We start from the raw sequence: 57,362 nt of genomic DNA on the forward strand, positions 1-57,362 counted from the left end.
ATTATCTTGGCAGTATAATTCTTTACATTTCTCAGCAATGAAGGAGAAGTCGATCGTTTCATTAATTTTCCGTAACAAGTGATCTCGTGGAACTAGTTCTTCTATGTTAACCAGTTCTGGTTGATGTTCTTTACTCGGATTTGTTCTAAACATAGAAAAAACTCCTTATAGATTGTTTTTTATTGATTCGACAAAAAAGGCTGCTGACCCTGCCTTTCAAGGCAGTTTGTCAGCAGCCTCAGGTGGGTTAAGTTTATACTTAACCCACCTTTTATTGTTGTGGAGCACTCGCGCTCAAACTCGGCCTCGTTCTAACAATCACACCTACTTATATGCTTTTTTTCTCCATCCATTCCTCATAACTCATACGTGGAATATCAAACAATTCTCCCAACTTAACATAAGTGGCTCCGGCCATCCTTCCCACCGGCCGCAGTCCCATGGTATCAATTCGCCCACGATCGACGAGTTCGTCGGCAACATGAAACTGCACTACTTCGCCGATCAGCAAGTCGCTATTAGGTTCCTTTTCGGTTCCACCCAGCGCCAAATGTTGATGTAACCGACATTCCATCTGGATTTTGCACTCCGCTAATCGGGGCACGGACACCACTTCGCTGTCGGCAAAAGTAAACCCGACTTGTACCGCTTCGCCAACCTCAGCCGGAAATTCGACCGCCGTTTCGTTCACCATCGTCACAATGCTCTCATCTACAATGTGAACAACATATTCCCCATGATTTAAGATGTTGCGTGCCGTATCCTTCATGACACCGCCCGGCTTGCGTGTGCAAGAGAAAGCCAACAGTGGCGGTTCGGTGGCGACCACATTAAAAAAGCTAAAGGGCGCCGCATTGACTGTCCCGTTCGGCCCTAGGGAGGTGACAAAAGCGATGGGCCTCGGCAACACGCTACCTATCAGCAATTTGTAATTGTCGGTCTTTGAAAGCTTCTTGGGATCAAAGCGCATATTAACCCTCCGTCTCTTCAGGCAACCAACTCGCCATATACTCCGCTACTTCGTACGAGAGGGCAGCCTTGGTCACCCGCAATGGACGGAATGTGTCCACCATGACAGCCAGTTCTTCCGTCCGGGTTTTACCGATGCTCGCTTCCATTTTCCCTGGATGGGGCCCGTGGGGAATCCCGCTGGGATGCAGGGTGATTGAACCTTCGTTTATGCCTTTTCGACTCATGAAATTCCCCTTAACATAGTAAAGCACCTCATCGCTATTCACATTGCTGTGATAATAAGGAGCTGGAATGGCCAAGGGATGATAATCGTACATCCGCGGCACAAAGGAGCAAACGACAAAGTTGGGACCGGCAAACGTCTGGTGAACTGGCGGAGGCTGATGAATGGAGCCGGTAATCGGTTCAAAATCTTCAATATTAAAGGCCCAAGGGTAAAGATATCCGTCCCAACCAACTACATCAAACGGATGAAAATCGTATAGATAGGCATGTAAGCGATTTCGTGCCTTAACACGAATTTCAAACGTTCCTTTTTCCTCATGTGTTTGCAGTTTTTTAGGAACCCGTATATCCCGTTCACAATAGGGGCTGTGCTCCATCAGTTGGCCCACTTCGTTTTGGTACCGTCGGGGCGGAGTGATTTCCCCTGTTGTTTCAATGACCAACAAACGGGTTTGCTCGCTCTTCATGTTCAAACGGTAAGTGGTTCCCACCGGGATCACCAAATAATCACCAGGGCGGTAAGGGAGATCACCAAAAATAGTTTCCAAAACCCCTTCCCCCTCATGGACGAAGAGAATTTCATCGCCATCGCTGTTGCGGAAAAAATAAGGCATCGTTTCTGTCGGATTGGCCGTAGCGATGGCCACATCTTCATTCACCAACCAATGGACACGCCCTTCAATCGGATCTTTGCCCTTCGGAGCCTCAAACGTCAAAAAATGCCGATGACGATTGGCCCCTTCCTCCTCCAACGGCACTGTCCAGTCTCTCAAAAACCGAGCCTCCCGCACTTGTGTCGGCGGATGGATGTGATACAAAATGGACTGAATGCCAGAAAAACCTTTGGTGCCCATCACCTGCTCGCGATACAAACTCCCATCAGGCTGTCGAAATTGAACATGTCGCTTGGCTGGGAGATTTCCCAGACGATGATAAAACGGCATGGCTCTCCCTCCTAATGATTCATCTATTCACTATTTTAACAAAATAACAAATACATTTCTTGAAAAGGTTTTCTCTTCTCTAAAAATAACGACGGATGTTATCACCAGCAAAGACGACGGCAACCACCCTATGCAAAAACGATTTGCTCCAACAGTACCATATTTGAAAGGATTTTCTGCATAAGCATTGAATTAGTTAACATCCAAAACCTCTTTTTTCCAAAATCAAGTAAGGAGATGTACGTGAATAATGAGGATTGCAAAAGAGCTATTGGCCTGGGGTGGTTCAATCTTCTTCGGCATTGCCTTCGCACTTTTTATCAGTATTTTTGTATTTCAACCCACCAAAGTTCTCGGTAGCTCAATGGAACCTACATTAAAACCCAACCACCACATCTATGTATCCAAACTTCCCCGGACGTTCACCTACAAGCCCCGGATCGGTGACATCGTGATCATTGACAGCCGCGTAAATCGTGCGCGCACATGGAAGGACGATTTACTCGATACCCCGCTGTTCTCCATGTTTAAAGAGCGCCATAGCCACGATGTCTGGGTCAAGCGCGTCATCGGCCTCCCCGGCGATACCATCATGATCAAAAGCAACCAAGTGTACCGAAACGGACAACGTCTGAAGGAAGATTACATCAAAGAGGCGATGATCGATACGCCGGACGCCCATTTCGTCATTCCGGAAAACCAGATCTTCGTCATGGGCGACAACCGCAACAACAGCCGGGATAGCCGGGAAATAGGCAGCATCCCCATCGATCATGTGCTAGGGGTTAAAATATTCTAAATGTCGCCATGAACCAAGTGGATGACGCTGTCCCCTTGCAGTGTAGTTGGAGGCAAAAATGAAAAGCTAGGATGCCTTTTGCATCCTAGCTTTCTTTATTATTTCGCAAATTGCACCGCTGCGTCTTGCGCTTTGGCGATGGCATCCTTCAAGATGGCTTCTGCTTGATCCGGTTGTGCAGCCATTCCTTCAGCGACAACCGTGGTAACATCCGTAATTCCAATGAAGTTCATCACCGCATGGATATAACGGTCGGCGAAATTCAAATCCTGCGCCGGTCCATGGGAATAAACGCCACCGCTGGCATGCAGGTGAATTGCTTTTTTACCTTCCAACAAGCCGACCGGTCCTTGTTCAGTGTACTTGAAGGTTTTGCCCGCGATGCAAATGGTGTCGATATACGTTTTCATGCGTGGTGGGAACAAGAAGTTCCACATCGGCGTAACAAACACATACTTGTCCGCTTCCACAAATTGATCGGTCAATTCATTGATCCGAGCGACTTTGCGTTGCTCGTCTTCAGTCAGACCTTCACCTTTAGCCAGTTTGCCCCATCCGCTGAACACATCGGCGTCAAGGTAAGGAAGATCCATTTGGTATAAGTCAAGATGGATGATTTCGTCTTGAGGATTCAATTCTTTATATTTATCCAAGAATCCTTTCCCCAATTTGAGACTGAATGATTCGTTTTCTGCTTTGGGATTGGCAGTGATGTACAGTACTTTGGCCATTTGCGTCTTCCTCCTAAAAAATAATCAACTAATCTTTTGTAAGTATATTAACCAGATGATATTTTGTCAAGCTAGGCGGTTCCTTTATGTATTATAAATAACCATGCCAATTCTCATTCATCCATTCAACTTTGCGCAAATTGCACCGCTTGTTGTTTGGCAAGCTGAATCCCCTGTTGGAGAATTTGCGAGAACCGTTGCGGGTCTGATGTGCCCTCGGCAATGATGGATTGCACATCGGTGATTCCCATCAACCCCAAAACCAACCGGACATAACTGTCGGCATACTCCATCGCTTGCGCCGGACCCTGTGAATAGATTTGCCCCCGCGCTTGAATATGAACCGCCTTTTTGTTCAGCAACATCCCGACCGGTCCGGCCGCGGTGTACTGGTAGGTTTTTCCTTGCATGCAGACCAGGTCGATGTACGCTTTAAACATGGGTGGCAAACCAAAATTCCACATGGGTGTGACAAAAATATACTTGTCGGCGTGGATAAATTGTTCAACCAACTCACTGATCCTCCCCAACTTTTTCCGCTCTTCCAAAGTAAGAGGGGAACCTTCATTCAACTTACTCCATCCGCTAAACACATCAAAATCCAGTAAGGGAATCGGATCGCGGTACAAGTCCAGCTCTACAATTTCATCAAGCGGATTGGTCAATTCATACGTTCGCAAAAACTCCCGTCCCATACGTAAACACACAGATTCCGACTCTGGTTTAGGATTAGCGGTGACATATAATACCGTTGCCAAAGACTCATCTCCTCGCCTAAGGCCTTTTAGCCATGAATGTTTCTCTATAAATTGAAAAAAACTGCCCGATCTGTTACCTGTTATAGGACATATCGATAATTAAATAACATACAACATGCTTTTATTACCCTATATGGATAACAATTATAACCTAAAATCAAATATTTGGTCGATTTAAAGACGACAGAAAAAAATAAGAAGTGGATCATATCCACTTCACTTCGGGCCATTGCATTATTTTCTAACGAAACGACATTCCTTGCCAAGCCATTTGGGCTCAATGCAAATAACGCTCGATTTCTGCCAGCCAGTCCGGATTGCCGGGTCGGATGTCCGTCTCTTCATTTAAAAAGTCTTCAGGCATCAAGGTGACCAATAACTCTTTGTTCCGTTTTTCTTTCGGCAATCGGACACATCTGCGTCCATGGTTAAACTTCACCTGCTGGAAAAATTCCCGCAGGCGCGCAAGTTGGCCCTCTGGGCCGTACCTGTGCAGGTGAATCATCGCTTTGACGCAGTCATCTTTGGCACTGGGATGGATTACATACTCTTCTGCGCGCGCCATCTGTTCAAAGTGCTCGGCCAGCTCATAAGGCGTGTAGGGAACAAAAGTGAAACGGTTTTTCACCAAATCGTTCCATTGCTCCCCCAACCATTCCTTTAACAAAGACTCCTCTCCAACTAAGATCAGGGCGCTGTCTGCCTCCCGCTGCGCCAGTATCTGCTTTATATGGCGTATGATGCTTTGACCGCTCTCTGTGTTAGCCAATAGCGGCAGGCGTTCAATGAGCAGGATCCCGCCTTTCCCTTGGTCTATGAATCGGTGCCACTCCCGCAACATGGCCTCCTCCGGCTGTTGCGCCAACAAGCCAGCATCCATGCAGATAACCTGATCCGAAGGTAGGATGCCTATTCCTTTCAACGCCCGGCCATACCCCTCGGCCACCTCTACCTGACCGGTGTCCGCAGGGCCACAGAAAACGGCGTGGATGGGCATCTCATCAGGCAAAGGCAAGCCTAGTCGTTTGCGCTCTTGTTGGTAATCCAAGTAGGTTACCACGTCTCTCATTTGTTGCTTCACTTTCTCCTGCCCGATCACCCGCTCCCACTCGGCCGCATACTCGCTTAACAATTCGCTTTCCTCTTCTGCTGACTGCGGTTTGGCAGTCGTAGAGGGGATATCTGTCAGGCAGCGCTTGATGATGGGATGGCCATTTTCCACTGACCACGCTTCATCGCATTTCGTCAAAGTGCACTCCTCAAACGTTCCCCGGCCGTTGTCGATCACATGAACCCCCACTTTGGATTGGGACACATGACAACGGACAAACGTAGGATCGGCGGCATGGGCGATACAGACTGCCCCGCGGTCGGGAAACTGCTTGATCTCCGTCTCCTGTACGATCCCTTCCGCTTTCTGCGCATAATAAATCCCGTACTCTTGCCCATGGTAGACCTTGGATCGCAGAATATCCAACCGCCCATCATCCAGCACCGTGACGATGTTGCGATTGAACCCAAATAGCTCGCAGCTTTCGACGATGCCTTTGCCGCTATGGTAACAGGCTATAGCCCCTTGATCCCCGTCATGTATACGCGTCCGCAAAAATTGGGGGTTCGCCTCCGTCCGGATCACCACTGCGGGCTTATCGATAAACCCATACAAGTCGCAATTTTCTACAATGCCACCTGCTTCTTCCTCAAACAAAAATGCACCACCCGGACAATTTTTGATTTCCGTGTGATGAAATCGGGGCAGGGCTCGTCCGGCCACCCGAACTGCCGCTCGTTCCTTACCGAGGGCATAAAACTTACATTCTTCAAAAACCCCTTTTCCCCCTTGGAAAACGATGCCCGTGGCTTTGCCATCATGGATCTGCGTTCGGAGGAATGTGGGGCTCCCGCCATGAACGCCCACGGCTGGACTGTGGTGGAAGCCATACACATTGCACTCCTCAAACCGGCCTTGTCCCAGCTCTTCCACAAACACTCCGTAACCCAATGTACCTGTGATCTTGCACTTGCGAAAAATGGGATTCCCTTGCGCAATAAACACCACTGCCAGTTCTCCGTGGCTGAGAAGTTCGCATTGCTCAAACAAGATTTTCCCCGCGCTTTGACACTGGACAGCAACATTTTTCTCACTGAAAACCGATGACCTGCGTACAATGGTCTCCGCATCATCATGCAAAATGGAGATCGCCGGACTTTTAGAGGCTATGACGCGGCAATCTTCCAATACCAAGGAACCTTTATTCATCAACACGGCAGGGGCTTGGGCCATGTGCGATTTCTTGATGGTCACGTTCTTGATCACCGCATAACCGGTTCCCATCTCGATGGTGGCAAACTTTTTACCTTGGATCACCACTTCCTTATCATCGCCGAGCCCTACAATTTCAATATATCGATCAAGCCATAAATCCTCTTGGTAGACGCCAGGCTCAACCTCAATCGTCGTGCCTGGTTTCGCATCCATAATGGCATCTTGAATATTGCGATACTTGGCGAACCACCTACGCGAAACGCGGATTATTGCCATCGATAGTCAAACCGCCTTTCCAACCCGTTACTTCTTTCTTCACTATATCATGCCACAATGCAAAGAAAAAAGTCGGCATTGGCCGACTTGTTACCTGTTGCCCCTGTTATAATATTCAAACAAATGGTCGCGAATGATTTTTTCCGGCGATTCTGTTGGTTCTTCGTTTTCAATGCTGTTTTTTTCTGCCTCGTTCACTGAATCAGGCACTTCATACGCCAGGGAATGGGAAATCACGAAGAACTCCTCCCAACTTGTGAATGGATTTATTTATCTAAATTATATTATAACAATAGAAACATATCAACATCTGTATTAATACAGAAAGGCAAAAAAAATGAACCCCTGCCGATATCACTCTTAGGGTGTGTCTGGCAAATCAAGTTGGTAGGGAAGAAGCGGCGGAAAAAGCTTTTCTCGAGGAGCGCTCGCCACGCGTGAAGCGAATGAGAAAATGGTTTTGGAGCCGCTAGCCTATTCATCAGACACGCTCTAGAAGCAACATCAACAGTGGTTCAGTGCGCTGGAGCTCGAATCAATTGCCAACACCCTGCCACCACTCCCTGCCCCCCTCTCAAAAAAAAAGCCACCCTGCATATAGGGTGACTCTCTATCAATCATATTGCACTAATGAAACCACATTAAGCCCATCTAACTTCTTGCGGCCTTCCAGATAGTTCAGCTCAATCAGGAACGCAGCAGCCACCGGCACTCCCTGCAACTGTTTCACCAAATCGAGCGTGGCGGAAATGGTTCCACCGGTAGCCAGCAAATCGTCCGCAATCAGCACTTTTTGGCCCGGTTTGATCGCATCTTTATGCATAGCGAGCAAGTCCTTGCCATACTCCAAGCTGTAGCTGGCTTCAATCGTTTCACCGGGCAACTTCCCTTTTTTGCGAACGGGTACAAACCCGACTCCCAAAGCGTAAGCAAGAGGCGCGCCCACGACGAAACCGCGCGCTTCAGGGCCCACGATCACATCAATCTCTACGTCTTTTAATTGCTCTTTCAATTCGTCAATCGCCGCCCGGTATGCCGCGCCATCTTGCAAAAGGGTGGTGATGTCTTTAAACCGAATCCCCGGTTGCGGATAGTCTGGAATCACTCTGATTTTCTCTTTGAAGTTCATTTGCTAAGCCTCCTATATGTGTGAAAGCAATCGTTGACACCAAGAACTGGCACAATTCCAGATATGTCGAGTACACAAGGGTGCGAAATACTTCTTCTCGCTCTATCTGTTTTTGATACAGCACCGACTCAGTTAATGGTTTTTTGTTTGGATTAGGATGAATCTTGATTTCACCTTGATTGAGCGAAATAAAGCCACACTCCGCAAACACTTGAATCATAAAGGAAAGCGCCCGTTTTTGCAATCCCGTGACACGAGCCAAAGACGAAAAATGTTTGGACAATGAAATTTTCTCCTTGCCGACCAATACGCTGTACAGCTTCTTAAATTCTTCCCGGGTCGGGGTTTTGACCAGCATATCGTCAAATTCCTTATCACCGAACAACAGGTACAAGCGTTCAGCATTGGCAAAATAAGGCAAGCTCTTTTTGCAGACTGACATGGTTGGCGGAGCTTGCACCCATACGACGCGCTTCGCCCGCTTGATCTGCTCTTCATCGCATCTGCCTTGCCCTAGCGCTTCCCACGAAACCACATGATACTTGGCTCCCCGCAACAGTTCCTCATCCTCGGAACCGGCTCCGCAGACGAAGAGGCACTCCTCCGCATCCATATCTAGAAAGCGGTCCAGTTGTTTGCGGTTGCTGCGCCAATCAAATATTTGCAAATGGGGGATGGCCACATCCTTGATAATCAACTGTGGCGAACGTTTGCCATTCCACTCGTTTACCTGCAATTCCCCCAATACGCGCAACCGGGCGCAAGGGGAAATCTCCTTCTCCATGCCTCCCGCTCGGAAAGCGATGCCTTCTAGCAAGTGTTCCCCATCCTGCAAGATCATTTTGACATGCTCATTATCGCGCCCCATCAGTTGCAACCGCAACAATTTCAGATTGTCAAACGCAAACAGGGGAGTGGGATTGCCCATGCCGTATGGAGCGAGCGCTTCGATTTGCTCTATCAAGGGCAATTGCACCCGCTCCAAACGCAATTCATCTTCCAATGCCGTTTGCGGCACATAATCCTCGTCCGTCAACCATTGTTGTGCCAGTCGGCTGAGGTGTTGATGAAAAGGAGCGATGTTTTCGATGGGCAATGTCATCCCCGCTGCCATGGAGTGCCCCCCGAAATGCGGCAACCATTCCTGGCATTCCGCAAGCGCGCGGTACAAATGAAAAGCGGAAATGCTACGCGCGGAGCCTTTGGCTGTGCCTTTTTCCTCATCAATGCTCAGCACGATCGCCGGACGGTAGTATTTTTCCACCAAGCGTGATGCGACAATGCCGACCACACCCACGTTCCACCCTTTTTGGGCGACGACGATGACGTGTTGGTGCCGCTCCTTATCCTGCTCCACTTCGGCAATCGCTTCTTGGGTCATCTCTTCCACTAATTCTTGCCGTTCCCGGTTCACCTCATCCAGCTCTTCTGCCAACATCCGCGCTTCCTCTTCATTATCGGTGATCAGCAACCGCACAGCCGAATCAGCCGAATCCAGGCGGCCGCTGGCATTGATCCGCGGCCCCAGCGCAAAGCCGACATGGCCCGCCGTCACCTCCCGCTGAATGCCGGCAACATCTAGCAACGCCCGCATTCCGGTCAATTCCCGTCGATTCATCCGCTCCAAACCAAAAGCGGCCAAAATTCGGTTTTCATCCGTCAACGGAACCAAGTCCGCAATGGTGCCAAGTGCCACTAATTCCAACCACTCTTCCGGAATGCGTCCTAAAAGGGCGGTCGCCAGCTTGAACGCCACCCCGACTCCGGCCAACATCTTAAATGGATATGGGCACCCCGGTTTCTTGGGATTGATCACCGCATAAGCGTCCGGCAGCTGCTCCGGCGGCTCATGGTGGTCGGTGATGATCAGATCGAGTCCGAGCTGTTTCGCCACCTCTGCTTCCGTCACCGCGCTGATCCCCGTATCCACCGACACCACTAAGCCAAAACCACGCTCTTTGGCCAAGGCCAGCGCCTCTTTATTTATGCCGTACCCCTCCCGAAAACGGTTGGGGATATAATAGTCCACATCCGCCTGAAGCGTTCTCATCACATGGAGCAACAAGCTGGTGCTACTCACTCCGTCTGCATCATAATCGCCGTAGATGAGAATTTTCTCTTTGTCCGCTATCGCTTGCTTGATCCGCTCCACGGCAGCCTTCATTCCGTCCAGCAGATAAGGGTCGTGCAAATCTTCCAATTTTGGCTTGAGAAATTTGTTGGCCGCTTCACTATCATCAATTCCCCTTCGCACCAAGAGCCGGGCGATCAAGGGGTCAATTCCGCACTCGGCGGCCAGCTTGGCGACCACCGCCTCGTCCGGCTCCACTTTATGCCAACGCGTTTTTGCGTGCAACACGTTCACGTTCACCTCGCTTTGCGTCATTCATTATATCACAAAGCCCAAATAGGGCAGGAGAAACTTATTGTCATGAAAAGAGGCCGCAGGCATATCGCCGCGGCCTCTTGAAGCCAGATTGGCGGTTATTCCGCCGCCACCGGCTCCCCATTTTTCTTTTGCATCGCTTTCCACTTCCAACCAATCCACAATGGGCTCGCCACAAAAATGGAAGAATAAGCCCCGGAAATCAGGCCAAACAACAGGGCCAAAGAGAAGTTTGCGATGCTCTCCCCGCCCAACAGCCATAAGGCAAAAGCGGCAAAAGCCACCGTCAACACCGTGTTGATCGAACGCGTCAAGGTCTGGTTGATGCTGACATTGACTACCTTCGCCAAGTCTTCCCATTTCTTCGGCTTCATCGTTTCCATATTTTCACGTATCCGGTCAAAGATCACGATGGTGTCATTGATCGAATACCCGATGATGGTCAATACAGCGGCGATAAAAACGACGTCCACTTCTAAACGCAACAGTGAAAACATCCCGATGGTAAACAGCGAGTCATAAACCAAGGCGATCACCGCCGCCACCCCAAACCGCCACTCAAAGCGAAACGCCACATACACCACGATACAGAGCGACGCGATCACGGTAGCCTTGATCGCATTGCTCGCCAATTCGCGCCCGATGATCGGGTCTACTCTTTGTTCTTGCACTTTAGGAGTCAGGTTAAACGTTTCTTGGAATTTTGCTTTGATCTTTTGAATATCTTGCCGTGACAAGGACTTGTCCACACGGAAGATGACAATCTCATTTTTCGTGCCACCTATACGGATGTTGGGATTATTGTAGCCCATATCCTCCAGCGCCTCGCGCGCTTTCTCGATCTTTGCATTGGGTGCCAGTGAAATATCCAGGCGGGTTCCGCTTTTAAAGTCGATTCCAAGGTTCAGCCCTTGCCATACAAGGGACACAACACACACCGCCATCACGGCTAGGGCGATGAGCAGATACGTTTTGCGGTGCTTGATGATATCGAACTTATAGGTCACTGATCTCATCCTCCCTTACGCCAAACAATCCTGGCCGCTTAAGCAAATTGGACCGAACCAAGAGCGTCATCATGATCCGCGACAGCGCCACAGCAGTGAGGAAGCTGACGATAATCCCCACAATCAGCGAAACCGAAAAGCCCTTGACTGCGGAGGTACCGAAGATGAACAGCACAACCGCGGCAATAACGGTCGTGATGTTGGCGTCGAAGATGGTCAGGAACGAACGCTTGGAACCCGCTTTGACCGCACCAGCGATGCTTCGTCCGATCCGGAGTTCGTCGCGAATCCGTTCGTTCATGATGATGTTGGCGTCGACCGCCATCCCGATCCCTAGGATAAACGCGGCGATTCCTGGCAACGTCAGGGTCACATCAAGCAACATGAATGTCAACAGCACGAGGTAAGAGTAAGCGATAAGCGTGATCACGGCGATAAAGCCGGGCAAGCGGTACACACCGATGACGAAAATAAAGATGGCGATAAGCGCGTACAATCCAGCAATCAAACTGTCGCGCAACGAATCAGCGCCAAGCGACGCGTCAACGGAGTAGCTTTGCACTTCTTTCAACTTCAGTGGAATGGCCCCAGCATTGAGCAAGTCGGCCAATTCCTGTGCCTCTTTCACATCTTTTTGCCCCGAGATCTGTGCCTCCCCACCCGCAATGACCGTTTGCACTTGCGGCGCGCTGAGCAGATTGTCATCCAAATAGATCGGAAGTTGTTGTCCTAGGTAGGTGCGCGTAATGTTTTCAAATTTCTTCGGGTCTTTCAACTTTAGCGTCACCACGGGACGGTTTAATTGGTCATAACCCACACCAGCCCCGTTTTCCATGAGGTCTTTCCCTTCCATCAATATCTTTTTACCGGTAGGGTCACGAAAGGTCAGCTTCGCTTGTTTCCCAAGCATTTCACGCGCTTTGTTCTGGTCTTTGACCCCAGCCAGTTGCACGCGAATACGGTTGCCCCCTTCAACGGTGATCTCCGGTTCGCTCACCCCCAACACGTTGATCCGGTTGTTCAACGCAGCAGCGGTGTCCTTCAGGGCATCTAGGCTAACATTTTTTTGTTCCGTTTCATACAGCACTTCAAACCCGCCCTGGAGGTCAAGGCCTTTGGTTATGTTATTCCATACGTCGAGTGTGGTTGTGGCGACAGTGCCCAGTATCACCACCACCATCAGGCAAAAAGCCACCAGTTTGCCCTTGCGAATCTTCATGGTTGCTCCTCCTTTTATGTATCACACCAACATACTCATTATCCGGCGCATCTGAAGGAATGTCAATTTTCAAGGAGCTCACGATTAATGACAAATGGGTAAAGTTATTATTTATTTTCCTAATACTCTGTCTAACGTACGCCTAGTCTGATTGTAATGAATGCGTCCAACCCTGTCAAAAAAACGGGGCGAACATTCCCAACTCGATAGAAAATGTTCGCCCGTTTTTTATTTTTGCTCATCATCATCTTTATATACCGACAGCATCAGCCAGTTCATAAACCGATTCGCTTTTAGCGACATGATATCATTAACCAGGCGGTTTAACCGGGGCCAGCCGCGCCGGTAATTTTCGGAGACGCAGGCCCAAATCTGTTCACCCGTCACATTTTCATAACCATACATACGAAATTCGGCCGCTTTGCTGTTGCAGAGATCCTCGATGCATGTCATCAATTCCTGCTCGCTCATGAATTCGCGCTGTGATTGCTTCTGCCGACTGACTGACTTTAACGATCCTTGTCTTGCCATGGTGTTCCTCCTCGCTCTGCGTATCAAAAACCTGCCTTTTGTTCATATCCTCTTTCGGTTTTTAGAATACAAAATCCTACCCGTACATTCCACAATTTTTTTGGCATGAGTCGCACGGACAAGTCATACGTTTTAGTAAACTTTTGCGAAAGAGAGGCCGAACTATGAAAAGCAAGGGATTTTTATACGGGACGCTGATTTTAGTCGGCGCAGGCCTTATCACTAAAATCCTTGGTTTTGTTTATCGGATCGCTCTTTCCCGCATCATCGGGGACGAAGGCATGGGGCTGTTTCAAATGGCGTTTCCCATCCTGGTTTTCACCATTGTGGTCACCACCGCTGGATTGCCGGTGGCCATCTCCAAATTGGTCTCCGAAGCTGAGGCAAAAAACGAAACGGAACGGATTCGCTCCATTCTCATTGTATCGATCTTCATCGTCGTTATCACTAGTGTGTTGATTACCAGTTTTGTCCTGCTCTTCGCTCCATGGATTGCCAAAACGCTACTCACGGACCAACGGGCAGTTTATGCGTTGCTCGGCATCGCACCAATCATTCCTATCATTGCCATCTCTTCGATCTTCCGCGGATATTTTCAGGGGCGGCAAAACATGAGCCCTTACGCCATGTCCACCATCATTGAGCAAACCGTGCGCATTTTTACGGTGTTAATATTAGCCACCATCCTGCTCCCTTACGGTGTTGAATACGCGGCGGCGGGCGCCATGATCGGCATGGTAATCGGCGAATTTGCCGGGCTTTTGTATCTGCTTTATTCATTTAAACGAGATGCTGGGCGCCCCAAATTGCGTAAGCTCTCATTTGCCAAGAAACAACATTCGCAACAATGGCGCGAAAGTCTGCGCGATCTGTTGCGCTTGGCCATTCCTGTCACCACCAGCCGTTTGGTTGGTTCGTTTTCTTATGCGATCGAACCGATTGTCGTTTCGCAAAGTTTGGCTCTCGCCGGCATCGCCACGGCCGCGGCAACTGGGTTGTACGGCCAATTGGAAGGCATGGCGATCCCGCTCGTTTTTTTTCCTTCATTCATCACTTACGCGCTGTCCGTTTCGCTCGTACCGGCGATCAGTGAAGCGGCAGCGCAAAACAATACCCGCTTGGTTTCTCACCGCCTACAACAGGCTGTCCGCTTAAACCTGATTGTGGCATTGCCAAGCGCCTTGCTCATGTATATGCTGGCGGAACCGCTATCCATCCTGCTCTACCGCCAAACCGATGTAGCGCGGCTAATCCAAATCATGGCTCCCTTCACTGTGTTGCATGCCATGCAAGGCCCCTTCGCATCGGTATTGCAAGGATTGGATAACGCGAAAGCCCCCATGCGCAATTCCATCATCGGAGCGGTAGTTAAGACCATCTTGATTTTTGCCCTCGCTTCCCAGCCGGAATTGGGGATCGACGGGGTCGCCTTGGCCATCAATTGCGGCATTGTCATCGTCACGACCCTGCATTTCATCGATATATTAAAAGTCATTTCTTTCCGTCTTCCTTTGAAAGATCTGGGCAAACTGTGCGTCGCCACCGCGGCCACAGGCTTAGTCACCTATACCTGCATCCATATGGAACACTGGACCTTATTCGCCCAAACCGCGGCCGGCTTTTTCGGCAGTTTGTCCATCTACGCGCTGTGCCTAGTGTCGCTCTCACTGATCCGCAAAGATGACGTGCGGCGTATTCCCTATGTCGGCAAATGGATGGCCAAATGCCTGCCCCATTAACGCGTTGGGCGGTCCTTCCGATCAATGTACAACCGCCCTTCGTAGTTCACCGCCGCATAAAACACCTCTTTAAAATCTTTCAAACCCCGCTTTTGGATTTCCGCCTTGAGCCAAAAGCGGTTTTGCCCCAACTTTTTGAGTCCTTCTTCCTGCACCTTCCCGTCGATGATCACGGGGATAGGCATCCGAAACTGTTTGAGATCCCGTCTCACATCCTCCTTGAATGCAGGCCGTTTCTCCTCTTTAGGAAACACGCTCAGCTTCCCTGTCGTTTCCAACACCGCAAATTCCACATCGGAGACATCGGGAATGTTTTTTTCCCGCAACTGGGTGAGCAAATCATCCAGATTGTATCGCAACTTGGCCATATTCTTGTCGACGATTTTCCCATTTTCAATCAACGGAACCGGACTACCCTCCACCCAATTCCGAATCCGTTCGCTTTTAATCAAAATGAAGGATAACAAAATTTGCAAAGCAGCTAACAGGATGATCGGGGAAATCCAGGTGATCAGCGGTTCCTCTTTGTTTTCGATGGCCATGGACGAAATGTCGGCAATCATGAAAGAAACAACCAAATCAAAAATCGACAACTTACCGATCTCCCGTTTCCCCATGACACGCATGATGACTAGGAGAAACACATAAATGAATACGGTGCGCAAGAGGATAGACCCCATGTTTCGGCAACCTCCTTTCATCCAGACTTACAGGCTCCCCTTACATCGCTCCACGTGACGTAATTCACCGGTTAGTTTCCGCAGCGCGATCCATTTTTATGTCTGACCCGGACAGTGATATTTTGGACTCGCCTGTCATAACATGTACCAACTTGCCCAAAGGAGGTCAGAGGATGAAAGAAGCTTTGTTTGACACTGCAAAAAAGGGATGGCAATCCCCTTGGCTTGTGGGCCAATGTTGGATCTGGGGAATCATTTTGTTCTGCTCTTTCCTCGCCGCGTTGGGCCTCAGATATACGTCGTTGCCGTCAGACAATGTGACAGCCATTTCCTACATTGTGAACGCAGGCGCTCTCTTCGCCGGCGGACTGGCTTCCGGACGCCGCGCGGGGCGGAAAGGATGGATGATAGGCGGAATTCAAGGCGTGCTGTTCGTGTTATTGGTCTGGCTGCTGAGCTTCTTGGCGTTTGACGCGGCCCCTACCATCAACCCGTTGGCTTTTCTCTGCTTCGCCTTCGCCGTCGGTGGGTTGGGCGGCATGATCGGCGTAAACACTAAACCATGACCAAAACACAAACCGCCTTCCTCCGTCCAATTGGCGAGAGAAGGCGGTTTGTTGTGCTAGGTTACTGATCCCGTGGTGCGATACACATCTTGATACGGTTTTTTCGCCGACTGTTCATAAACGGTGATGCGATCGGCGTGAAGTAGCGTGGCACCGATGTCATCCAAGCCTTTCAGCAGTCGCTCACGCCGGTAAGGGTCGACTTGGAATCTCCATGTCGTGCCTTCATCGTCCCGCACCACTTGCGCTTCCAAATCCACTTCCAAGCGGTACTGCCCCCGCCCCGCTTGTTGGAAAAGGTGCTCCACATCCTTTTCTGGCAACACGATGGGCAACATGCCATTCTTAAAACAGTTGTTGTGAAAAATGTCGGCAAACGAGGGGGCGATGATCACTTTAAAACCATAATCGGCCAGCGCCCAAGGTGCGTGCTCGCGCGATGATCCGCAACCGAAATTGTTGCGGGCGAGGAGGATGCTCGCTCCAGCATAACGTGGCTGATTCAGCACGAAAGACGGGTCAGGTTCCCCATTGGGCAAATAGCGCCAATCATAGAAGAGAAATTGTCCAAACCCAGATCGCTCCACCCGCTTCAAAAACTGTTTAGGAATGATTGCGTCCGTATCCACATTAGGCCGATCCAACGGTGCAACAATGCCTTGGTGACGAACAAATACCTCCATCAGTTAACCTCCTCCAGCTTCTGTAATTGCCCCGGCTCCACAAATCGACCAGCGATCGCCGCGGCGGCAGCTGTGACCGGAGACACGAGATGGGTGCGCGCTCCCCGCCCTTGCCTTCCTTCAAAGTTCCGATTTGAAGTGGAAGCACACCGTTCCCCCGCCGGTACCACATCGGGGTTCATCGCCAAACACATACTACAACCCGGCTCACGCCATTCAAAACCCGCTGTGATGAAAATCTCATGCAATCCTTCCTGTTCCGCTTGCCGTTTAACTTGTTTTGAACCGGGAACCACGATGGCCCGGACTTTTGGTGATACCTTATGTCCTCGTACCACTTGTGCTGCAAGACGCAGGTCTTCTATCCGCGAGTTGGTACAAGAGCCGATAAATACGTGCTGGATCGGGATGTCCGAAATCTTGGTGCCGGGTTCAAGCCCCATGTAAGCCAACGCTTGCCTTGCCGCAAGCCGTTCCATTTCTGTGGGGAAGGTATCAGGATCAGGTACGATACCATTGATACTAGTGCCCATGCCGGGATGGGTTCCCCATGTGACCTGGGGTTCCAAAGCAGAAACATCAAACTGGATCACCCGGTCGAAGACCGCATCGGGATCTGTAACCAATTCCCGCCACAACTTCACACAGGCGTCGAAATCCTCCCCCTTCGGCGCATAGGGACGGCCTTTTAAATAAGCAAACGTCGTCTCATCCGGTTCGATCAGACCTGCCCGGGCCCCGGCTTCAATCGACATGTTGCAGATGGTCATCCGTTCTTCCATCGACATGGCTCGAACTGCTTCACCTGCAAATTGGATCACATGGCCTGTGCCGAAATCAACCCCATATTGAGCGATCAAACCGAGGATCACATCTTTGGCGGTCACACCTGGGCGTGGTCGACCAGTTAATTCAACCAACAGCGTTCGAGGCTTTGTTTGCCACAAGCATTGAGTCGCCAGCACATGCTCCAGTTCACTAGTACCAATGCCGAACGCCAGTGCACCAAACGCGCCATGCGTCGATGTGTGGCTATCTCCGCATACAATCGTCTTGCCTGGTAGCGTCAACCCTAATTCCGGGCCGATGACGTGGACAATCCCTTGTTCTTCGCTATGCAAATCGGCCAAAGAAATCCCAAACGCCTCACAGTTCATTTGCAAGGTTTCAATCTGCTTGCCCGCTATCGGATCTGTCACAGTAAATGGATTGTCGGTCGGCACATTGTGATCCATGGTCGCGAACGTAAGTTCAGGCCGTCGCACTTTCCTACCAGCCATGCGCAACCCTTCAAACGCTTGCGGCGAGGTGACCTCATGCACTAAATGCAAATCAATGTACAGTAGATGCGGCTTGCCTTCTTCCGCGACAACCACATGTTGCTCCCAAATCTTATCAAACATTGTTTTACCCGCCACATCTGATCCCTCCCCTTTTTGCATATTGTGCCAATGCTTCGCGCACCTTGGCTCCCATCTCCGACGTGGTTAAGCGAGCCGTTCCCGGCTCACCCAAATCTTCCGTTCGCCATCCTTCAGCCAGTACCGACTCAATCGCGGATTGGATGGCATCCGCCTCTCTAGCCCAACCCGCCGTTTGGCGCAACATCATGGCGACGGACAAAAACATGGCCAATGGATTGGCTTTGTTTTGACCCGCGATATCAGGCGCAGAGCCATGAATCGGTTCATACAGCCCCGGACCCGTCTCACTGAGGCTGGCGGAAGGCAACATACCAATCGAACCAGTGATCATCGCGGCTTCGTCACTCAATATGTCCCCAAACATGTTTTCCGTCACGATCACATCAAAACGGCTTGGACATTTGATCAATTGCATCGCCGCATTATCCACCAACAAGTGGTTCAAAGTCACATCGGGATATTCAAGTGCCAACCGTTCCGCCGTTTCCCGCCATAACCGGCTAGTTTCTAGTACGTTAGCTTTATCCACCGATGTCAGGAGGCGGCGACGCTGGCGGGCCATCTCAAATCCGAGCCGCAAGATTCGCTCGATTTCCGCTTCTGTGTAGTGCAAGGTGTCAACTGCTTCCCATTCCTGCCCGCTCCGACGACGTTCCTTCGGGGTACCAAAATATAAGCCACCGGTCAACTCCCGCACGATCACCATGTCTACATCCTGCAACAGCTCCCCCTTCAACGGGGATGCTCCCTCCAAGCCAGCAAAGACGGTAATCGGACGCAGATTGGCGTAAAGCCCAAGTTCTTTGCGCAAAGCGAGTAAGCCCGCTTCTGGGCGCAAATGACCTGGTTGGCCATCCCACTTGGGGCCGCCAACCGCCCCTAACAAAACGGCATCGCTGGTGCGGCATAATTGAAGCGTCGCTTTTGGCAACGGCGTCCCCTCTTCATCAATGGCTGCCCCACCGATTTGCCCGTACTGAATTTCAATGTTCCGTTGAAAGAGGCGAACGATTTCTTCCAGCAAATTCACCGTCTCTCTCGTGATCTCGGGACCGATTCCGTCACCCGGTAACACGGCAACGCGCATACTTCCCACATCCTTTCTGTTAATGATGGTTCGTCGCTAATACAGCTCCTGCCCGCACTTTTACCATGATGCGGTTGATCGCATCCAACAACGCTTTGGCCGAAGCGCCGAGCACGTCATTGTCGATGCCACGCCCTGTTCCGACATGGCCTTGGTGCTTCACTTTGACATAGACTTCTGCCAGCGAATCGATGCCAGACGTAGTCGATTGGATGCGATAGTCCATCAGCTCGATCGGCTCGGGAAGCAAGCGCTGGATCGTCTGATAAATCGCTTCGACACTGCCGTTTCCGGTAGCCGCTTCTTGGACGAACTCCCCTTCTGGCGTCTTGATTCCAATCGTGGCCGTGGATACGCCTTGCGCGCCATAATGCACTTGCAGAAAAACGAGTTCGTACGCATCAGCCCCTTTCTCTTTGCCAGTCAAATCAGCTGCCAGGGCCATGATATCCTCATCTGTAACCTCTTTGCGCTTTTCCGTCAATTCTTTGAAGTGTTTGAACAGAAGATGGAACCGTTCATCGTCCAATTGAATCCCCAATTCTTCACACTTGTTTCGGAACGCGTGACGTCCTGAATGCTTACCGAGCACGATGGCATTGGAAGAAAGGCCGATCATTTCTGGGCGGATGATCTCATAGGTCAGCTTGTTTTTTAGTACCCCGTCTTGATGAATGCCCGATTCATGCGCAAACGCATTGGCTCCGACCACCGCTTTGTTGGGAGGGACAGCTAAGCCGGTGTACTTACTAACCAAACGGCTAGTACGTACTATTTGGTTTAGTTCCAGCCCTGTTTCGGCTTGGTACACTTGTTTGCGAATGGCCAGCGCAATGGCGATTTCTTCGAGTGAAGCGTTGCCGGCCCGCTCACCAATGCCATTAATCGTGCACTCGATCTGCTCCGCCCCTCCCTCGATCGATGCCAAGGAGTTGGCCACTGCCAAGCCCAGATCATCATGACAGTGGGCCGAAAGCTTGGCGCGGTGGATGTTGGGCACTCGCTCCCGCAAATAGCGGAACATCCCAGCATATTCTTGCGGCGTGGCGTAACCGACTGTATCGGGTAGATTGACCACTGTCGCACCCGCATCGATCACTTTTGTCACAATCTCGACGAGAAAATCCCAATCGCTTCGCGTCGCGTCTTCAGCCGACCATTCCACATTGCTAGTGAAGTTCGCGGCATATCGGACTGACTCGACCGCCTTTTGCACTACTTGTTCTGGCGTCATCCGCAACTTATGCTCCATATGGATCGGCGATGTTGCGATAAATACATGGATGCGGGGGTTACCCCCCTCTTTGATCGCCTCCCAGGCCGCATCGATGTCATTTTTCGTGGAGCGTGCCAAGGCGGCGACAGAACATTTTCGAATCGTACGGGCGATTCTTTGTACTGATAGGAAATCACCTCGTGAGGACGCCGGGAAGCCCGCCTCCATCACATCCACACCCAATCGCTCCAATTGGCAAGCGATCTCCAACTTTTCATCTGCGTGCAGATTGACTCCGGCTGATTGCTCCCCATCCCGCAACGTGGTATCAAAAATCTCGATTTTTCCCATTTTTCGCTCTCCTTTGCATCCTTAAATCTTGAAAGCTCCACCCTCGCCATCGCCAACTTTTCTAATCATGCTTCCCGCAGGTTCACACGCTTGTCGAAAACATCCCTGGCACTTTTGTGCCCCGCTGAACCGTAAGTTGGCGGAAAGCCTCTGTCAACTTCGCCGTAATGGGCCCCGGCTTCCCACTGCCGATGATGCGACCGTCCACATTCACGACCGGAATCATTTCTGCCGCTGTGCCCGTCAGGAAAACTTCATCGGCCACATAGACATCGTGCCGTGTAAACGGAACCTCCGCACAAGGAATTTGAAACGTCTCGCACAACTCCATCACCACATTGCGCGTAATCCCTTCCAGCGCGCCAACATAGGTCGGCGGTGTGCAGATTTTGCCGTTTTTCACAATAAAGATATTATCGCCAGAACCTTCGCACACATATCCATCTTGATTGAGGGTCAACGCTTCATGCACTCCTGCCCGTGCTGCCTCTAGGCGCACCAAGACGTTGTTGAGGTAATTCAATGATTTGATTTTGGGGTTGAGCGCATCCGGGACATTGCGACGAGTCGGAACAGTGACAATTTCCAATCCCTCATCGTAATACCGCTGCGGAAACAAACTTAATTTTTCCGCAATGACAATCACGCTCGCCTGTTTACAATTGCGTGGGTCCAACCCCAGGTCACCCACACCGCGAGATACAACTAATCGAATATAAGCATCGGGCAGGCCATTCTTTTCAAGCGTTTCAACGACGACCGCTTCCATTTCCTCCGGTGTGAGCGGAATGTCGAGCATGATCGACTTGGCCGACTCATATAGCCGGACAATGTGTTCTTTCAGGCAAAAAACGTTGCCAGAATAACAGCGAATCCCCTCAAAGATCCCATCCCCGTATAAAAAGCCATGGTCAAACACGGAAACCACTGCCTCCGACTTGGGAACAAATTCACCATTCAAGTAAACCCATTTTTCCCGCATGTTAAGCTCCCCCTTGTGTTTTATTAATAAGGAAATGAAAAAACCCCCGACTCAACAATCAAATGGCGCGCATTCCTGTCAGGTGCGGCCGGTTCGATTGCTGAGGCGAGGGTTTCGCGGTACCACTCAGCTTCTCCGCTTTCTCGCGAAAACGGACTCGGCGAGTCCAAACGACTCATGCCCGGTAACGGGGGCAACCGTCGCTTTTTACTTGGGGACTGAGCCCTTTTCAAAAGCGCAACTCCAAGGTGAGATTCGAAGTGGGAGGGTGACCGTCTTTTCAGCCTAGAGACAGCTCTCTGTACACACTCTGCACTTCTACTAGTCCTCTTCATCGCTTTTTGGTCTGAGGTAATACCCACTATGTTGTTTTTAAGCAGGAACATTCCCACTTTTCTATCAATTTATTATGTGCATTATAAAACTTCACTCATCCTTTGTCAACAACCCCATCCGTATGGACAATACCAAGCGATTTAAGATTAAAAATCAAACAAATCGTGTTGAAAAATTGGATTTGTCAGATGATATGTTTTGTTAAATGGGATTGTCGCTTACTTATTAAAAACGATTATAAGAAGTCTTCTCTACCTTGTCAACAAGAATTTTTTAATCCGTATTCTCCGTTTTTTATGCCTGATGGCACAGGGCTGAAGCGACCTCCCCCGTATTTGAATAGGGGGATATTCATGATCAGGTCCTCTTTTACTAACGTTAACAAAATAGTTTGATGAAAACAATTTAAATCCAATCAGTTTTGTATAGATTGGTCATAAGAAAAAGCCCTTGGCCTGTTACCAAGGGTTTCCCGAATCCATTATTCCGCTGATTTGGTAGCAGCCGCATCGTCAGCAGTAGCCACACTGTTGATAGCCGAACGCTCAAACACCAAGCGGGTGTTTTCGTTCACTTTCAGCGTAACTTTCTCTTCACTCAAATCCACAATGGTGCCATGCAACCCACCAATGGTGACTACCTTGTCCCCTTTTTTCAGATTGCTCAGCATCTGGTTGCGCTCTTTCTGCCGTTTTTGTTGTGGACGGATCAAAAAGAAATAAAAAGCGACAAACACCAATAGCATAGGGAGTATTCCCATTAATTGTTGACCCATGATTTACCCTCCTGTTCAATTAAAAAGCAGCATTTGGATTCAACGATCCATAATACTTCATCATGAACTCATCGCGGAAATCAAGCAGGCGATCTTCGCGAATCGCTTGCCGCACTTGCTCCATCAGCTTAAGCAGGAAATACAGGTTGTGATAGGTCGTTAAGCGCAACCCGAACGTTTCATCCGCCTTGATTAGATGGCGCAAGTACGCACGTGTGTAATTGCGGCAGGTGTAACAATCACATGCCGGATCAAGTGGGGTGTAATCCCGCGCGAATTTGGCGTTGCGCACTACCAATCGGCCTTGGCTAGTCATGGTGGTTCCGTTGCGCGCAATTCGCGTCGGCAATACACAGTCAAACATGTCAATTCCCAAAATCGCCCCTTGGATGAGGGCATCCGGCGAACCGACACCCATCAAGTAGCGTGGTTTGTGCTCAGGCAGATGTGGTGTGGTATAAGATAACACTTCATACATGACCTCTTTGGGCTCGCCTACGCTCAAACCACCAACCGCATACCCCGGCAAGTCCAATTCCACCAATTGCTTGGCACTCTCTTCGCGCAGGTCTTGATGCATGCCTCCTTGCACAATCCCAAACAGCGCCTGGTCATGCGGTCGTGCGTGTGCTTTGATGCAACGCTTCAACCAGCGGTATGTACGTTCGGTGGAAGCTTTAACATACGCTTTTTCAGCCGGGTGTGGCGGACATTCATCAAAAGCCATGATGATATCCGCTCCGAGCGCGTTTTGGATTTCCATCGCCTTTTCCGGGCTGATGAACAGCTTTTCCCCGCTTAAATGCGAACGGAATGTTACCCCTTCTTCTGTGATGTTGCGCAGCTGGCTCAGGCTGAACACCTGAAATCCACCGCTATCGGTCAGGATGGGCCGATCCCAATTCATGAAGGAATGAAGGCCACCCGCTTCTTTGACAATGTCATGCCCCGGACGCAAAAAGAGATGATAAGTGTTGGACAAGATAATTTGCGCGTTCATCTCTTTCAATTCTTCCGGGCTCATTGTCTTAACGGTGGCTTGCGTTCCCACAGGCATGAAGATCGGCGTCTCGATTGTCCCGTGCGGTGTATGTAAACGGCCCAAGCGGGCACCAGACTGCTTGCATGTTTTAATCAGTTCATACCGAACAGCCAAGATGTTTCCTCCTACCAAATTTGCGTCGCTAATAACCATTATAGAGATGATCACATCAAATAATCAACATCGCATCTCCAAAACTGAAGAATCGGTACCGCTGTTTCACCGCTTCTTCGTAAGCCTTCATGATCAATTCCCTTGTCGCGAAAGCGCTCACCAGCATAAGCAGGGTAGACTGCGGCAGGTGGAAATTGGTGACCAAGCCGTCAACTACCTGATAAACATAACCGGGATAGATGAAGATATCCGTCCAGCCGCTATCGGCCCGCACCTCTCCGCCGTGGCGGGAGGCCACCGTTTCTAGCGTGCGCACAGAAGTGGTTCCGACCGCAATCACCCGCTTCCCTTGTCGCTTGGCCTCATTGATGAGGGCAGCTGTTTCTTGGCTCAGCTCATAATACTCAGCATGCATGTGATGATCTTCCACTCTTTCCACCGTCACCGGCCGAAATGTGCCCAAGCCGACGTGAAGGGTTACAAACGCCAGTTTCACCCCTTTTTGCTTCGCTTGCTCCAGCAACTCCGGAGTGAAATGCAATCCCGCCGTGGGCGCCGCCGCCGAGCCAATCACCCTAGAAAAAACGGTCTGATAACGCTCCGGATCGTCCAATTGCTCATGAATGTAAGGAGGCAGAGGCATTTGGCCCAATTCTTGAAACAGCGACTCTACATCGTCTACCTCGTATTCCAAGCGAAACACACGGCCGCCCGCCACCTCAGTAGATGCCTCGGCCACTGCCCGCAAACGCCCGCCGCCAAAGCAGACCACCGTTCCTTCTTTTACTCGCTTGGCCGGTTTGACCAACGCTTCCCAACGGTCTTCTCCAAGCGGCTTAAGCAAAAGCAGTTCGATTTTGGCGCCCGTCTCCTCTTTGACTCCGATCAATCTGGCTGGCCGAACCCGACTGTCATTCAGCACCAACACGTCTCCAGCTTCCAAATAATCAAGCAAATGCGGAAACCGGGTGTGCTCCCACGTCTGGCGCTTGCGGTCAACCACCATGAGGCGGGAGCCCGTCCGGTCCTTGATCGGGGTTTGGGCGATTAATTCTTGCGGCAATTCAAAGTGATATTGTGCTACGTCCATCTTGATCCCTTCTCTCAAACAATTCAAACCTTCCACTTGTCCCGTAGCTTGTCTGTTCAAGCCCATAACGGGACAAGTCCAACCCACCCGAAAAGCGGCGGCCATCTAGGGCATCACTCACCGCTTCCGGAGAAACGAAAAGGCGGGTGGCTGTTGAAACGGTTCGCCACCCACCCCCGCTGACTGCTCTCTAACGAAAAAAACGAATCAGATAACTAACCAACGACAAAATCACACTGATGAGAATGCAAGTCATGATCGGAAAATAAATCTTCACTTGCTCCTTTTCAACCACGACATCCCCGGGTAAGCGGCCCAGAGGCAAATACTTGCCGCCTACTTGCCATATCAGGCCGACCACAACCAGGATGACGCCGATGATGATGAAGGTTTTCGCCACAGGATTCATTTAGGCCACTCCACTTGTAAATGTTCGCAACAGCGCATGGTGACCATCCGCCCGCGCGGGGTGCGTTGCAAAAAGCCGATTTGCATCAAATACGGCTCGTACACGTCCTCAATCGTGTGCGATTCCTCACCGATCGTCGCCGCGAGCGTTTCCAGACCAACTGGGCCACCGCGAAACTTTTCGATGATTGTCATCAACAGCCGATGATCCACATGATCTAACCCCATTTTATCCACTTGGATGCGATCCAATGCGTCACGGGCTCCCGCTTCGGTGATGATTCCCTCTCCGCGTACTTGCACGAAATCGCGCACCCGTTTCAGCAAACGGTTGGCAATCCGCGGCGTCCCCCTTGCTCTGGACGCGATTTCAACCGCTCCCGCTTCCTGGATCGGCACCTGCAACAAATCGGCCGCCCGGGAAACGATCAAGGTCAATTCTTCCACTGTATAATACTCTAAGCGGCTCATTACGCCAAACCGATCCCTGAGCGGCGAAGATAGCGAACCGGCCCGCGTCGTCGCCCCCACCAGCGTAAACGGGGGCAAATCCAACCGGACAGAGCGCGCGCTCGGTCCCTTCCCAATCACAATGTCGAGCGCGAAATCTTCCATCGCCGGATAAAGCACTTCCTCCACTGACCGGTTCAAACGGTGAATTTCGTCGATAAACAACAGATCATGTGGTTGCAAATTGGTCAAAATGGCTGCAAGGTCACCCGGTCGCTCAATCGCCGGCCCCGAAGTGGTGCGTATGCTAACCCCCAATTCGTTGGCGATGATATTGGAGAGCGTCGTCTTCCCCAATCCAGGCGGCCCGTACAACAGCACATGATCCAACGCCTCGCCCCGCATTTTGGCCGCTTCGATATAGACTTTAAGATTCTCTTTGACCCGCGACTGCCCGATATATTCACTGAAAAAACGAGGGCGCAGACTAAATTCGGCCATTTCTTCGTCTTCGTTGGTCAATTTGGCCGAGATGATGCGGTCATCCATCGTCCGTCCCCCCTCATCGCTTCATCATCGCCTGCAACGCTTTCTTGATCCACTCTTCCGTGGACACGGACGCGTCAATCGTTTGTCCGCTTTCGCGCACCGCCCACTCCGCCTCTTCCTCATTATAGCCAAGGGCTAACAGGGCATCAATCACGTCGCGCTCCGCGTTTGGCACCACTGGTGGCAACGATGCGGTTTCGGCGGCCAGATCCAGGCCTGGCTCCCAACCCAGTTTGGCCAGCTTGTCCTTCAGGTCAAGCACCAACCGTTGCGCCGTTTTCTTGCCGACCCCAGGGAGCTTGGTCAAGGTTTTGACGTCTTCAATATGTATCGCTCGAACCAAAGCTTCTGGCGACATATGCGTCAACATGGCCAAGGCCGCTTTCGGCCCGACGCCGGACACTTCCAACAGCAGGCGGAACAGGTTGCGCTCCCGCTTGGTTTTGAAGCCATAAAGCAACTGCGCGTCTTCCCGCACCACAAAATGGGTGTACAGCATCACCTCTTCCCCGTCAGCAAACGCAAACGGATTGGGGACGAACACTTGATGGCCAAGCCCACGCACATCAACCGCCAGATAGTCGGCTTCGTGGTACACGACTTCCCCTTTGACGAATTCAATCATGATTTCATTCCCCACTTGCTTATCTTATGTATCGATTGCGATGAATGCGCTTCGCAGATGGCGATGGCCAACGCGTCGGCAACATCGTCCGGCTTAGGCGCGCGCGGCAGATTCAGAAGCATTTTCACCATCTCCTGCACCTGCTTTTTTTCAGCCTGCCCATACCCGACCACCGCCATTTTTACTTGCAACGGCGTGTACTCCGTGATCGGCACGCCGGCTTCCTCCGCGGCCAGCATCATCACTCCACGCGCTTGCCCTACCGTGAACGCCGTGGTCACATTGCGGTTGAAAAACAACTTTTCAATCGCGACCACGTCGGGTTGAAAAACGCGAAACAGCTTGGTGCACGCGTCATAAATCTGTTTCAATCTGGTTGCGGTCGGCAAGTCGGCTTCCGTTTGGATGCTGCCGTATTCAACCGCCTTCAAATGGTTTCCCCTCCGGTCCAACACACCAAACCCGACGATGGCGATCCCCGGATCAATTCCCATGATTCGCATGGTTTGAAGCCCCTCTCCATAAAGCGAACATTCATTCTCAGCAAATTATACCATACCCGGACAAAAAAAAGAGCCCTGCACGAAAGAACGCGCACAGCTTGTCTTAGGACGGGTTCGGGCAAATGAAGTTAAAGTAGGTGAGGGGGTGAAAAAGATCTTTGCAATAGCGAATAGGAACGTCCTTAGTGAATATCTTTCTTTTTAAACCGGCCGCCGCGCACATCATGGACATGCCCTATGGCCAAAAAGGCTTCGTGGTCGATCTCTTCAACGATTTCTTTGAGCTTGGCTTCTTCTAGACGGGTCACCACGCAGAAGATCACTTCCTTATCCTCTCCCGTGTAAGCGCCTTCAGCATTAAAATAAGTAACCCCTCGCCCCAATCTGCTCAATAGGGCGTCTCCGATGGCCCTGGATTTCTCGCTAATAATCCAAACCGACCGTGTTTCATTAAATCCTTCGATGGTGATGTCAATCATTTTGAACGCGATATAATAAGCGATCAGCGAGTACATGGCCCGATCCCAACCAAACACAAAGCCAGCGCTACCCAGAATGAACAAGTTGAAAAACATCACAATCTGGCCCACCGAAAACGGGGACTGCTTGGTGAGCAAGATGGCCATCACTTCCGTGCCGTCTAACGATCCACCGTACCGAATGACAATCCCGACGCCAATCCCTACGATGATCCCGCCGAATACGGCAGCCAACAGCGGATCATTCGTCACCTTGTCCACATGATGAAACAAGGAAGTGCTGACCGCCATAGTCAACACACCCAACAATGTGGACAAAGCGAACGTTTTCCCGATCTGCTTATATCCGAATAAAAAGAAAGGCAGGTTGAGAACGAGCAAGAACAGTCCCAGATTCAACCCTGTCAGATAAGATAAAATGATAGATATCCCCACGATGCCGCCGTCGATGACGTTGTTGGGCACCATGAACAGTTCCAAACCGATGGCAACCAAAACGGCGCCAATCATAATCAAAATGATGTGCCTGAACAGATACCAAGACCTGCTTTTCTTCTTCTCCATGATCCTCAGTGTCCTCCATTTACAAACCCATTTCACGATTTGCTACATAAACGGCATAAGTTGCAGAACCGACTCCTGTATGCTCACGGATTACCTGTTTCGGAATATGCTTGGATATCGTACAATTGGTCGATGGTGACAAATTCATATCCGTTATCTCTCAAGTAAGCGATAATCCGGGGCAACGCTTTAACCGTGTTTTCGATTTGCGGTCCACCGAAGGAGTGCTGCAAAACGATGCCGCCCGCTTCAATATCCTTTTTCACTTTATTGACGATATCATCGGAAGAGTTTCCTTCCTGCCAATCCAGTGTGTCCACATTCCATGGGATCATTTTGTAACCCTTTTTGGTTAGATGGGCAGTGATTTTCTCATCAATCACCCCAAATGGCGGACGGAAGAAGAGGGGTTTTTTGTGGATGGCGTGGTAGATCAAAGCGTCAGTAAGTTTGATCTCAGCATCCAGCTGGGCCATGGTGAGCTTGGTAAGTTCTCGGTGAGAGTAAGAATGATTTCCTACCACATGCCCTTCCCGCACCATCCGCCGCACCACTTTCGGGTACTTTTGAACCATCTTGCCCACCACAAAAAACGTGGCTGGAACCCGTTCTTTCTTTAGGACAGATAACACTTGGGGGGTGTATTGCAAATCAGGGCCATCGTCAAACGTCAATGCTACTCGTTTGCGCAAACGCGGGTGTGCTGGTATAGCTGTCTTCTTTGCATCAGCTGCCATCGGCGGTTTGCCCAACATCACATCCTTGGCCCCGCTCAAACGATGCTGTTCAACCGGCTGGCGCGGTAGCTGGCCGTTTCCAGAGGATGTCTTCTGTTCCTGCCGGGCTTTTTGCACATATTTTGTCGCCGCGAGGAGCGCCTCATCATTTTGTATGCAGCCGATCAGGCAGACCGCACACAATCCCAATATCCCCCATTTCATTTTCCGTTGATCTGGCATTCCATTCACTCCTACTGTACGCAGAAATCTCCAAATCAATCGATGTTAGCGCAAAGGGATGGGTTCTGTACGGAACAACTACTTTTAATGTCTGCACTCTCGGTTCGGCAAGTATAAACGAATGCTGGGGGCAGATTCATCGGTACGAACTCCAAGGACATCTCTGCAAACCACTCGGAAAACTGGCGCTTCATCTGCAACGAATATTGGAAAGCGACAAACATCCCCCCTGGTTTCAACGCGCCCGTCACTTGCTCCAGCAACGCGTCTCTCAAACCCTGCGAAAAACAGGCGAACGGAAGACCCGAGACGATCACGTCAACCTGATTTCTTCCCAACTTGTTCTGTTCAAGCACCCGGAGCAACTCCAATGCGTCCGATTCGATCTGGAACTGCGGAAAACGCGTTTGCAGTGACTTTCGCAACGGTTCATCTTGCTCAAAAATCATCACATGTGAACCTGGTTGCGCAAATTGAGCTAGCGCCTTGGTAAACACTCCTGTGCCCGCTCCCAATTCCACGATGGTCGATGCAGAAGAAAACGGAATCTTGCTCATCATCGCCTTGGTCAAGTAGCGGGAGCTGGGAGCCACGCTTCCCACCAGATGTGGGGTTTTAATAAACGTATGAAAAAAACGTAACCGTTCTACCCATGGTTGAGACAAAATGGTCATACTCCCCATCCCTTTCCTAATGCCGATTAATCCAATTGGATTTATAATATTATTCTATCCCGTTGCTGTTTCTTCTACAAGCGTCCCCTTGACCCACCTTTTGTATAACTGAGAAATTTGGGCAATGGCGCCAGCCGCCCGCGCCCTAAGCGACCGGAAAGTGATCACTTCCACACGCAAAAAATGGTAGGATAAAAGGCAAACGCTATCTAGCAAGAAGAAAAGAGGGTTGGTCATGAAGAGTCGTGTGTCCACCGACTTCATATTGTTGTTCATTGCCTTCGTCTGGGGCGCCACTTTCGTCATCGTGCAGGACACCATTCACACCTTGCCGCCATTTTGGTATCTCACCTTCCGCTTCTCGCTGGCAGCCGCCGTGTTGCTCATCTTCGCCTTCCGGCCAGATCACACGAAATTTTCGATAAATTGGCAACACCATTTGCTGGCTGGTTCGATATTGGGCTTCTTTTTGTTTGCCGGCTACGCGCTACAAACGCTCAGTCTGTTTTATACCACTTCGGGCAAGTCTGGGTTCCTCACCGGCATTTCCGTCGCCTTGGTTCCCTTTTTGGCCAAACCGATCTTAAAAACCGCGATTACGCCGAATGGGCTCATCGGTGTGACCATGGCCGTCATCGGACTATACTTGCTCGCTTTCACGGATTTCCATTCCATCAACACCGGCGATCTACTCGCTTTTCTCTGCGCCATCTTTTTCGCTTTGCAAATCGTCTACACCGGCAAATACTCTCCCCACGCTAACCCCCTTCTCTTGGTTGCGATTCAGTTGAGCGCGGTTTCCTTATTAAGCTTCTTCTCTGCGCTCCAGTTCGAACCCTGGAAAGAGGTGTGGCGCGCGGACATTCTCTTTAAACCCCTTGTCTTGGTGACATTGTTGATCACTTCCTTGTTGGCGACCACCTTGGCATTCATCGCGCAAACCCATGTGCAGAAAGTGGCCCACCCCACCCGCGTCGCCCTCATATTCGCCATGGAACCCGTTTTCGCTGCGCTCGCTGATTATATTTGGTTTGGCACCGAACTAAGCTGGCGCGCGATGCTGGGCTGCTTATGCATCTTGGCTGGCATGATCGTGGCCGAATTACCGCGGTCTCTACTTCATCGCCACAAGTGAACCCAATCACACTCACCCTAACTCCATGATGAACACCCTGCCCCTTTGTGCACGATAAAAGTGCATCAGGGTGCAGGGTGGTTGCTTTTGAAGGGCAAACTCTTTTTTGAGCAACAACTTATTCATTGACAATATAGAAAGACTTTAACTAGAATATAATTAATCCGAGTTTTGCACTAAACCAACTTATATGCATTCGTGCATAATCTATGCATATGGACAAAGATTGATGAAAACATTGGAAATCGTTCTCGGGAGGAGACCATTATGAACCGGATTCGCGCGAGTTTGATTGTTCTCTTTATTTTGCCGTTATTGTTCATAAGCGCTTGCCAACCGGCAAATAAAAAAGAGACGCACTATCCTCTCCGCGTAACCACGACCACCGGTATGATCGCCGACATCGTGAAAAACGTGGGAGGCAAGCACGTCCAAGTCACAAGCCTCATGGGTCCCGGAGTAGATCCACATTTGTTTAAAGCATCCCAAGGCGATCTTCAGAAACTGGATGACGCGGATCTGATTTTTTATAACGGACTCCATTTGGAAGGGAAAATGGGAGAAATACTAAGGAAAATCGGAAAAACAAAATCCGTGGTGGCTGTTTCCGACCATCTTCCCAAAAGCAAACTGCTCACTGCTGAAAAAGATCAATTAGACCCCCACATCTGGTTTGATGTCCAACTGTGGATGGAAGCAACCAACCGGGTCAAACAGACGTTGAGCCAAATCGATCCCCAGCACCGACAAGATTACGAGCGCCAAACTCAGCAGTATTTGGCAAAGCTGGAACAATTGGATGAATACGCTCGCCAGCAAATCGGCTCCATCCCCAAAAGACAACGCGTGCTGGTTACTGCGCATGACGCATTTGGCTATTTTGGCCGCGCCTACGACATGGAAGTGGTGGGCTTGCAAGGAATCAACACCACGGCTGAATATGGCATTGCCGATGTTTCCGGCTTGGTAGACTTGCTCACTTCGCGCAAAATCAAAGCGGTATTCGTGGAATCAAGCGTGCCGAAGCGCTCCATCGAAGCGGTTGTGCAAGGTGCCCGGCAACGGGGGCATCACGTGCGCATCGGGGGACAGCTGTTTTCGGATGCGATGGGCGAAACCGGAACGCCAGCTGGAACCTATATCGGCATGGTGCGGCACAATGTTGATGTCATTACGGAAGCATTAAAATAAATGTAAATGGGGTGAACGACAATGAAACAAAAACATGCGGCACCCGTGTCTGTGGAGCGTTTATCCGTCGCATACCATAAAAAACCGGTGTTAAGAGAGATCACTTATGCTTCGCCTGAAGGGGAGCTGATTGGGATCATCGGTCCTAACGGCGCAGGAAAATCCACCTTCATAAAAGCCGTATTGGGCTTATTACCTCTCACCGGCGGCACAGTCCACATCTACGGGCAGCCCTATCGAGCCACTCAGCAACTGATCGGCTATGTTCCCCAACGCGAATCCGTCGACTGGGATTTCCCGACCGACGTTCTTGATGTGGTGATGATGGGAAGATACGGGAAGTTGGGATGGTTTAAACGCCCTGGAAAACCAGACCGCGACATCGCCATGGCTTGCCTTGATAAAGTGGGGATGGCCGACTTTGCCAAACGGCAAATTAGCCAACTGTCGGGCGGACAGCAACAACGGGTATTTCTGGCACGGGCGCTCGCCCAAGACGCAACCATCTACTTTATGGATGAACCATTCGCAGGCGTGGATGCTGCTACGGAAAAAGCAATCATCCAGGTGTTGCAGGAACTGAGAGCCCATAACAAAACCGTGTTTGTCGTGCATCATGACCTGCAAACGGTCACCGATTACTTTGATTCAGTCATCCTTCTTAACATGCGGCTAATCGCGGCGGGACCCACCAAAGAGACATTCACCGTGGAAAACCTGCAAAAAACTTACGGCGGACGGCTCGCTATATTGCCTAGACAGTTTGATTTGACAATGATGGGGTGAAATCATGTTCGAACCAAATGCATTATGGGTTGTCGCGGGCACCAGCGTGTTAGGCCTGACCAGCGGCATCATCGGCAGTTTCGCCTTTTTGCGAAAACGGGGGTTGATGGGGGATGTTCTTTCTCACGCCGCGTTGCCGGGCATCTGTTTGGCATTTATGGTCACAGGCACGAAAAATATGTTTGCGTTTTTAATCGGTGCGCTGCTCACCGGTCTGGTCGCATCATTTGCGATCAACTTCATCACGGCACACTCGCGCATCAAAGAAGATACCGCCTTGGGACTCACTTTGTCTGTCTTCTTCGGGTTGGGCATTGTGTTACTCACGCAAATCCAACACAGCCCTAACGGAAACCAAAGCGGTCTGGACAAATTTTTATTCGGGCAAGCCGCGGCGATCATCCAGTCGGACTTGTTGTGGTTGGGCATCATATCACTTTTATTAATCACTCTTTGCGCGCTGTTTTTCAAGGAACTGAAACTTCTTTCGTTCGATCCGGCCTTTGCCAAAAGCATCGGTTTTCCTTTGCGCCCTTTGGAATTCCTGTTCATGTTACTGTTAGTCACCACGGTGGTCATCGGCTTGCAAGCGGCGGGCGTGATCTTGATGGCCGCGCTCCTGATCACCCCGGCCGCCGCCGCCCGTTATTGGACGGAAAGGCTTGGGCAGATGGTTGTCATCGCCGCATGTTTTGGCGGACTCTCAGGTTTGCTCGGCTCTTGGATCAGCACGTTTGGCACGCAATTGTCCACTGGTCCGATCATTGTGCTGTCGTCCACTGCGCTGTTTTTCCTGTCGATGTTATGCGCACCCCGGCGTGGTCTGATCGCTAAAGGCTGGCGTGCAGCCCGTCTGAAAACGAAGTTGGCCGAAGAAGCGGCTTTGACCGCCTTATACGCCTGGATGGAGCGGAATCAACAACCCGCGATTCCCGAGTCGGAGTTACCAGCCATCTTGCTTGAAGCCAAGTTGTCCCCCAAACAGCTGGACAACTTGGTGCGCAAAGGCTGGCTATGCAGGCAGGATGGGGAGCTCACATTTAGCGAAACCGGTTGGAAAGAAGCTTACAACACCACGTTGTTCCAACGGTTGATGGAAGTGTGGGCCATGTACGAAACCTCCATCGACAGCCCGGTTCCCTTGCAAGAAGTCGGGCGCAAAGAAGAGTTCCCCGCGCAATTGCGGCGTACTTTGCTCGGATTGTTGCACAGGCACCAGCATGCGCCTCGATATCTGCCAGATCATCTCGCTCCATCTGAACAGGGGGGATTCTTATGAACGAGCTATGGATCATCCTCACCGGTATGTTGGTAGCCTCCAGTTGCGCTCTGCTTGGATGCTTCCTGATTTTGCGGAAAATGGCGATGGTCGGGGACGCCATCAGCCACGCGGTTCTACCGGGGATCGTCGTCGCGTTTCTCGTCACCGGCGACCGCCATTCGTTTCCTATGCTTTTGGGGGCGGCCGCATTCGGATTGGTTACAACCTTGCTGATCGAGTCGTTGCGCAAATCGGGAGTGCAAGCCGACGCAGCCATTAGCGTCACTTTCACCTCCCTGTTCTCGGTCGGAATCATTTTGGTTTCACTGTTTGCAAGACAAGTCGACTTGGATTTGGATTGCGTTTTGTATGGTGAGATCATCTATGTCCCTTGGGACACCATCATCTGGAACGGTTTGGACTGGGGGCCCAAAGCGGTATGGATTGTAGGAACAACCCTCGTGCTAAACGCACTGGCCATCCTGCTTTTTTATAAACAACTGAAGCTAAGCGCCTTTGACCCCGCCATGGCGGTGGCCCTCGGCATTCCCGTCGCCTTTTTCCACTACCTGCTGATGGGATTGGTATCGGTGACCACCGTCGCTTCGTTTGAAAGCGTAGGGGCCATTCTGGTCGTCGCTATGCTGATCGTTCCAGCGGCAACTGCCTATCTCCTGACCGACCGATTAAGTCGGATGTTGCTATACAGCGTTCTGACTGGTTGTCTCAGTGCGGTCACCGGTTACTTCTTGGCCGGCGCCTTGGACGCTTCGGTTGCTGGGGCCATGACAGTGATGGCAGGTGTCTTTTTCATCCTCGCTTTGTTTCTGTCTCCACGCCACGGTATAGTCACACGCTGGTGGCAACGAATGCGGTTGCGGCGTGATCTGGCTTCCCACGGCGAATAAAGGCGACGCCTCTTTCCCTGATGAAGAGAAAGGGGCGTCGCCTTTTCTCATGCATAGCATAGGATGTTAAATCGAAAAATCGCATTTACTCTCTATCCAGTTTGTCCAGCGGTCTGACCGAATCGGTTTCTTTTTCCGCCTGCCTCAACATTTCTTCCAAATACGTCTGGGATTGTCCGCGCGGAATCGACAAACTCTGCCAGCGATCTCGTTTGAGCCATTTTCCGATGTAAACCATCTGCCCAATATGGCCAGAATAATGAACCACTTGCCTCTGTATGGCTTGTATCACCGTATGTTTCTGCCCTCGGATGGTCACTGTCTTCAACAAATCGTCGGGCGTTAAAGACTCAACCGTATCCAAGACTATCTGCCAGCCTTGTTTCCACTCTTCTTTCATTGCAGCCAGTGTCGGATAACCTCCTTCAAATTCGGCCTCTCTGTTCCGTGTGGGCTTCTCCCCGTCCGTAGTCAAAAAGTCGGACCACCGAGATCGCATGTTGCCGACCAAATGTTTGACGATGATCGCAATGCTGTTCGATTCATCGGCTGGAATCACATTGATCTCTTCGTCATTCAATTGAGCCAAAACCCGCTCACCCATCCGCTTGATGTCGAGGAAATTATCCAGTGCGACAGCTAAATATGCCTGTCCTATGTCCATCCGGATCACCCCATTTTGTAAAGAGAAAATATCGATTATTCAATCTATTCCCTCTGTGCTTCATTACATATACAAATAAACCCAGGATGGCAAGCTCCTGGGCTTGTCGATGCATTGTCATTCTGCGAAACCAGCCAATTCTTCTTCATCTACATCGATATTGGCGTACACGTTTTGCACATCATCGTGCTCTTCCAGCGCATCGACCAACTGAAACACTGCTTTCGCTGCATCTCCTGCCAGATGCACTTTGTTAGAAGGCACAAAGGTCACTTCCGCGGTGGTGAAAACCGCTCCGGCTTCCTCCAGCCCCTTCTTCACATCTTCAAATGCGTCGGGCGAAGTGGTGATTTCAAACGTTTTGTCCGTGGCTTCCACATCATCGGCCCCGTATTCCAACGCGATCAACATGCATTCTTCTTCATCCATCGACACAGCTTCGCGATCGATCACCAAGTAACCTTTACGTTCAAACATCCATGACACACATCCGCTTTCCCCCATGTTTCCCCCGCGTTTGGAGAAAATGTGCCGAATGTCGGCGGCGGTGCGGTTGCGGTTGTCCGTCAAGGTCTCAACCATGATCGCTGTTCCGCTTGGCCCGTATCCTTCATATGTGATGGCTTCATAATCTTTACCATCTCCGCCTCCGGCCGCTTTTTTGATCGCGCGCTCAATATTGTCATTCGGCATGTTTTGCGCGCGTGCTTTGGCAATGGCTAAACGCAACTGATGATTGTTGGCCGGATCTTTGTCACCCATACGGGCAGCCACATAAATTTCCCGTGCCAATTTGGCAAACATCTTGCCCCGCAAGGCATCTTGCCGACCCTTGCGGTGCTGGATGTTTTTCCACTTAGAGTGTCCTGCCATCAGCTTCACTCTCCCAACTTTGTTTATAGACCCCAGTCGCGCAAATACCGGAAATCGACACCCACCGTCCGGTTGCCCACCTTTAAGATCACGGGCATGGTGCGCTTGTACTGGTTTTGAATGATCCGTTTGCTTACTTTAGCGATGAATTCATCCTCAAATCCTTGGGCCCGCAATTGGTCCAACGTGTAACGTTGATCCACCATATAGTGAAGCAAACAATCCACATCCAGGTAAGTAAAGCCCAACTCTCCTTCATCGGTTTGCTCTTCCCACAAGTCGGCGCTTGGTGGCTTGGCGATGATCTGCTCCGGCACTCCCAAATAGACCGCCAACTGGCGCACCTGCGTCTTGTACAAGTCCCCGATCGGGTTGACGGCGGAAGCGGCATCGCCAAATTGTGTGCCATATCCCAACAACAATTCCGTCCGGTTGCTCGTACCAATGACCAAGGCGTTGTAATGGGCCGACAAATCATAAAGAATCGTCATCCGCTCGCGTGCCATTTTATTACCCCGACGTAGCGGTGTCGCATCCGGCATCATGTCAAAGTACGCATCGATCTGCGGCGTGATGTCGATCGTGAGCGCCTCCACCCCGGTCGCCGCAATGGCCGCCTCAGCGTCTTCCAAACTGCTCGGACTGCTTGTCTTATAAGGCATTCTGACAGCAATCACATTCTCCGGGCCAAAGGCGCGCACGCTCAAGTAGAGGGACAAGGCCGAATCGATGCCGCCGGACAAGCCCAAAACTACTTTGCTGAAACCGGCTTTGGTCACCTCTTCGCGAAGGGCGGTCGTGAGCAACTCGGTGGTTAACTCTTCATTCAAGCGCAGGAAAGGCGCTTGTTCTAGCATATCAGCCACCATTTTCATAACCATGTTCCCTCCCCGCTCCGTTTGCGTTTGATACGGGTCAATTCCCGCAAGCTGATGTCTACGTCTTCATCGCGCAACATCGGCATTTGGAAACGCGCTTTCCGCACTTTGTCCAAATCGAGGTCAGCGATGAGCAGCTCCTCTTCAAACAGGGAAGCGCTCTTTTCCACTTTCCCGAACGGGTCCACGACAGCAGAACCCCCAAAGAAGGTCACCCCGTCTTCCGTCCCCACACGGTTAGCGAACAATACGTAACATCCATGCGCCATCGCTTGGGCTTGCAAGATGGCGTGCCAAGCTTCTTGTGAACCCAAGCTCTCGCCGTGTGGTTGGCGCGCAGGCGAATTGGAGGGGACGATCAGGATTTGCGCCCCGTCTTGGGCCAACAGATAAGCGGTGGAAGGGTGCCAAGCATCTTCGCAGATTTGGATGCCCACTTGACCGAAGCGGGTTGGAATGCTACGGATCATTTGACCCCGTCCGAAATAACGGGCCTCATCAAACATTCCATATGTAGGCAAATACACCTTCCGATACAGGTAATGAAGGCTTTGTTGGGTGACGTATGCAGCGGAGTTGTACAAAATGTGCTCAGGGCTGTGTTCCACAAAGCCGAACACGAGATCCATCTCACCCGCTGCCTGAATCAATTGCTGAATGTCGGGGCTGAAAGGATCCCTAGCCATTTCGTAGGTCAAATCCATCAGATTGTACCCCGTCACACTCAGCTCAGGGAAGATCAAAAGATCCACCTGCTCCTCTCGGGCCCGGTGGATCATTTCCTCGTGCAATTCCAAATTAATATCCACTCGCCCCAAGCGTGGTTTGATCTGTGCAAGTCCTATTCTCATGCTTTGGCCTCCTCAGGCAAAAACAAGGCTATATAAAATCAATCTACATCATACCATAAGCTTTTCCATCTACCAATAGAATAGTTGTTTCGATTGTGATTTCCATTTGCTTCGGCATTCCGCTATTTTATGCAAGTACGGCAGGGAATATTTCAACCGGTACCCTCGTTTTTGCTCTGCCAAACCGATCGCTTCCCTCATGAATTCATTGGGGAAAGCGAGCAACACGGACAGGACTTTTTTTTCAAACGAAGACAGGAGGCGCTCTTTTTCATACTGAACTAAAAACATGCGCAACCATTCTTCCGACCATTCATTCTCTACCAAGATGCGTGAAACCATTTGCCACACATCACCAATCTGGGCATCATACGACGCTGTCTCAAAATCAATCAGCCAGACGCGCCCCGCTTTATCAACCATCCAATTGTGGCTGGCCAAATCGCGATGGCTTAGGGCGTGCAAGCGGCGCTCTTTCAATGAAAAGCGGGTTAGAGGGAGTTGCCGCAATCGCTCCCAAGCCGCCAAACCATCCAGATAAAAATCCCGGCCGTGCGCCAATAGAAGCTCGCGCAGGGGCGCTTCCAATTGCTCCACCTTTTGGAGCACGCGGTAAAATTGATTTAAGCGATCGGCAATCCGTTCGGACAAGAGAAAGGCCGCCTCATCTATCGGCGGCGTCATCAATCTCCGACCCAAACGATGGAAAATCGCCAATGTCTCAACCATTTTCTCGACATCTTCTCTAATGGAGTACCGGCCCGTCTTTCCTTCAATAAACGGCATGAACAACCATTCTCCGCCATCTGAGCGGATGGGTTGCATCGAAGTGAACCCCCTCAGGCGCAACTCGTAATCTACTTGAACCCACCACCTGAGCCAAGTCGGATGCACATGTTTGGCGATCCACTTCTGATGATCCGTTTCGATACACCAATTTTTGCGGTAAGGCTTCATCTGGTGTACGTTGCTATGTAGGACGGTTTCCACAAGGGATCGGTGGGGTTGTTTCATCGCTCCTTTCCTTTCTCTTCAAGCTAGTGTAGAAGAACTTTCTTTTAATTTGGCCGGATGCACTTGCGCCGCCTGCGGTTGATACCAAGCTTGGTAGGCCGGTTTGCCCAGTTCAGGATAATGGGAAAGCGGCGAATTCGTCGAGGATGGGTCGTAAGCATCATCGCTCCCCACGCTTCCGCCTCCACCCACTTCCGTTTCCTCTTGAATCATCGGGTAAGCGGCCGAAGCAAGCGGCGCCTCTACGGGCATGTGTGCCTCATGTGCCGGTGGATAAAAGACCGGATATGCCGGTTGATACGTTGAAGGATAAGCTACCGGGTAGGGCGAAGGATATGCTGTCGGATAATAGGGGGCAGGCGGAAACGCAGGCCAGTGCCCATAAACAAAAGCGGGATAAGGCGACATCGGCGGGGGATAATATCCCGGCGGCCCTTCTTCCCATTCCCCTTCGAAAAACGAGGAATCCCAGGGCGATGAAGACCCCCATTGAAACAATTCCGGCTGCTGTATGTCGGGCACTTGGGGGGGTGTCGGCAGAGCGGCAAAAGGCGCACCCGTTTCTTCCCGCTCCTGTTCAACAACCGTCTCTCCCTCCTCCAAGCTGGGGGAAGCGGCTTCTTCCCATGTTTTGCTTTGTTGCGTCGAAACCACCGGCACTTTGCCTGTGGGAATGCGTATTTTTTCGCCCGCTTTCAGTTCATCCGTATCCGCTAACGCCGGATTGGCTTCACGTATCCGTTCGATTGGGATGTTATACTTTTGGGCTAGTTGCCATAACGTATCGCCCGCGCGGGCAATATGGATTTTCATGAAACAACCCCCTTATCTATGGTTTGTTAATTTTAACCTATGCGCCAATCGACGCGATCTTGCTTAACAACCATTGAAACATTCGGTTTCCTGCCATTTTTTTTGACTCTGATTCAATTTAAAATAAAAAGCAAAACCGTGGTGGAAGAGAGGCACACCTATGCGCAATAGAAAAAAATTCTATCAACTCTTTCTATATGCCCTGGCCGTGTGTTCTTTTGTCTTGCTCGGCGCCGGATTCACGATGGCAGTGGATGCTTTGATTCGCCCCAGCAAGAGCAATATAACCGGCCAACTAGCGGTACAAACAGACGCTCCGCCAGCCACTGACAGCATGTTGCTAGGATTGGGCGACTCGCTGACTAGGGGCATCGGGGACAGCAACGGACAAGGCTATTTCGGCTTAGTCAAACAAAAACTGCATGCAAAACATAATCGACTCAGCGCCATCAACTTAAGCGTCAGCGGCCAGACTTCAACCCAATTGGCCGAGCAAGTGAAAAAGACCCGCACCAAGCGGTTGATCCAACAAGCCCGATGGGTGGTTATGACAATTGGTGGAAACGATCTGTTTCGAAGCACCGACCGTCTGCAACAACTTAACCCAAAGCAAATCGAGCAGGCCCGAATTCGTTACGAGCGGAATCTGCGAGCCATCCTGAGCGACGTGAAGGATGCTAATCCGCATGCGACTGTTTTTTTATTCGGATTGTACAACCCTTTTGGCGACGTAAACATCCAAGGCGCCAACGAGCATGTGCTCAAGTGGAACGAGTCCATCACCCAGATCGCCCAATCTTTCAATGGCGTTGTCGTCATTCCAACATTTGATTTGTTCCAACTGTCACCTGGACAGTATTTGTACAGGGACCACTTCCATCCAAACGGAGATGGATACCAGAGGATGGCAGACCGCCTGCTACAGATCATATCCGATCAGCCAGGAGAGGGGAAAAACAGCCAATGAAAACGAATCATAACATCGTACTCTCTGTTGAAGACTTGGGCAAAAAAATCGGCAAACGCGACATTGTCCACCACATTTCCTTTGACGTCAAAGAAGGGGAGATCTTCGGTTTCCTCGGCCCGAACGGTGCGGGTAAAACCACGACAATCCGCATGCTCGTCGGTTTGATCAAACCGACTTCAGGCACGGTTCGCATCTGCGGACACTCGCTCAGCGCGGACTTTATGAACGCCATACGCCATGTTGGTTGCATCGTGGAAAATCCTGAACTTTATCTCTACCTTTCCGGGCGGGAAAATCTGGAGCAATTCGCTCGCATGCTTCCTGACATCCCTTCTGAGCGCATTGATGAAGTCGTAGACTTGGTTGAATTGACCCCCCGCATCGATGATCTGGTCAAAACCTATTCCTTGGGCATGAGACAGCGTTTGGGCATTGCACAAGCGCTGTTGGGCAACCCAAAGTTGCTCATTTTGGACGAGCCAACCAATGGGCTTGATCCAGCGGGCATTCGCGAATTGCGTAACTTCATCCGCCGCCTCGCCAAGGAAAAAGGCATCAGCGTGTTCATCTCCAGCCATATCCTGCATGAAGTCCAACTGATGTGTGACCGGGTGGCTATCATCAATCAAGGCACGATCGTCCAGACGGCAGCCGTCCAAGACTTGATGCAACAAGAAACCCTAGTGGAATGGGATCTGAAACCGGCGACAGACGGCCGGGATCGGTTGGGACAACTCCCTTATGTCTCTCGGGTTGAACTGCGTGAGCCATCCAAAGTCATCGCGCAAATGCCGCGGGACAAGATCGCCGAAGCTAACGCCCATCTCGCCGGCGGGGATATCCAAGTCTCAGGAATACGCGCACACCACCCGACACTCGAAGACATTTTCCTTGAGCTGACAGGAGGTCCCGCCCATGACGAAACTCATTTATAACGAAATGGTTAAAATGATCCGCAAGAAACGGCTGTGGGTTATCGCCCTTATCTTATTGGTATTGATCCCCATCTTCACTTATGCGCAATATCGAACTACCGAAAACGCAATCAAACAATTGGGCACTTCCAATTGGCGCGCTATCTTGCAACAGCAAATCGTCGATCAACAAAACCGATTAGCCTCGGCACGCGTTCCAGAAGAATGGAAAAGCTACATCAAGCTCAGCATCCAACAAAACCAATATTATCTTGATCACGACATCAATCCCGCCGCACCTGGGGCTCCCACTTTTGTCCGCAAGTTCGCTGAAGACGCCGTCTCATTGTTTTTCCCTTTGCTGGTCGTGATTCTAGCGGCGGATATCGTCTCCTCAGAGCATGCTGGCGGCACGATCAAGCTCCTGCTCACCCGTCCGGTGGCGCGCTGGAAGATTTTGCTCAGCAAATACATCACCTTGCTCTTCAGCGTGTCATTCATGCTGATCTTGACAATTGTGTTTGGTTATCTGCTCTCCGGCATCATCTTCGGTTATGACGGCTGGTCGCTCCAAGTCATGATCGGCTTCAACCAACAAGGGGAGCACCTCAATGTGGATCATGTGCAACTGATCCCGCAATGGAAATATATTTTGATGGCTTATGGCTTGGCTTGGTTTTCCTGCATCACGGTGGCCACCATCTCATTTATGGTGTCCGTACTGGTGAAAAACACCGCCTCCAGCATGGGGATCATGTTGGCGGCGGTCATCTCTGGCAGTATTTTGTCACAGTTTGCCCCCAACTGGAGCGCACTGAAGTATTTGGCATTCACGCATCTCAGTTTGACCGAATATCTGGAAGGGCAACCGCTCATGTTGGACAATGTCACACTTCCGTTTTCATTGGCCGTCTTAACTGCGTGGTCGGTTGTTTCCCTCATCATCGCCTTCGTGACGTTTTCCAAGCGGGATGTACTGGCATAATGTTGTCTCTCTCTAACTAAATGCGCGGCTAACGGCAACTTCGGCAATAAAAAAGCACCTGCCCCCAGGTGCAGAAGGCTACTGGCAATCAATCTGTGCCAGTAGCCTTTTTAATTGGTGAAGCGATTCTCCACCGCTGGATGGGTGTGCCGTACATGGAACATACCAGCTTCCGCGGGGCGCTTAATTTCGCAGGGCCGTTTGGCGTTCTCGATAGTAATGATAAGGAAACGACCCCAACACCCGCACTTTGCAACCGAGGGCGGTAACTTCCTCAATCGCTCCCTGCAACAACACATGCCGGATCGGCAACTCAGCTTCGATTAGAAAAAAATAATTCCCCAACCCCGTCTTGGTTGGACGCGATTCAATGCGGCATAAGTTGATCTTGCGCCAAGAAAAGGCGGCCAAAACTTGGTATAACGCCCCGGGATAATCCGCCGGCAAAGTGACCTGCAAACAGGTTTTGTGTTTGCCGTCCGCATCCTCAGTCGCAAACGCGGGCCGCCCCACCGCCCAGAACCGGGTGAAATTGTTGGGCTGATCCTGCACATCTGCTTGACGAACTTGCAGTTGATGGCATTCCGCTGCTTGTGTCGTACCAATCGCCAACCATTTTTCATCAGCTTGCTCTCCAACTTTGGCCGCGGCCAAGGCGGTACTGTCAGTATGAACAAATGTCACGCCAGGGATCAACTTGCGCACCGTGTGATAGCATTGGGCAATCGCTTGAGGATGAGACAAAACATGCGTAAATTCAGACAGTTTCGTCGCGGCTTGATTTGGGTGCGCCAACAAACAGTGGGAAATAGGGTAGATCAGCTCTCGCCATATCGGCAAATCGACTTGATGCACAAGATGATCCAACGTCATGTGGACGGAGCCTTCTAACGCGTTTTCGATCGGCACCACGGCCACGTCCGCTTTTTTTTCCGCCACAGCCTGCAAGGTGTCGACAATCGTGAGATACGGTTCCAACTGCACCGGGTGCCCTTCGAAGAGCGAGCTGGCGGCGGCATGCGTAAACGTACCGACCGGACCCAAATAAGCCACTTTGTTATTCATCACACTTTCATCCCTTCGTCTTTTTCCCCCGTGCCGACTACGAGCGCCCGTCGCACACCGCTTAATTCACGCAACCCGGCAAGCACTTCTTCAAAGGCTTCCACTTGCGAAGTGTCAATGGACATCGACACATTGGCTTCCCCTTGCAGAGGAATGGTTTGATGAATCGTCAGGATATTGGCGCGAGCCTGCGCTAAAAAAACAAGCACGCTTGATAAAACCCCTGCCATATCGGCCAAAGTGAGCGACAACGTGATGATTTTTTCTTTCACCATGGCGTTGAAGGGGAATACATGATCCTTGTATTTATAAAATGAACTGCGGCTCAACCCTACTCGTTTGACCGCTTCCTGCACATTGCCTACTTCGCCCGCCGACAGCATTCGCTTCACTTCTAATGTCTTCTGCATCGCTTCCGGCAATGTGTCTAAACGCACCAACACAAATGGTTCACTACCCATCCCGTCACGTTCCTCCATCAATCCAACCTAATTGTAATATTGCGCACATTTTACCCTTTGAAAGCGCTGTCAATCAAGTTTTTTTTGATTTTTACTCCATGCAAACGTCAAAAATGGGCTCTAGTATTAAAAAGACAGCCCCCATTTTCAAACGGAGGCTGTCAACGCTTATTCCTTTGTCACCAGTTTTAAGGGCACTGGTATTTTTGCGGCCGTTTTCTTTTTCTGCAAGGCGTCCGCCGCTGCTTTCACGCCTGCTTTGCCAATCGCTTCCGGTTGCTGTGCCACGGTAGCGGCAAGCTTACCCGCTTTCACAGCGTTAAGGGCATCCTCATTGCCATCAAACCCGACCACCAAAATCTCTTTTCCAGCGCTTTCGATCGCTTCGATCGCCCCCAACGCCATTTCATCATTATGGGCGAACACCGCTTGGATGTCGGGATTTCCTTGCAGGATGTTTTCCATGACCGTCAATCCTTTAGTGCGATCAAAGTTTGCGGATTGCTTAGCCACCACATTGAGCGAGGCATCGGCAACCTGATGAAACCCGCTTCCGCGCTCCCGTGTCGCCGAAGCTCCCGGCACCCCTTCCAATTCGGCCACTTTCGCGCCCTTACCCAACTGCTGGACAATATATTCGGCAGCCATTTTTCCACCTTTGACATTGTCAGAAGCGACAAAAGTGGCCACCGTTCCTTTTTCCGCAGAACGGTCAAGCGTCACCACCGGCACCCCAAGATTGTTGGCCGATTGCACCGCTGTCGAGATCGCCGACGAGTCCGTCGGGTTGACGAGCAACGCGTCGATTCCCTGTTGTAACAAGTCTTCCACATCGTTGATTTGTTTGGATGTGTCATTCTGAGCATCAACCACAATCACTTCTATTCCCTTCGCACGGGCCTCTTGTTGGACTCCGTTTTTGAGGGACACAAAAAATGGGTTGTTTAGCGTGGACACGGACAATCCGATTTTAACATCGGCCAAGTTCTTTTTCCCCGCCGGCTTGGCCCAATCCGGAGGCGTCAATGAACATGCTTGCAATAACAGAAAAGAGAAGGCGATGATGGACAGAGTCGCTTTTTTCAATGTGAACCCTCCTATGCCGTTTTTTTGCGGTCAAGCCAAACAGCAATCAGAATAACGATCCCCTTAATAACCATTTGATAAAAGGAAGATACCCCCAACAAATTGAGACCATTGTTCAATGTGCCGATAATCAATGCACCGATTAGCGTGCCGACGATGCGCCCACGGCCACCTGACAAGCTGGTGCCCCCCAGAACGACAGCCGCGATCGCATCCAACTCATAAGAGGTACCTCCGGTCGGTTGCGCCGAATTCAGGCGGGAAGTCAGAATCGCCCCCGCCAGAGCGGATAACGTACCGGCCAAGGCGTAAATGATCACTTTCACGCGTGACACGTGAATACCTGAGATGATTGCCGCTTTTTCATTCCCACCGATAGCATAAGTTTGGCGGCCAAACGGCGTGCGGTGGAGAAGCAGCCACAATACCGCGAAGGAGATGAGCATGGTGATCGCGGGAACAGGAATGCCCAAGAAGTATCCGCGCCCAAACAATTGAAACCAAATATTATCCCCAAGCCCCGTGATGGGGTTGCCATCGGTGTAAACGAAGGTCAAGCCGCGGTAAATCGTCATCGTGGCCAAGGTCGCGATGAAGGGGGCCATTTTCCCCTTGGTCACCAGTAAACCGTTGACCATACCCAGTACCGCCCCGATCAGGCAGCTGAGCAAAATAGCAAGAATCGGGTCCACGCCAGACACAATCATGCCAGACATGAGCACACTGGATAATGCCAAAATGGAGCCCACGGACAAGTCAATGCCCCCCGTCAAAATGACAAAGGTCATACCAAATGCGATCAAGGCATTGATGGCCACTTGTCGCAACAGATTTAAAATGTTCAATGGAGCCAAAAAGCCGGGGTTTAATACAGATACGATAATGACCAAGAAGGAAAGTCCCAACAACGGCCCCAATTTTTTGGCCACATGCCCAGCTCGATCCATGTAATTGCCGCTAGCCTGTTCTCTCATCGTTTGCATGTCACTGCCCTCCCGTTGCCAATGCCATGATTTTTTCTTGTGTGGCTTCCTGACCGCTCAACTCACCGCTAATCCTTCCCTCGCGCACCACCAGAATTCGATCGCTCATTCCCAAGATCTCTGGCAGTTCGGAGGAGACCATGATGATGGCCACACCGCGGTCCGTCAGCTCATTCATGAGCTGGTAGATCTCCCTTTTCGCTCCTATGTCAATTCCCCGCGTCGGTTCATCTAGGATGAGTACACGCGGTCCGATGCCGATCCATTTAGCGATGACTACTTTCTGTTGATTGCCTCCAGAAAGGTGACCAGCCTTTGTTTCCGGTGATTCAGTTTTGATCATCAAGCGTTTGATAAGCATATCTACAAAAGCCAGCTCGCTATGTTGATCGATGAACCCCTTTGGTGCAAAACTACGCAGGCTGGGCAAGGATACGTTTTCCCGAATGGTAAAGTCCAAGGCTAGCCCCTCGCCTTTGCGGTCTTCGGTGATGAATCCAATCCCCAGGTTGACGGCTTGGCGCGGCGTTTGGATCGCTGTTTTCTGCCCATTGACCCATATTTCTCCGCTGTCCAACGGGAGCAAACCGAAAATGCCACACATGATTTCCGTTCGTCCAGCACCCAACAAGCCTGCCACACCCAAAATTTCACCTGAACGGACGGAAAAGCTAACATCTTCAAACACACCGGCACGTGTGATTTCTTTCACTTCCAACACCGTTTCTCCCGGATGGGCATGGCGCTGCGGGAAACGCTCTGTCAATTCGCGTCCGACCATCTTCCGCACCACTTCATCCATACTGGTTTCCGGGATCGGCTTGCAATCAATGGTTTGGCCGTCTCTCATCACGGTGATCCGGTCGCAAATCTGAAAAATTTCTTCCATGCGGTGAGAGATATAAACAATGGAGACACCTTCCTGTTTCAGCCGGCCGATCACATCAAACAAACTTTCTATCTCCCGCTCTGTCAAGGCCGCTGTCGGCTCGTCCATGATGATGACCTCGGCTTGGATCATCAGGGCTTTGGCAATTTCAATCATCTGTTGTTGCCCCACCGAGCAAAGCCCCGCTTCCTGATCCAAAGGAATCGATACATTTAGCTTTTCAAACTGCCGCGCGGCTAACGATCTCATTTTTTTCACATCCAACAAGCCCAAAGCCGTGCGCGGTTCTTTTCCCACAAATAGATTTTCTAGCACCGTCATATCGGGCCAGATATTCAATTCTTGATGGATGAAAGCGATTCCATTTCGCTCAGCATCTTTAGGATTGGAGAACGTCGTCTTTCGCCCGTCGACCTCAATCGTCCCCCGGTCACAACGGTGCAGACCGGTCAAAATATTCATCAGGGTTGATTTGCCGGCACCGTTTTCCCCCATCAGCGCATGCACTTCCCCAGCCTTCAGTTCAAAGTCAACTCCCGTCAACACCTGATTTTTGCCAAACGCTTTATGAATGCCAGACATCTTGATGTGCATGAACCGCCACCCCTTTCTAGAAGATCGTGCCCGCATGGGCGTCAGGCACCCATGCAGCATGTTTTGGGAATTGGCATCCCTGAAGTCACAAACTCTCCTCTACTTCCTGCCTTGTCGGCATACCGCCTTGGGCGCCAAATTTCATCACCGATAGAGAAGCGGCCCGATTGGCGAAACGCAAGCTCGCGGCGATGCTTTTCCCCTCAGCCAAGGCTACCGCAAAAGCGGCATTAAATGTGTCCCCCGCTCCTGTCGTGTCGACTGCCTCCACTGGATATGCAGGAACAGTCACTTCACGCGTTCCATCATGATAACGGACACCCTGTTTGCCCACAGTGATGAACAATTTGTTTGGATACTGTTTTAACGCCTCTTCCGCCGTCAACCCCGGAAACAGAATCTCCGTCTCATGTTCATTGGGTGTAAGATACGACGCCCGTGCAATCACCTCCGGGCTCACCGTTCGCGCCGGTGCCGGGTTTAATAGCAACGGGACGCCACTGGCGTGACATACTTGACTTACGTATTCCACGGTTTCTTCCGGGATTTCTTGTTGGATCAACACCATATCCGCTTCATGGATGGGGCGAAGCGCTTGTTGCACATAGGATGGGGTGACCAAATCATTCGCCCCTTTTACAACAACAATACTGTTATCTCCTTCTGCCAGCACAATGTGGGCGGTACCGCTCTCTGTATGTGTAACCGGTTTCATAAACGATGTGCAAACATCATTTTCCTCTAAATTACGGATAATGATTTCTCCATAATGATCGTCTCCCACGCAACCGATCATGGTTACTTCCGCTCCCAACCGAGCTGCCGCCACCGCTTGATTGGCCCCCTTGCCGCCGGGAACCGTTTTAAACGATTCTCCAAGCACCGTTTCACCAGCGCCCGGCCTTTTGTTCGAGGTGACGACCAAATCCATCGAAGCGCTTCCAACCACAACAATCTTAACCACGCGCATCCACCTTTCTTGTCGTGAGTCTCTCCACAAATGTCACCGGCATTTGCACATTTCTTTGATCGATCTTCTCTTTCTTTATGAGTTTGAGCAACAACCGGGCAGCTTCTTTCCCCATATCGTATGCGGGTTGCCTGATCGTGGACAACGGCGGGAACAACAAGCCGCTCTGGGGAATGTCATCAAATCCGATGATTTGAAGTTCATCCGGTATGCGTTTCCCCAGCCGTAACGCTTCATGCAAGATCGCGGTAGCCACGACGTCATTGCTGGCGATGATCCCATCTGTGTCGGCGTATTTGGCAAACAGCTCGGCCGCCCATTGCGTGGCATCTTGAAAGGAAAACGAATGGGTGTTCATCACGTAAAAATCGACATGGGAGTTGCTCAATTCTTCAAGCGCACCCCGAAAACGGTCTTGCGCTGGCCGGATATGTTCCGGACCTTTCAGCAATGTCACCCGTTTGCTGCCTCGCCTGATGATTTCGCGCGCCGCAATTCTTCCCCCTTCCACCCCATCAGCATAGACGGAAGGGTTCCCGTCTGGTGTGCGATCAAGAAACACCATCGGGATAGGAAAACCTCGATAATCTGCCTTCCCCGATTGGTTTGCTGCCATAATGATGCCCATCACATGATTTTGCATAAACGTGTTGATATAATGAAGCTCTTTCTCAGCATTTTCGTCACTGTTTCCAAATATCAAGTGGAAGCCGTGCTTCTGTAACTCATCTTCCACCCCGCGAGCCAACTGCGGAAAGAAGGGGTTGGTGATGTCCGGCAACAGTAGCCCAATCCATCTCGATTCGCCTTTGAACAAGGATCTGGCCACTTCGTTGGGGCTATAATCCAATTGTTCTATCGCCTCAAGCACACGTTTTCTCGTGTTTTCATGGACATAGCCTGTTTCGTTCAATACGCGGGACACGGTGGCAACGGATACACCCGCTACTTTTGCCACATCCCTTATGGTAGCCAATGCTTTCCCCCCTTTTCGGTTTCGTGTAACCGGTTACATAAAAAATAACACAATCACTTTCTTATGACAACTGTTTTCCATCCGTTGGTCCCCACTCACAACAGTCGTTTATGTTAAGATAGCATTGCTATATTAACATAAAGGAGGCTCCACCATGCAAATTTCCGTACTTTTCGTCTGTTTAGGTAACATCTGCCGTTCTCCCATGGCGGAGGCCGTATTTCGTCACTTGGTGAGACAAGAAGGCTTGGAAGACAAAATCCTCATCGATTCCGCCGGAACAGGGGACTGGCATGTTGGTGAACCGCCCCATCACGGAACGCGTAAAAAGCTGGACGAGATGAGCATCTCCTACGAAGGCTTGCGCGCTCGCCAATTCAAAGCGGAAGACGTTGAGCGATTTACCTATATCATCGGGATGGATGACAACAATATCGCTGATATGAAGTCCATCTACAACCGCCATGCCGCCGGGATAGAGCGCTCCACCCGCAATCTGGACACATGCTTGCGCCGGTTTGTCGACTTCATCCACGGCACTACTTACACCAAAGTGCCCGACCCGTGGTATACCGGCGATTTTGATGAAACCTACCACTTGATCTCCAGTGGTTGCCGTCATTTGCTCACCCTTATCAAACAGGAACACGGCTTGTAAACATCAACAGCCCCACGCGAGTATGCGTGGGGCTAATTTATAGTGCCTTTAGCTATTCGGTTATAAGTCGAGTTCATCATTAAACTCAAATTCCATTCCACCGATGATGACGGTGTCCCCGTTTTCTGCGCCGCGTTTACGCAGGGCGTCCTCCACTCCCAATGTCCGCAAAGTACGGGCAAAACGCAACACGCTGTCTTGGTATTGGAAGTTGGTTTTCTGCACGAGGCGGTCAATCCGTTCCCCTTCAACCACATACAGCTCATTTTCCCGACGGATGGTGAAATCAGGCGCATCCGCCTCCGCTTTGTACACTTTCCGCTCCGTAGCAAACTGGTGCTCCACCACCGGTGCGGGCGGCGTTTCCCGTTCTACTTTGTCCAACAAGTCAGCCGCTGCATACATCAATTCCTTCAGCCCTTGCCGCGTCGCCGCTGAGATCGGGTAAATCGGAATGTCCGCGTCGAGCTGCTCCTTAAATAATTCCAATTGCTCTTCCGCCTCCGGCAAGTCCATCTTGTTGGCGGCGATGATTTGTGGCCGGTGTGCCAAATCTTGCCGATACAACTTCAGCTCTTCGTTGATCTGCAAATAGTCTTCATAGGGGTCCCGCCCCTCCGATCCGGCCATGTCAATGACATGGATGATCACTTTGGTCCGCTCGATATGCCGCAAAAATTGATGCCCCAAGCCGACACCTTCGTGTGCACCTTCAATCAAGCCGGGCAAATCGGCGATCACAAAGCTACGTCCATCGTCAATGCGAACGACACCCAAGTTAGGCACCAAGGTGGTGAAATGATAGGCCGCAATTTTCGGTTTGGCGGCGGAGACAACCGAAAGCAAGGTGGATTTTCCTACACTGGGATAGCCGACCAAGCCGATGTCCGCCAACACTTTTAATTCCAGTTCCACCCATCGTTCTTCACCCAAATCCCCGTTTTCGGCAATTTCCGGAGCGGGGTTAACCGGCGTGGCGAAACGAATATTCCCCCGACCCCCTTTTCCACCACGGGCCACGACCGCGCGCTGGCCGTGCTCAACCAGATCCGCCAACAATTCACCTGTCTCCGCATCGCGCACCACGGTGCCCGGCGGTACTTTCACGACAAGATCGTCCGCTCCAGCCCCATGCTGTGATTTGGACCGGCCATTCTCACCGCGCTTGGCTTTAAAATGGCGTTGGTAACGGAAATCCATCAAGGTGCGCAACCCTTCTTCGACAACGAAGACCACATCGCCCCCTTTGCCTCCATCCCCACCAGCGGGGCCGCCATACGGAACGTATTTTTCACGGCGAAACGCCACCATTCCGTTACCACCATCGCCGCCTTTCACATAAACCTTGACCTTATCTACAAACATGGTTCTGCCACCTTCCTGCACCTGTCTATTTCTTCTGCTGATCCGTCTTCAATTCCAGCTTCAATCCTTTGCCATGCGACATGAGATTGCATGAGCCTCTCCAGCGGCAAACGGTTCGCTGTAATTCTCTCCAATCCTCTGCCGAACCAAACAAAGTAACCATATCCTCCCCGTCCGCAGTCACTTCAATCTCCAAAACGACGTTGTCCATTTCCTGCATCAACGACAGGGTCACGCTTAAATAGCTTTTCTCATGTGCCAATTTCTTTTCCATCCATGCCAACACCGCATTCATCGCCGACAAAAGCCGCTTCTCATCTGCCTGGCTTATCGCCTTCATCTCTTCGCTCATGCTCACATGCAGATCCCAGTGTTTAAAACGGTGTTTCAGTGTCAATAAGGCCACCGCCAACGGCGCATATTGAAACTCGGACAGCATCCGCTCTTGTTTGGCTCGTTCTACCCACTGTTCCAAGTATGCCTTGATCCGGTCTGTTTTGTTCAACATGATGTAGCCCATCATCACTTGAATGTGATTTAAGGCGTCATGCCGCTCGTGGCTCAACAATCGTTTGATCCGTTCCGCTTCTTCTTCGCATGCTTGTTTTTTAGCGTGTATGTATGAGAAATAGCCACTCCCCAATAGCGAAATCAGGGTGGCCAAAAAGAAAATGAGCTCCCCCGCCTTTCCAAATGGTTGCATGAACCAACCGCCCATGAGCAGGATGGTCAGCCAATGGGTTTTAAGCATTTGAAACAGGGTCCGCCCCAATGAAAATCTCTCCCATCTCGCTAGTTATCATTTAATTTCTTATTTTACATTACTTTGTGGGAAAATAAAAACCCCGGCAAGTTGCCAGGGCTTGTGGTTTCGCTTAAATATCCGATTAAGCTTGTGCTGCAGCTGCTTCTTTATCAGCCACAGGAATGATGCTCACACGCTTTTTGTCGCGACCAAAACGCTCAAAGCGTACTACACCATCCGCTTTTGCAAACAAGGTGTCGTCTCCACCGCGGCCTACGTTCACACCTGGGTAGATCTTGGTTCCGCGTTGGCGAACGAGGATGTTACCAGCCAATACGAATTGACCATCTCCACGTTTCACGCCCAGACGTTTGGAAATGCTGTCACGACCGTTCTTTGTGGAACCTACACCTTTTTTAGATGCAAAACATTGCAGGTTAAGTTTTAACATGTTGTCCACCTCTTTTCATTTTCTTTTGCGTTCTTGTATTGTAACATATTTGGGAAACTCATCAGCCACATTTTTCAGTGAAACGGCCAAGGCTTCCAGCAACAAGTGAATCTTCCCCCGCGTCTCGGGGTCGCGCACTTCACGCGGCAGATGGCAATCTACTTTGCCATCCCCATCGTCGGCGCTGTGAACTTGCACATCAAACATCGTTTCGATGGCGTTCACCATCCCAATGGTAATCCCTGAAACCGCGGCGCAAACCAGGTCTTTTCCATGTTCAGCGAAATTCGCATGTCCTTTGACCATGACTCGTTCCACTTGCCCAGCCGTGTTCCGCTCCACCAAAATCCGTATCATTAGCCCTCGATGCTTTCGATCACAACTTGGGTAAATGGCTGACGATGACCTTTTTTACGTTTGTAGTTTTTCTTTGGTTTATATTTAAACACGGTCACTTTTTTGCCTTTGCCGTGCTTAACTACTTTACCAACTACTTTGGCACCCTCAACAACAGGAGAGCCAACTTTGATTTCACCGTCTTTGTTCACGAGCAATACTTTGTCAAAAGTTACAGTTTCGCCTTCATTTGCATTCAGTTTCTCGATGTACAAGACACTGTTTTGCTCCACGCGGTATTGTTTACCACCGGTTTCGATTAAAGCGTACATCTACAATCCTCCTCTTGATAGAGACTCGCCACGATCAGGAAAGGCTCAAGCCTTTTTGAGATCCTGTCATGTGCGGTAATGACAACAGAACTTATGTTAGCACACCTGCATGTTCTTGTCAAAAACTTTTCCGGTGGTAAGTATGCCCAATCTTCCTTGGCGTGTGAATGGGCCGTCCCCAATCGCTCTTCGGCAACAACTCTTTCACTTTCAGATGGTGCAATCCTTTGTTTACGCACGCGTCCAACAGCAGTTGCTCCGACACGCTACCCAGCACCCGGCCATGGCGATCACGCACTTCCCATTCGTGGACAGTTTCTTTGTACAGCTGTTTGACAGCCCCCTTCAAGGTGAGATCCCCCTGCACACTCCGTTTCCGTCTCCGACCGGCTTTTGTCGTACGGTTGCCTGCGCGGCTCAACAAGAAGCGAATGTATTGGAAGTTTTTCTGCCGCCAAGCCATGATATTGGAGAACAGCAGAAATAAGGCAATTCCGGCGAGGTGAATCCAAACCCCTGATTCTGGAAGGATAAAAGCACATGCCAACAAACATGCGGACAGCCCCATTCCCAACAGCAGGGTGAAAGTGATGCACAGCCGGTAAGGGAAAAAATAACTCATGGTTGCCTGCAACACCTTGCCGCCGTCCAGCGGATAAATCGGCAACAAATTAAAACCGGCGATCATACAATTGGCCTGGATGAAATAACCCGTCCAATGCTCGCTCCAAAAACCGGCGCGATAAAAGAGCAGGCTGAATAAAATCATGAACAAATGCTGAAAGGGGCCGGCCAGCGCAACCACAACTTCATCCCGCGCTGGCGCCGTCCCCCATTCATCCACTCGCAACACGCCGCCGAAGGGAAGCAACTCCAGCGAACCAATCCGCCATCCCACCGCCCGAGCAGCAGCGAGATGGCCCAGTTCGTGGACTAACACAACGACGAAGAGCGTCAATAATTCAATGAAGTAGCCTGTCCACACCCCTGAGCCAATCACCAGCCAAAACAGCGGATGGATCTGGAAGCGAACCCATTTGCCTCCCGCCCTATTCAAGCGGTATCACATCCGCAGGATCGACGAATTGTTGCTTCTTTTTCAGCGCAAAGTAAAAATAAGCCTGTTCTTTCAGTTCCGGAACGGTTCCCAACGCTTGTCCCCGCTCGACCTGGTCTTTTGGCTTCACTTTGATTTCCTGCAACCAGCCGTACCATGTCTCATGCCCATCGGCATGTTCCACGATGACCAACCGCCCCATCCCTTTTTTCTCACCCGCAAACGTCACTTGCCCATCTCGGGCCGCTTTGACGGAAGCGCGGGGGGCAGTACGGAGGATCAGCCCTTTGCGTTTTTCATCAAACGGAAGCACCAATTCTCCCCGCACGGGAACGAGCCATGGCTCTTCCTGGGGCTGCGATGTGGATTTTTTGGGCATAAACGCCGGCAAAATCGCTGGAGAGCCACCCACATACCGCTGATACCACTCCGAAATGCTGGCGAACGACGTTTCCTTGGTCAATGATTTGGTCAGCCAAGTTTGCACCGGATGCATTGCTGGAGACTGGGATCGAAACACCAGGAAAGTTAGCACAAACAGCATCATGGCCAAAATCAACTGTGTCTGGAGCTTCTTAGACCCTTTGTTAGAAACCCGCTGTTTCCAAGCGGGCTGATTCCACGGTGCAAGATCCGGGTTCGGCTGTTCTTTGTAAAAATCAAACTCGCTTCCCCAGACGCGTTCAGCCGGCAACCCTTTTTTCAACAACCGCATCTGTTCTTTTCGCCGCTTTTTATGCTGGAACGACCAATCATTGCGCATAGTCATCACCTGTTTGCCCGATATTTACAAGCACCTGCCGTCGCGCGAGCCAATGCCTGTCGCTCACGCTTGTCCCCCATCGTTGTACTCAAACGCGCGCTGTCCAGATTGATGGTGCCTGTAACAGGATATGAACGGTCAGGCGATGATATGCAAAAAGCAAAAAAGGAATGGCTCCACCTATGGGAACCATTCCTGCACTGTCACGCGAATCCTAACCAGCGTTTCATCCGCATGACCACACTCTGTTCCTTGTCCAGTGCCATCAGCGGCACCATCTCGCCCTGGATGCGGCGAGCGATATTGCGGTAAGCTTTGGCGGCAAGGTTTTTGTTGTCAAAGCTGATCGGCTCGCCTAAATTACCGGAACGGATCACTTGTTCATCATCTGGCACGACGCCCAGCAGATCGATGGCCAGCACCGCCACCACCTCATCCACATCCATCATGCCTCCGTCCCGTACCATCTGCTTGCGCATGCGATTAATAACTAGCTTGGGCGGGGCGATCTCTTCTTTCTCAAGCAACCCGATCACCCGGTCAGCATCGCGAATCGCGGCGTTTTCCGGGATGGTCACGACGATCGCTTGGTCCGCACCAGCCACGGCATTCTTAAATCCATTTTCAATGCCCGCCGGGCAGTCGATGATGACGTAGTCAAACTGCTCTTTCAACTCCGCCACCAACCAGCGCAACTGATTACTTGACACGGCTGTCTTGTCTTTCGTTTGCGCAGCTGGAAGCAAATACAGCTCCTCACAACGCTTATCCCTGATCAACGCTTGCTCTATGCGGCACGTTTTTTCAATCACATCAACCAAATCATAAATGATGCGATTCTCCAAACCC

Annotated in this window: 61 protein-coding genes and 1 other annotated feature (1 of these 62 running past the window's edge); of the genes, 12 read left to right on the top strand and 49 right to left on the bottom strand. The window is 50.8% G+C overall.

Annotation, left to right across the window (positions count from 1 at the left end; translation table 11 throughout):
- The 3 genes from CLV36_RS17605 to CLV36_RS04660 form a co-directional block, all read right to left on the bottom strand.
- A partial coding sequence (locus CLV36_RS17605; protein WP_483868525.1) for a transposase occupies window positions 1-153 on the bottom strand: 153 nt, incomplete at its 3' end.
- Window positions 154-328: 175 nt separating this feature from the next.
- Window positions 329-970, bottom strand: a complete 642-nt coding sequence (locus tag CLV36_RS04655; RefSeq protein ID WP_106341903.1) for a flavin reductase family protein — start codon at window positions 968-970, stop codon at window positions 329-331.
- 1 nt (window position 971) lies between these two features.
- Complete coding sequence (locus tag CLV36_RS04660) at window positions 972-2,141, bottom strand: homogentisate 1,2-dioxygenase (protein WP_022736107.1); 1,170 nt, start codon at window positions 2,139-2,141, stop codon at window positions 972-974.
- A 250-nt stretch (window positions 2,142-2,391) separates the two neighbouring features.
- Here CLV36_RS04660 and lepB point away from each other — a divergent pair, with 250 nt between their 5' ends.
- Window positions 2,392-2,940, top strand: coding sequence for a signal peptidase I (gene lepB, locus CLV36_RS04665; RefSeq protein ID WP_022736106.1), 549 nt, complete (start codon window positions 2,392-2,394; stop codon window positions 2,938-2,940).
- Between the two features lie 98 nt (window positions 2,941-3,038).
- Here the strand turns inward: lepB and CLV36_RS04670 are convergent, their stop codons facing one another.
- The 9 genes from CLV36_RS04670 to CLV36_RS04700 all read right to left on the bottom strand — a co-directional run bounded on the left by CLV36_RS04670 (window position 3,039) and on the right by CLV36_RS04700 (window position 13,243).
- On the bottom strand, window positions 3,039-3,671 hold the full coding sequence (locus CLV36_RS04670) for an FMN-dependent NADH-azoreductase (RefSeq protein ID WP_102992093.1): 633 nt from the start codon (window positions 3,669-3,671) through the stop codon (window positions 3,039-3,041).
- 125 nt (window positions 3,672-3,796) lie between these two features.
- A complete protein-coding gene (locus CLV36_RS04675; protein WP_022736104.1) occupies window positions 3,797-4,429 on the bottom strand; it encodes an FMN-dependent NADH-azoreductase in 633 nt (210 codons plus the stop codon).
- A 277-nt stretch (window positions 4,430-4,706) separates the two neighbouring features.
- Window positions 4,707-6,971, bottom strand: a complete 2,265-nt coding sequence (locus tag CLV36_RS04680) for a right-handed parallel beta-helix repeat-containing protein (protein ID WP_106341904.1) — start codon at window positions 6,969-6,971, stop codon at window positions 4,707-4,709.
- A 90-nt stretch (window positions 6,972-7,061) separates the two neighbouring features.
- Complete coding sequence (locus CLV36_RS17175; protein WP_154986085.1) at window positions 7,062-7,208, bottom strand: hypothetical protein; 147 nt, start codon at window positions 7,206-7,208, stop codon at window positions 7,062-7,064.
- Window positions 7,209-7,584: 376 nt separating this feature from the next.
- Window positions 7,585-8,100 carry an adenine phosphoribosyltransferase gene (locus CLV36_RS04685; protein WP_102992091.1) on the bottom strand — a complete coding sequence of 172 codons (516 nt, stop codon included), beginning with the start codon at window positions 8,098-8,100 and terminating at the stop codon, window positions 7,585-7,587.
- Window positions 8,039-10,459, bottom strand: coding sequence for a single-stranded-DNA-specific exonuclease RecJ (gene recJ, locus CLV36_RS04690; RefSeq protein ID WP_181352829.1), 2,421 nt, complete (start codon window positions 10,457-10,459; stop codon window positions 8,039-8,041). Before recJ ends, CLV36_RS04685 begins: the two co-directional genes overlap by 62 nt.
- A gap of 125 nt (window positions 10,460-10,584) precedes the next feature.
- A complete protein-coding gene (gene secF, locus CLV36_RS17610; RefSeq protein ID WP_223248063.1) occupies window positions 10,585-11,493 on the bottom strand; it encodes a protein translocase subunit SecF in 909 nt (302 codons plus the stop codon).
- The gene (gene secD, locus CLV36_RS17615; protein ID WP_245888291.1) at window positions 11,483-12,712 is read right to left on the bottom strand and encodes a protein translocase subunit SecD; all 1,230 of its coding nucleotides are present in this window, start codon (window positions 12,710-12,712) and stop codon (window positions 11,483-11,485) included. The genes secF and secD overlap by 11 nt, the downstream gene beginning before the upstream one ends.
- A 228-nt stretch (window positions 12,713-12,940) precedes the next feature.
- Entirely contained in the window at window positions 12,941-13,243 is a 303-nt protein-coding gene (locus tag CLV36_RS04700) for a post-transcriptional regulator (protein ID WP_321195640.1), read from the bottom strand.
- A gap of 164 nt (window positions 13,244-13,407) precedes the next feature.
- On the opposite strand from CLV36_RS04700, the gene spoVB reads away from it, so the two are divergent.
- On the top strand, window positions 13,408-14,982 hold the full coding sequence (gene spoVB, locus CLV36_RS04705) for a stage V sporulation protein B (RefSeq protein WP_106341906.1): 1,575 nt from the start codon (window positions 13,408-13,410) through the stop codon (window positions 14,980-14,982).
- On the opposite strand, the gene CLV36_RS04710 is transcribed toward spoVB, so the two are convergent.
- Complete coding sequence (locus CLV36_RS04710) at window positions 14,979-15,662, bottom strand: DUF421 domain-containing protein (RefSeq protein ID WP_106341907.1); 684 nt, start codon at window positions 15,660-15,662, stop codon at window positions 14,979-14,981. The two genes, spoVB and CLV36_RS04710, sit on opposite strands and share 4 nt — an antisense overlap.
- Before the next feature lie 173 nt (window positions 15,663-15,835).
- Between CLV36_RS04710 and CLV36_RS04715 the strand changes: the two genes are divergently transcribed.
- Complete coding sequence (locus tag CLV36_RS04715) at window positions 15,836-16,228, top strand: TIGR04086 family membrane protein (protein WP_022736096.1); 393 nt, start codon at window positions 15,836-15,838, stop codon at window positions 16,226-16,228.
- A 56-nt stretch (window positions 16,229-16,284) separates the two neighbouring features.
- Here CLV36_RS04715 and leuD read toward each other — a convergent pair whose 3' ends face one another.
- From leuD to CLV36_RS04790, 15 genes are all read right to left on the bottom strand, one after another.
- On the bottom strand, window positions 16,285-16,911 hold the full coding sequence (gene leuD / locus CLV36_RS04720) for a 3-isopropylmalate dehydratase small subunit (protein WP_106341908.1): 627 nt from the start codon (window positions 16,909-16,911) through the stop codon (window positions 16,285-16,287).
- A complete protein-coding gene (leuC, locus tag CLV36_RS04725; RefSeq protein WP_425436564.1) occupies window positions 16,911-18,314 on the bottom strand; it encodes a 3-isopropylmalate dehydratase large subunit in 1,404 nt (467 codons plus the stop codon). Before leuC ends, leuD begins: the two co-directional genes overlap by 1 nt.
- A gap of 4 nt (window positions 18,315-18,318) precedes the next feature.
- On the bottom strand, window positions 18,319-19,422 hold the full coding sequence (gene leuB, locus CLV36_RS04730) for a 3-isopropylmalate dehydrogenase (protein WP_181352830.1): 1,104 nt from the start codon (window positions 19,420-19,422) through the stop codon (window positions 18,319-18,321).
- 19 nt (window positions 19,423-19,441) lie between these two features.
- The gene (locus CLV36_RS04735; RefSeq protein ID WP_102992083.1) at window positions 19,442-20,989 is read right to left on the bottom strand and encodes a 2-isopropylmalate synthase; all 1,548 of its coding nucleotides are present in this window, start codon (window positions 20,987-20,989) and stop codon (window positions 19,442-19,444) included.
- 82 nt (window positions 20,990-21,071) lie between these two features.
- Entirely contained in the window at window positions 21,072-21,971 is a 900-nt protein-coding gene (gene ilvE, locus CLV36_RS04740; RefSeq protein WP_106341911.1) for a branched-chain-amino-acid transaminase, read from the bottom strand.
- 98 nt (window positions 21,972-22,069) lie between these two features.
- Window positions 22,070-22,315 (bottom strand) — a binding site (T-box leader).
- 473 nt (window positions 22,316-22,788) lie between these two features.
- The gene (gene yajC / locus CLV36_RS04745; protein ID WP_102992081.1) at window positions 22,789-23,082 is read right to left on the bottom strand and encodes a preprotein translocase subunit YajC; all 294 of its coding nucleotides are present in this window, start codon (window positions 23,080-23,082) and stop codon (window positions 22,789-22,791) included.
- Between the two features lie 19 nt (window positions 23,083-23,101).
- On the bottom strand, window positions 23,102-24,238 hold the full coding sequence (tgt, locus tag CLV36_RS04750) for a tRNA guanosine(34) transglycosylase Tgt (RefSeq protein ID WP_022736089.1): 1,137 nt from the start codon (window positions 24,236-24,238) through the stop codon (window positions 23,102-23,104).
- A gap of 55 nt (window positions 24,239-24,293) precedes the next feature.
- Window positions 24,294-25,328 (bottom strand): tRNA preQ1(34) S-adenosylmethionine ribosyltransferase-isomerase QueA, encoded by a 1,035-nt coding sequence (queA, locus tag CLV36_RS04755; protein ID WP_106342036.1) that lies wholly within the window; start codon window positions 25,326-25,328, stop codon window positions 24,294-24,296.
- 190 nt (window positions 25,329-25,518) lie between these two features.
- Entirely contained in the window at window positions 25,519-25,737 is a 219-nt protein-coding gene (locus CLV36_RS04760; protein ID WP_102992079.1) for a DUF2905 domain-containing protein, read from the bottom strand.
- Window positions 25,734-26,735 carry a Holliday junction branch migration DNA helicase RuvB gene (ruvB, locus tag CLV36_RS04765; protein WP_102992078.1) on the bottom strand — a complete coding sequence of 334 codons (1,002 nt, stop codon included), beginning with the start codon at window positions 26,733-26,735 and terminating at the stop codon, window positions 25,734-25,736. The genes CLV36_RS04760 and ruvB overlap by 4 nt, the downstream gene beginning before the upstream one ends.
- Before the next feature lie 13 nt (window positions 26,736-26,748).
- Window positions 26,749-27,360, bottom strand: a complete 612-nt coding sequence (ruvA, locus tag CLV36_RS04770; RefSeq protein ID WP_106341913.1) for a Holliday junction branch migration protein RuvA — start codon at window positions 27,358-27,360, stop codon at window positions 26,749-26,751.
- Window positions 27,357-27,863 carry a crossover junction endodeoxyribonuclease RuvC gene (ruvC, locus tag CLV36_RS04775; RefSeq protein ID WP_106341914.1) on the bottom strand — a complete coding sequence of 169 codons (507 nt, stop codon included), beginning with the start codon at window positions 27,861-27,863 and terminating at the stop codon, window positions 27,357-27,359. The genes ruvA and ruvC overlap by 4 nt, the downstream gene beginning before the upstream one ends.
- A 182-nt stretch (window positions 27,864-28,045) precedes the next feature.
- Window positions 28,046-28,906, bottom strand: a complete 861-nt coding sequence (locus tag CLV36_RS04780; RefSeq protein ID WP_102992075.1) for a YitT family protein — start codon at window positions 28,904-28,906, stop codon at window positions 28,046-28,048.
- Between the two features lie 83 nt (window positions 28,907-28,989).
- On the bottom strand, window positions 28,990-29,865 hold the full coding sequence (locus CLV36_RS04785; RefSeq protein ID WP_106341915.1) for a polysaccharide deacetylase family protein: 876 nt from the start codon (window positions 29,863-29,865) through the stop codon (window positions 28,990-28,992).
- A 35-nt stretch (window positions 29,866-29,900) separates the two neighbouring features.
- The gene (locus tag CLV36_RS04790; protein WP_425436549.1) at window positions 29,901-30,530 is read right to left on the bottom strand and encodes a class I SAM-dependent methyltransferase; all 630 of its coding nucleotides are present in this window, start codon (window positions 30,528-30,530) and stop codon (window positions 29,901-29,903) included.
- Window positions 30,531-30,774: 244 nt separating this feature from the next.
- Between CLV36_RS04790 and CLV36_RS04795 the strand changes: the two genes are divergently transcribed.
- From CLV36_RS04795 to CLV36_RS04815, 5 genes are all read left to right on the top strand, one after another.
- Window positions 30,775-31,674 (top strand): DMT family transporter, encoded by a 900-nt coding sequence (locus CLV36_RS04795; protein ID WP_106341917.1) that lies wholly within the window; start codon window positions 30,775-30,777, stop codon window positions 31,672-31,674.
- A 267-nt stretch (window positions 31,675-31,941) separates the two neighbouring features.
- Complete coding sequence (locus CLV36_RS04800; protein WP_106341918.1) at window positions 31,942-32,865, top strand: metal ABC transporter solute-binding protein, Zn/Mn family; 924 nt, start codon at window positions 31,942-31,944, stop codon at window positions 32,863-32,865.
- A 21-nt stretch (window positions 32,866-32,886) separates the two neighbouring features.
- Window positions 32,887-33,651: a metal ABC transporter ATP-binding protein gene (locus CLV36_RS04805; protein WP_106341919.1), complete on the top strand. Its 765-nt coding sequence runs from the start codon at window positions 32,887-32,889 to the stop codon at window positions 33,649-33,651.
- Window positions 33,652-33,655: 4 nt separating this feature from the next.
- Window positions 33,656-34,930, top strand: a complete 1,275-nt coding sequence (locus CLV36_RS04810; protein ID WP_106341920.1) for a metal ABC transporter permease — start codon at window positions 33,656-33,658, stop codon at window positions 34,928-34,930.
- Window positions 34,927-35,820 (top strand): metal ABC transporter permease, encoded by an 894-nt coding sequence (locus CLV36_RS04815; protein WP_106341921.1) that lies wholly within the window; start codon window positions 34,927-34,929, stop codon window positions 35,818-35,820. Before CLV36_RS04810 ends, CLV36_RS04815 begins: the two co-directional genes overlap by 4 nt.
- 85 nt (window positions 35,821-35,905) lie before the next feature.
- Here the strand turns inward: CLV36_RS04815 and CLV36_RS04820 are convergent, their stop codons facing one another.
- The 6 genes from CLV36_RS04820 to CLV36_RS04845 form a co-directional block, all read right to left on the bottom strand.
- Complete coding sequence (locus CLV36_RS04820) at window positions 35,906-36,484, bottom strand: DUF1572 family protein (RefSeq protein WP_106341922.1); 579 nt, start codon at window positions 36,482-36,484, stop codon at window positions 35,906-35,908.
- A gap of 117 nt (window positions 36,485-36,601) precedes the next feature.
- Window positions 36,602-37,357, bottom strand: a complete 756-nt coding sequence (locus CLV36_RS04825; RefSeq protein WP_054095438.1) for a YebC/PmpR family DNA-binding transcriptional regulator — start codon at window positions 37,355-37,357, stop codon at window positions 36,602-36,604.
- A 23-nt stretch (window positions 37,358-37,380) separates the two neighbouring features.
- Complete coding sequence (locus CLV36_RS04830) at window positions 37,381-38,232, bottom strand: NAD+ synthase (RefSeq protein WP_228502689.1); 852 nt, start codon at window positions 38,230-38,232, stop codon at window positions 37,381-37,383.
- Window positions 38,229-39,086 (bottom strand): nitrilase-related carbon-nitrogen hydrolase, encoded by an 858-nt coding sequence (locus CLV36_RS04835; RefSeq protein ID WP_022736072.1) that lies wholly within the window; start codon window positions 39,084-39,086, stop codon window positions 38,229-38,231. Before CLV36_RS04835 ends, CLV36_RS04830 begins: the two co-directional genes overlap by 4 nt.
- 69 nt (window positions 39,087-39,155) lie before the next feature.
- A complete protein-coding gene (locus tag CLV36_RS04840; protein ID WP_102992065.1) occupies window positions 39,156-40,100 on the bottom strand; it encodes a phosphotransferase in 945 nt (314 codons plus the stop codon).
- Between the two features lie 18 nt (window positions 40,101-40,118).
- Complete coding sequence (locus tag CLV36_RS04845; protein WP_106341923.1) at window positions 40,119-40,913, bottom strand: LysM peptidoglycan-binding domain-containing protein; 795 nt, start codon at window positions 40,911-40,913, stop codon at window positions 40,119-40,121.
- A gap of 160 nt (window positions 40,914-41,073) precedes the next feature.
- Here CLV36_RS04845 and CLV36_RS04850 point away from each other — a divergent pair, with 160 nt between their 5' ends.
- From CLV36_RS04850 to CLV36_RS04860, 3 genes are read left to right on the top strand one after another with little or no spacing between them, the layout of a single operon-like run.
- Window positions 41,074-41,880: a GDSL-type esterase/lipase family protein gene (locus tag CLV36_RS04850; protein WP_106341924.1), complete on the top strand. Its 807-nt coding sequence runs from the start codon at window positions 41,074-41,076 to the stop codon at window positions 41,878-41,880.
- Complete coding sequence (locus tag CLV36_RS04855; protein ID WP_106341925.1) at window positions 41,877-42,818, top strand: ABC transporter ATP-binding protein; 942 nt, start codon at window positions 41,877-41,879, stop codon at window positions 42,816-42,818. Before CLV36_RS04850 ends, CLV36_RS04855 begins: the two co-directional genes overlap by 4 nt.
- Window positions 42,799-43,782 carry an ABC transporter permease gene (locus CLV36_RS04860; protein ID WP_106341926.1) on the top strand — a complete coding sequence of 328 codons (984 nt, stop codon included), beginning with the start codon at window positions 42,799-42,801 and terminating at the stop codon, window positions 43,780-43,782. The genes CLV36_RS04855 and CLV36_RS04860 overlap by 20 nt, the downstream gene beginning before the upstream one ends.
- A 183-nt stretch (window positions 43,783-43,965) precedes the next feature.
- Here the strand turns inward: CLV36_RS04860 and pheA are convergent, their stop codons facing one another.
- From pheA to CLV36_RS04895, 7 genes are all read right to left on the bottom strand, one after another.
- The gene (gene pheA / locus CLV36_RS04865) at window positions 43,966-44,847 is read right to left on the bottom strand and encodes a prephenate dehydratase (protein ID WP_106341927.1); all 882 of its coding nucleotides are present in this window, start codon (window positions 44,845-44,847) and stop codon (window positions 43,966-43,968) included.
- A complete protein-coding gene (locus tag CLV36_RS04870; protein WP_102992059.1) occupies window positions 44,847-45,308 on the bottom strand; it encodes an ACT domain-containing protein in 462 nt (153 codons plus the stop codon). Before CLV36_RS04870 ends, pheA begins: the two co-directional genes overlap by 1 nt.
- Window positions 45,309-45,476: 168 nt before the next feature.
- A complete protein-coding gene (gene rbsB / locus CLV36_RS04875; RefSeq protein WP_102992058.1) occupies window positions 45,477-46,394 on the bottom strand; it encodes a ribose ABC transporter substrate-binding protein RbsB in 918 nt (305 codons plus the stop codon).
- An 11-nt stretch (window positions 46,395-46,405) separates the two neighbouring features.
- Window positions 46,406-47,368, bottom strand: a complete 963-nt coding sequence (gene rbsC, locus CLV36_RS04880; protein WP_425436565.1) for a ribose ABC transporter permease RbsC — start codon at window positions 47,366-47,368, stop codon at window positions 46,406-46,408.
- Window positions 47,369-47,378: 10 nt separating this feature from the next.
- Window positions 47,379-48,860 (bottom strand): sugar ABC transporter ATP-binding protein, encoded by a 1,482-nt coding sequence (locus CLV36_RS04885; RefSeq protein WP_102992056.1) that lies wholly within the window; start codon window positions 48,858-48,860, stop codon window positions 47,379-47,381.
- Between the two features lie 85 nt (window positions 48,861-48,945).
- Entirely contained in the window at window positions 48,946-49,824 is an 879-nt protein-coding gene (gene rbsK, locus CLV36_RS04890) for a ribokinase (protein ID WP_106341928.1), read from the bottom strand.
- Window positions 49,817-50,806 carry a LacI family DNA-binding transcriptional regulator gene (locus tag CLV36_RS04895; RefSeq protein WP_102992054.1) on the bottom strand — a complete coding sequence of 330 codons (990 nt, stop codon included), beginning with the start codon at window positions 50,804-50,806 and terminating at the stop codon, window positions 49,817-49,819. Before CLV36_RS04895 ends, rbsK begins: the two co-directional genes overlap by 8 nt.
- 154 nt (window positions 50,807-50,960) lie before the next feature.
- Between CLV36_RS04895 and CLV36_RS04900 the strand changes: the two genes are divergently transcribed.
- A complete protein-coding gene (locus CLV36_RS04900) occupies window positions 50,961-51,464 on the top strand; it encodes a low molecular weight protein-tyrosine-phosphatase (protein ID WP_102992053.1) in 504 nt (167 codons plus the stop codon).
- Window positions 51,465-51,524: 60 nt separating this feature from the next.
- Here CLV36_RS04900 and obgE read toward each other — a convergent pair whose 3' ends face one another.
- The 8 genes from obgE to minD form a co-directional block, all read right to left on the bottom strand.
- Window positions 51,525-52,829 (bottom strand): GTPase ObgE, encoded by a 1,305-nt coding sequence (obgE, locus tag CLV36_RS04905; protein WP_102992052.1) that lies wholly within the window; start codon window positions 52,827-52,829, stop codon window positions 51,525-51,527.
- Window positions 52,830-52,854: 25 nt separating this feature from the next.
- Complete coding sequence (locus CLV36_RS04910; RefSeq protein WP_102992051.1) at window positions 52,855-53,601, bottom strand: Spo0B domain-containing protein; 747 nt, start codon at window positions 53,599-53,601, stop codon at window positions 52,855-52,857.
- A gap of 115 nt (window positions 53,602-53,716) precedes the next feature.
- The gene (gene rpmA, locus CLV36_RS04915) at window positions 53,717-54,025 is read right to left on the bottom strand and encodes a 50S ribosomal protein L27 (protein WP_102992050.1); all 309 of its coding nucleotides are present in this window, start codon (window positions 54,023-54,025) and stop codon (window positions 53,717-53,719) included.
- A gap of 15 nt (window positions 54,026-54,040) precedes the next feature.
- A complete protein-coding gene (locus CLV36_RS04920; RefSeq protein WP_102992049.1) occupies window positions 54,041-54,382 on the bottom strand; it encodes a ribosomal-processing cysteine protease Prp in 342 nt (113 codons plus the stop codon).
- Window positions 54,382-54,693 carry a 50S ribosomal protein L21 gene (rplU, locus tag CLV36_RS04925; protein WP_022736054.1) on the bottom strand — a complete coding sequence of 104 codons (312 nt, stop codon included), beginning with the start codon at window positions 54,691-54,693 and terminating at the stop codon, window positions 54,382-54,384. Before rplU ends, CLV36_RS04920 begins: the two co-directional genes overlap by 1 nt.
- A gap of 118 nt (window positions 54,694-54,811) precedes the next feature.
- A complete protein-coding gene (locus CLV36_RS04930) occupies window positions 54,812-55,750 on the bottom strand; it encodes a M50 family metallopeptidase (RefSeq protein WP_102992048.1) in 939 nt (312 codons plus the stop codon).
- Window positions 55,743-56,513, bottom strand: coding sequence for a M23 family metallopeptidase (locus CLV36_RS04935; RefSeq protein WP_181352831.1), 771 nt, complete (start codon window positions 56,511-56,513; stop codon window positions 55,743-55,745). Before CLV36_RS04935 ends, CLV36_RS04930 begins: the two co-directional genes overlap by 8 nt.
- A 203-nt stretch (window positions 56,514-56,716) precedes the next feature.
- On the bottom strand, window positions 56,717-57,362 hold the 3' portion of the coding sequence (gene minD / locus CLV36_RS04940) for a septum site-determining protein MinD (RefSeq protein ID WP_022736051.1). 149 nt of this gene lie beyond the right edge of the window; 646 of the gene's 795 nt are visible here — the last part of the coding sequence; its start codon lies beyond the right edge, outside the window; its stop codon occupies window positions 56,717-56,719.

This window comes from Laceyella sediminis, from assembly GCF_003003125.1.
Lineage (GTDB): Bacteria > Bacillota > Bacilli > Thermoactinomycetales > Thermoactinomycetaceae > Laceyella > Laceyella tengchongensis.

Bases quoted from the DNA above. Each gene is read 5' to 3' on its own strand.
- queA (WP_106342036.1), bottom strand. From the start codon at position 25,328: ATGGACGTAGCACAATATCACTTTGAATTGCCGCAAGAATTAATCGCC.
- ruvB (WP_102992078.1), bottom strand. From the start codon at position 26,735: ATGGATGACCGCATCATCTCGGCCAAATTGACCAACGAAGACGAAGAA.
- CLV36_RS04935 (WP_181352831.1), bottom strand. From the start codon at position 56,513: ATGCGCAATGATTGGTCGTTCCAGCATAAAAAGCGGCGAAAAGAACAG.
- lepB (WP_022736106.1), top strand. From the start codon at position 2,392: ATGAGGATTGCAAAAGAGCTATTGGCCTGGGGTGGTTCAATCTTCTTC.
- yajC (WP_102992081.1), bottom strand. From the start codon at position 23,082: ATGGGTCAACAATTAATGGGAATACTCCCTATGCTATTGGTGTTTGTC.
- spoVB (WP_106341906.1), top strand. From the start codon at position 13,408: ATGAAAAGCAAGGGATTTTTATACGGGACGCTGATTTTAGTCGGCGCA.
- CLV36_RS04825 (WP_054095438.1), bottom strand. From the start codon at position 37,357: ATGGCAGGACACTCTAAGTGGAAAAACATCCAGCACCGCAAGGGTCGG.
- CLV36_RS04805 (WP_106341919.1), top strand. From the start codon at position 32,887: ATGAAACAAAAACATGCGGCACCCGTGTCTGTGGAGCGTTTATCCGTC.
- CLV36_RS04860 (WP_106341926.1), top strand. From the start codon at position 42,799: ATGACGAAACTCATTTATAACGAAATGGTTAAAATGATCCGCAAGAAA.
- CLV36_RS04920 (WP_102992049.1), bottom strand. From the start codon at position 54,382: ATGATACGGATTTTGGTGGAGCGGAACACGGCTGGGCAAGTGGAACGA.
- CLV36_RS04845 (WP_106341923.1), bottom strand. From the start codon at position 40,913: ATGAAAATCCATATTGCCCGCGCGGGCGATACGTTATGGCAACTAGCC.
- rpmA (WP_102992050.1), bottom strand. From the start codon at position 54,025: ATGTTAAAACTTAACCTGCAATGTTTTGCATCTAAAAAAGGTGTAGGT.
- CLV36_RS04850 (WP_106341924.1), top strand. From the start codon at position 41,074: ATGCGCAATAGAAAAAAATTCTATCAACTCTTTCTATATGCCCTGGCC.
- CLV36_RS04840 (WP_102992065.1), bottom strand. From the start codon at position 40,100: ATGAAACAACCCCACCGATCCCTTGTGGAAACCGTCCTACATAGCAAC.
- rbsC (WP_425436565.1), bottom strand. From the start codon at position 47,368: ATGAGAGAACAGGCTAGCGGCAATTACATGGATCGAGCTGGGCATGTG.
- CLV36_RS04685 (WP_102992091.1), bottom strand. From the start codon at position 8,100: ATGAACTTCAAAGAGAAAATCAGAGTGATTCCAGACTATCCGCAACCG.
- ruvC (WP_106341914.1), bottom strand. From the start codon at position 27,863: ATGCGAATCATGGGAATTGATCCGGGGATCGCCATCGTCGGGTTTGGT.
- ruvA (WP_106341913.1), bottom strand. From the start codon at position 27,360: ATGATTGAATTCGTCAAAGGGGAAGTCGTGTACCACGAAGCCGACTAT.
- obgE (WP_102992052.1), bottom strand. From the start codon at position 52,829: ATGTTTGTAGATAAGGTCAAGGTTTATGTGAAAGGCGGCGATGGTGGT.
- CLV36_RS04820 (WP_106341922.1), bottom strand. From the start codon at position 36,484: ATGGACATAGGACAGGCATATTTAGCTGTCGCACTGGATAATTTCCTC.
- leuB (WP_181352830.1), bottom strand. From the start codon at position 19,422: ATGCGCGTTGCCGTGTTACCGGGTGACGGAATCGGTCCCGAGATCACG.
- leuC (WP_425436564.1), bottom strand. From the start codon at position 18,314: ATGTTTGATAAGATTTGGGAGCAACATGTGGTTGTCGCGGAAGAAGGC.
- CLV36_RS04660 (WP_022736107.1), bottom strand. From the start codon at position 2,141: ATGCCGTTTTATCATCGTCTGGGAAATCTCCCAGCCAAGCGACATGTT.
- CLV36_RS04885 (WP_102992056.1), bottom strand. From the start codon at position 48,860: ATGCACATCAAGATGTCTGGCATTCATAAAGCGTTTGGCAAAAATCAG.
- leuD (WP_106341908.1), bottom strand. From the start codon at position 16,911: ATGGAGGTATTTGTTCGTCACCAAGGCATTGTTGCACCGTTGGATCGG.
- CLV36_RS04780 (WP_102992075.1), bottom strand. From the start codon at position 28,906: ATGGAGAAGAAGAAAAGCAGGTCTTGGTATCTGTTCAGGCACATCATT.
- CLV36_RS04815 (WP_106341921.1), top strand. From the start codon at position 34,927: ATGAACGAGCTATGGATCATCCTCACCGGTATGTTGGTAGCCTCCAGT.
- ilvE (WP_106341911.1), bottom strand. From the start codon at position 21,971: ATGCGGGAAAAATGGGTTTACTTGAATGGTGAATTTGTTCCCAAGTCG.
- CLV36_RS04800 (WP_106341918.1), top strand. From the start codon at position 31,942: ATGAACCGGATTCGCGCGAGTTTGATTGTTCTCTTTATTTTGCCGTTA.
- rplU (WP_022736054.1), bottom strand. From the start codon at position 54,693: ATGTACGCTTTAATCGAAACCGGTGGTAAACAATACCGCGTGGAGCAA.
- CLV36_RS04795 (WP_106341917.1), top strand. From the start codon at position 30,775: ATGAAGAGTCGTGTGTCCACCGACTTCATATTGTTGTTCATTGCCTTC.
- CLV36_RS04855 (WP_106341925.1), top strand. From the start codon at position 41,877: ATGAAAACGAATCATAACATCGTACTCTCTGTTGAAGACTTGGGCAAA.
- CLV36_RS04710 (WP_106341907.1), bottom strand. From the start codon at position 15,662: ATGGGGTCTATCCTCTTGCGCACCGTATTCATTTATGTGTTTCTCCTA.
- CLV36_RS04900 (WP_102992053.1), top strand. From the start codon at position 50,961: ATGCAAATTTCCGTACTTTTCGTCTGTTTAGGTAACATCTGCCGTTCT.
- CLV36_RS04655 (WP_106341903.1), bottom strand. From the start codon at position 970: ATGCGCTTTGATCCCAAGAAGCTTTCAAAGACCGACAATTACAAATTG.
- CLV36_RS04715 (WP_022736096.1), top strand. From the start codon at position 15,836: ATGAAAGAAGCTTTGTTTGACACTGCAAAAAAGGGATGGCAATCCCCT.
- CLV36_RS04810 (WP_106341920.1), top strand. From the start codon at position 33,656: ATGTTCGAACCAAATGCATTATGGGTTGTCGCGGGCACCAGCGTGTTA.
- CLV36_RS04760 (WP_102992079.1), bottom strand. From the start codon at position 25,737: ATGAATCCTGTGGCGAAAACCTTCATCATCATCGGCGTCATCCTGGTT.
- CLV36_RS04680 (WP_106341904.1), bottom strand. From the start codon at position 6,971: ATGGCAATAATCCGCGTTTCGCGTAGGTGGTTCGCCAAGTATCGCAAT.
- CLV36_RS04870 (WP_102992059.1), bottom strand. From the start codon at position 45,308: ATGGGTAGTGAACCATTTGTGTTGGTGCGTTTAGACACATTGCCGGAA.
- CLV36_RS04785 (WP_106341915.1), bottom strand. From the start codon at position 29,865: ATGCCAGATCAACGGAAAATGAAATGGGGGATATTGGGATTGTGTGCG.
- CLV36_RS04700 (WP_321195640.1), bottom strand. From the start codon at position 13,243: ATGGCAAGACAAGGATCGTTAAAGTCAGTCAGTCGGCAGAAGCAATCA.
- CLV36_RS04735 (WP_102992083.1), bottom strand. From the start codon at position 20,989: ATGGGAAAAATCGAGATTTTTGATACCACGTTGCGGGATGGGGAGCAA.
- secD (WP_245888291.1), bottom strand. From the start codon at position 12,712: ATGAAGATTCGCAAGGGCAAACTGGTGGCTTTTTGCCTGATGGTGGTG.
- CLV36_RS04670 (WP_102992093.1), bottom strand. From the start codon at position 3,671: ATGGCCAAAGTACTGTACATCACTGCCAATCCCAAAGCAGAAAACGAA.
- CLV36_RS04830 (WP_228502689.1), bottom strand. From the start codon at position 38,232: ATGAAAATGGTGGCTGATATGCTAGAACAAGCGCCTTTCCTGCGCTTG.
- CLV36_RS04835 (WP_022736072.1), bottom strand. From the start codon at position 39,086: ATGAGAATAGGACTTGCACAGATCAAACCACGCTTGGGGCGAGTGGAT.
- pheA (WP_106341927.1), bottom strand. From the start codon at position 44,847: ATGAATAACAAAGTGGCTTATTTGGGTCCGGTCGGTACGTTTACGCAT.